General features: G+C 66.0%; 46 protein-coding genes and 4 pseudogenes. 37 read left to right on the top strand and 13 right to left on the bottom strand.

Annotation, left to right across the window (positions count from 1 at the left end):
• Nucleotides 1–162: 162 nt before the first annotated feature.
• The 7 genes from ON19_RS33585 to fadD11 all read left to right on the top strand — a co-directional run bounded on the left by ON19_RS33585 (nt 163) and on the right by fadD11 (nt 8441).
• Nucleotides 163–1200, top strand: a complete 1038-nt coding sequence (locus ON19_RS33585) for a PDR/VanB family oxidoreductase (protein WP_043702170.1) — start codon at nt 163–165, stop codon at nt 1198–1200.
• 26 nt (nt 1201–1226) lie between these two features.
• Complete coding sequence (locus ON19_RS33580; protein ID WP_043702169.1) at nt 1227–1733, top strand: SRPBCC family protein; 507 nt, start codon at nt 1227–1229, stop codon at nt 1731–1733.
• On the top strand, nt 1733–3220 hold the full coding sequence (locus tag ON19_RS33575) for an aldehyde dehydrogenase family protein (protein ID WP_043702168.1): 1488 nt from the start codon (nt 1733–1735) through the stop codon (nt 3218–3220). The genes ON19_RS33580 and ON19_RS33575 overlap by 1 nt, the downstream gene beginning before the upstream one ends.
• Nucleotides 3221–3222: 2 nt before the next feature.
• Entirely contained in the window at nt 3223–4689 is a 1467-nt protein-coding gene (locus tag ON19_RS33570; RefSeq protein ID WP_043702167.1) for a flavin-containing monooxygenase, read from the top strand.
• Nucleotides 4686–5561, top strand: coding sequence for an SDR family oxidoreductase (locus ON19_RS33565; RefSeq protein WP_043702164.1), 876 nt, complete (start codon nt 4686–4688; stop codon nt 5559–5561). Before ON19_RS33570 ends, ON19_RS33565 begins: the two co-directional genes overlap by 4 nt.
• A gap of 53 nt (nt 5562–5614) precedes the next feature.
• Complete coding sequence (locus ON19_RS33560; RefSeq protein ID WP_043702157.1) at nt 5615–6559, top strand: alpha/beta hydrolase; 945 nt, start codon at nt 5615–5617, stop codon at nt 6557–6559.
• 82 nt (nt 6560–6641) lie between these two features.
• A complete protein-coding gene (gene fadD11 / locus ON19_RS33555; RefSeq protein WP_043702155.1) occupies nt 6642–8441 on the top strand; it encodes a fatty acid--CoA ligase FadD11 in 1800 nt (599 codons plus the stop codon).
• A 262-nt stretch (nt 8442–8703) separates the two neighbouring features.
• On the opposite strand, the gene ON19_RS33550 is transcribed toward fadD11, so the two are convergent.
• Nucleotides 8704–9324 carry a TetR/AcrR family transcriptional regulator gene (locus ON19_RS33550; RefSeq protein ID WP_043702153.1) on the bottom strand — a complete coding sequence of 207 codons (621 nt, stop codon included), beginning with the start codon at nt 9322–9324 and terminating at the stop codon, nt 8704–8706.
• A 102-nt stretch (nt 9325–9426) separates the two neighbouring features.
• Between ON19_RS33550 and ON19_RS33545 the strand changes: the two genes are divergently transcribed.
• The 11 genes and pseudogenes from ON19_RS33545 (at nt 9427) to ON19_RS33495 (ending at nt 21127) form a co-directional block, all read left to right on the top strand.
• A complete protein-coding gene (locus ON19_RS33545; protein ID WP_169334249.1) occupies nt 9427–10524 on the top strand; it encodes a hypothetical protein in 1098 nt (365 codons plus the stop codon).
• Nucleotides 10525–10534: 10 nt separating this feature from the next.
• Nucleotides 10535–12061: an aldehyde dehydrogenase family protein gene (locus tag ON19_RS33540; protein ID WP_051169570.1), complete on the top strand. Its 1527-nt coding sequence runs from the start codon at nt 10535–10537 to the stop codon at nt 12059–12061.
• 26 nt (nt 12062–12087) lie between these two features.
• A complete protein-coding gene (locus tag ON19_RS33535; protein ID WP_043702145.1) occupies nt 12088–12948 on the top strand; it encodes an SDR family oxidoreductase in 861 nt (286 codons plus the stop codon).
• Entirely contained in the window at nt 12945–14372 is a 1428-nt protein-coding gene (locus ON19_RS33530; RefSeq protein ID WP_051169569.1) for a cytochrome P450, read from the top strand. The genes ON19_RS33535 and ON19_RS33530 overlap by 4 nt, the downstream gene beginning before the upstream one ends.
• Nucleotides 14373–14434: 62 nt before the next feature.
• Nucleotides 14435–15334 (top strand): oxygenase MpaB family protein, encoded by a 900-nt coding sequence (locus ON19_RS33525; protein ID WP_083899831.1) that lies wholly within the window; start codon nt 14435–14437, stop codon nt 15332–15334.
• 388 nt (nt 15335–15722) lie between these two features.
• Nucleotides 15723–16492 (top strand): annotated as a pseudogene (locus tag ON19_RS33520) (SDR family NAD(P)-dependent oxidoreductase).
• A 52-nt stretch (nt 16493–16544) separates the two neighbouring features.
• Nucleotides 16545–17845: pseudogene (locus ON19_RS33515) on the top strand (acyl-CoA dehydrogenase family protein).
• Nucleotides 17842–18885, top strand: coding sequence for a phosphotransferase family protein (locus tag ON19_RS33510; protein ID WP_043702135.1), 1044 nt, complete (start codon nt 17842–17844; stop codon nt 18883–18885). Before ON19_RS33515 ends, ON19_RS33510 begins: the two are co-directional and overlap by 4 nt.
• Before the next feature lie 201 nt (nt 18886–19086).
• The gene (locus tag ON19_RS33505; RefSeq protein WP_051169568.1) at nt 19087–19500 is read left to right on the top strand and encodes a hypothetical protein; all 414 of its coding nucleotides are present in this window, start codon (nt 19087–19089) and stop codon (nt 19498–19500) included.
• A 206-nt stretch (nt 19501–19706) separates the two neighbouring features.
• Nucleotides 19707–20312, top strand: a complete 606-nt coding sequence (locus ON19_RS33500; protein ID WP_043702133.1) for an ABC transporter ATP-binding protein — start codon at nt 19707–19709, stop codon at nt 20310–20312.
• Nucleotides 20309–21127: an ABC transporter permease gene (locus ON19_RS33495; RefSeq protein ID WP_043702129.1), complete on the top strand. Its 819-nt coding sequence runs from the start codon at nt 20309–20311 to the stop codon at nt 21125–21127. Before ON19_RS33500 ends, ON19_RS33495 begins: the two co-directional genes overlap by 4 nt.
• Nucleotides 21128–21194: 67 nt before the next feature.
• Here the strand turns inward: ON19_RS33495 and ON19_RS33490 are convergent, their stop codons facing one another.
• The gene (locus tag ON19_RS33490) at nt 21195–23216 is read right to left on the bottom strand and encodes a polyprenyl synthetase family protein (RefSeq protein ID WP_043702127.1); all 2022 of its coding nucleotides are present in this window, start codon (nt 23214–23216) and stop codon (nt 21195–21197) included.
• A 399-nt stretch (nt 23217–23615) separates the two neighbouring features.
• Here ON19_RS33490 and ON19_RS33485 point away from each other — a divergent pair, with 399 nt between their 5' ends.
• The 5 genes from ON19_RS33485 (at nt 23616) to ON19_RS33465 (ending at nt 27281) form a co-directional block, all read left to right on the top strand.
• Nucleotides 23616–24005 carry a hypothetical protein gene (locus tag ON19_RS33485; RefSeq protein WP_043702125.1) on the top strand — a complete coding sequence of 130 codons (390 nt, stop codon included), beginning with the start codon at nt 23616–23618 and terminating at the stop codon, nt 24003–24005.
• A 421-nt stretch (nt 24006–24426) separates the two neighbouring features.
• The gene (locus ON19_RS33480) at nt 24427–24999 is read left to right on the top strand and encodes a TetR/AcrR family transcriptional regulator (protein WP_043702121.1); all 573 of its coding nucleotides are present in this window, start codon (nt 24427–24429) and stop codon (nt 24997–24999) included.
• A 227-nt stretch (nt 25000–25226) separates the two neighbouring features.
• Complete coding sequence (locus ON19_RS33475; protein ID WP_043702116.1) at nt 25227–25703, top strand: hypothetical protein; 477 nt, start codon at nt 25227–25229, stop codon at nt 25701–25703.
• A 114-nt stretch (nt 25704–25817) separates the two neighbouring features.
• A complete protein-coding gene (locus ON19_RS33470; protein WP_043702113.1) occupies nt 25818–26216 on the top strand; it encodes a PPOX class F420-dependent oxidoreductase in 399 nt (132 codons plus the stop codon).
• A 177-nt stretch (nt 26217–26393) separates the two neighbouring features.
• Entirely contained in the window at nt 26394–27281 is an 888-nt protein-coding gene (locus tag ON19_RS33465; RefSeq protein WP_043702106.1) for an NAD(P)-dependent oxidoreductase, read from the top strand.
• A gap of 49 nt (nt 27282–27330) precedes the next feature.
• Here the strand turns inward: ON19_RS33465 and ON19_RS33460 are convergent, their stop codons facing one another.
• Nucleotides 27331–28029: a bleomycin resistance protein gene (locus tag ON19_RS33460; protein WP_043702103.1), complete on the bottom strand. Its 699-nt coding sequence runs from the start codon at nt 28027–28029 to the stop codon at nt 27331–27333.
• Nucleotides 28030–28362: 333 nt separating this feature from the next.
• Here ON19_RS33460 and ON19_RS33455 point away from each other — a divergent pair, with 333 nt between their 5' ends.
• Nucleotides 28363–29157: a phosphotransferase family protein gene (locus ON19_RS33455; protein ID WP_218006525.1), complete on the top strand. Its 795-nt coding sequence runs from the start codon at nt 28363–28365 to the stop codon at nt 29155–29157.
• A 132-nt stretch (nt 29158–29289) separates the two neighbouring features.
• On the opposite strand, the gene ON19_RS33450 is transcribed toward ON19_RS33455, so the two are convergent.
• The 3 genes from ON19_RS33450 to ON19_RS33440 are packed head-to-tail and all read right to left on the bottom strand — an operon-like array spanning nt 29290 to nt 30378.
• Complete coding sequence (locus tag ON19_RS33450; RefSeq protein WP_043702100.1) at nt 29290–29592, bottom strand: hypothetical protein; 303 nt, start codon at nt 29590–29592, stop codon at nt 29290–29292.
• The gene (locus tag ON19_RS33445; RefSeq protein ID WP_043702098.1) at nt 29582–30031 is read right to left on the bottom strand and encodes a MerR family transcriptional regulator; all 450 of its coding nucleotides are present in this window, start codon (nt 30029–30031) and stop codon (nt 29582–29584) included. Before ON19_RS33445 ends, ON19_RS33450 begins: the two co-directional genes overlap by 11 nt.
• On the bottom strand, nt 30028–30378 hold the full coding sequence (locus tag ON19_RS33440; RefSeq protein WP_227954786.1) for a hypothetical protein: 351 nt from the start codon (nt 30376–30378) through the stop codon (nt 30028–30030). Before ON19_RS33440 ends, ON19_RS33445 begins: the two co-directional genes overlap by 4 nt.
• A 122-nt stretch (nt 30379–30500) precedes the next feature.
• On the opposite strand from ON19_RS33440, the gene ON19_RS42490 reads away from it, so the two are divergent.
• A complete protein-coding gene (locus ON19_RS42490) occupies nt 30501–30653 on the top strand; it encodes a hypothetical protein (protein ID WP_157229964.1) in 153 nt (50 codons plus the stop codon).
• A gap of 140 nt (nt 30654–30793) precedes the next feature.
• On the top strand, nt 30794–31084 hold the full coding sequence (locus ON19_RS33435) for a low molecular weight phosphatase family protein (protein ID WP_043702209.1): 291 nt from the start codon (nt 30794–30796) through the stop codon (nt 31082–31084).
• 49 nt (nt 31085–31133) lie between these two features.
• Here the strand turns inward: ON19_RS33435 and ON19_RS33430 are convergent, their stop codons facing one another.
• A complete protein-coding gene (locus ON19_RS33430; RefSeq protein WP_051169567.1) occupies nt 31134–32201 on the bottom strand; it encodes an NAD(P)H-dependent amine dehydrogenase family protein in 1068 nt (355 codons plus the stop codon).
• Between the two features lie 890 nt (nt 32202–33091).
• Between ON19_RS33430 and ON19_RS33425 the strand changes: the two genes are divergently transcribed.
• From ON19_RS33425 to ON19_RS33405, 5 genes are all read left to right on the top strand, one after another.
• On the top strand, nt 33092–33598 hold the full coding sequence (locus tag ON19_RS33425; RefSeq protein WP_043702096.1) for a hypothetical protein: 507 nt from the start codon (nt 33092–33094) through the stop codon (nt 33596–33598).
• Nucleotides 33599–34028: 430 nt separating this feature from the next.
• Nucleotides 34029–34787: an SDR family NAD(P)-dependent oxidoreductase gene (locus tag ON19_RS33420; RefSeq protein ID WP_043702205.1), complete on the top strand. Its 759-nt coding sequence runs from the start codon at nt 34029–34031 to the stop codon at nt 34785–34787.
• A gap of 37 nt (nt 34788–34824) precedes the next feature.
• The gene (locus ON19_RS33415) at nt 34825–35268 is read left to right on the top strand and encodes a nuclear transport factor 2 family protein (protein WP_227954787.1); all 444 of its coding nucleotides are present in this window, start codon (nt 34825–34827) and stop codon (nt 35266–35268) included.
• Nucleotides 35268–36296 carry an NAD-dependent epimerase/dehydratase family protein gene (locus tag ON19_RS33410; RefSeq protein WP_051169565.1) on the top strand — a complete coding sequence of 343 codons (1029 nt, stop codon included), beginning with the start codon at nt 35268–35270 and terminating at the stop codon, nt 36294–36296. The genes ON19_RS33415 and ON19_RS33410 overlap by 1 nt, the downstream gene beginning before the upstream one ends.
• Nucleotides 36297–36515: 219 nt before the next feature.
• The gene (locus ON19_RS33405) at nt 36516–37259 is read left to right on the top strand and encodes a nuclear transport factor 2 family protein (RefSeq protein ID WP_157229963.1); all 744 of its coding nucleotides are present in this window, start codon (nt 36516–36518) and stop codon (nt 37257–37259) included.
• 258 nt (nt 37260–37517) lie between these two features.
• On the opposite strand, the pseudogene ON19_RS39430 reads toward ON19_RS33405, so the two are convergent.
• A pseudogene (locus ON19_RS39430) lies at nt 37518–37934 on the bottom strand (SRPBCC family protein); the annotation flags it as partial.
• On the opposite strand from ON19_RS39430, the pseudogene ON19_RS43045 reads away from it, so the two are divergent.
• A pseudogene (locus ON19_RS43045) lies at nt 37905–38267 on the top strand (TetR family transcriptional regulator); the annotation flags it as partial. The pseudogenes ON19_RS39430 and ON19_RS43045 sit on opposite strands and share 30 nt — an antisense overlap.
• 493 nt (nt 38268–38760) lie before the next feature.
• Nucleotides 38761–39354 (top strand): hypothetical protein, encoded by a 594-nt coding sequence (locus ON19_RS33390; RefSeq protein WP_043702189.1) that lies wholly within the window; start codon nt 38761–38763, stop codon nt 39352–39354.
• 49 nt (nt 39355–39403) lie between these two features.
• Here the strand turns inward: ON19_RS33390 and ON19_RS33385 are convergent, their stop codons facing one another.
• The gene (locus ON19_RS33385; protein ID WP_043702090.1) at nt 39404–40090 is read right to left on the bottom strand and encodes a TetR/AcrR family transcriptional regulator; all 687 of its coding nucleotides are present in this window, start codon (nt 40088–40090) and stop codon (nt 39404–39406) included.
• A 93-nt stretch (nt 40091–40183) separates the two neighbouring features.
• Between ON19_RS33385 and ON19_RS33380 the strand changes: the two genes are divergently transcribed.
• The 3 genes from ON19_RS33380 to ON19_RS33370 all read left to right on the top strand — a co-directional run bounded on the left by ON19_RS33380 (nt 40184) and on the right by ON19_RS33370 (nt 45873).
• Nucleotides 40184–41695 (top strand): MFS transporter, encoded by a 1512-nt coding sequence (locus ON19_RS33380; RefSeq protein ID WP_051169563.1) that lies wholly within the window; start codon nt 40184–40186, stop codon nt 41693–41695.
• A gap of 651 nt (nt 41696–42346) precedes the next feature.
• Nucleotides 42347–44131 (top strand): ABC transporter ATP-binding protein, encoded by a 1785-nt coding sequence (locus ON19_RS33375; RefSeq protein ID WP_063709524.1) that lies wholly within the window; start codon nt 42347–42349, stop codon nt 44129–44131.
• Complete coding sequence (locus tag ON19_RS33370; protein WP_043702086.1) at nt 44128–45873, top strand: ABC transporter ATP-binding protein; 1746 nt, start codon at nt 44128–44130, stop codon at nt 45871–45873. The genes ON19_RS33375 and ON19_RS33370 overlap by 4 nt, the downstream gene beginning before the upstream one ends.
• A gap of 118 nt (nt 45874–45991) precedes the next feature.
• Here ON19_RS33370 and ON19_RS33365 read toward each other — a convergent pair whose 3' ends face one another.
• From ON19_RS33365 to ON19_RS33350, 4 genes are all read right to left on the bottom strand, one after another.
• Nucleotides 45992–47299, bottom strand: a complete 1308-nt coding sequence (locus tag ON19_RS33365) for a salicylate synthase (protein ID WP_051169562.1) — start codon at nt 47297–47299, stop codon at nt 45992–45994.
• Nucleotides 47300–47392: 93 nt separating this feature from the next.
• Nucleotides 47393–48982, bottom strand: coding sequence for an NAD(P)/FAD-dependent oxidoreductase (locus ON19_RS33360; RefSeq protein WP_051169561.1), 1590 nt, complete (start codon nt 48980–48982; stop codon nt 47393–47395).
• A gap of 415 nt (nt 48983–49397) precedes the next feature.
• Entirely contained in the window at nt 49398–50630 is a 1233-nt protein-coding gene (locus ON19_RS33355; protein WP_043702083.1) for a cytochrome P450 family protein, read from the bottom strand.
• A 14-nt stretch (nt 50631–50644) separates the two neighbouring features.
• On the bottom strand, nt 50645–51658 hold the full coding sequence (locus ON19_RS33350; RefSeq protein ID WP_043702080.1) for a methyltransferase: 1014 nt from the start codon (nt 51656–51658) through the stop codon (nt 50645–50647).
• Between the two features lie 155 nt (nt 51659–51813).
• On the opposite strand from ON19_RS33350, the gene ON19_RS33345 reads away from it, so the two are divergent.
• Nucleotides 51814–57128: non-ribosomal peptide synthetase (locus ON19_RS33345; RefSeq protein WP_255218439.1), on the top strand; the 5315-nt coding region annotated here is incomplete at its 3' end.

The raw sequence follows: 57128 nt of genomic DNA, 5'->3' as shown, positions 1-57128 counted from the left end.
ACGACGCGGTGTGATTCCCAACTGGACAGTGTTTTTCACTGAGATGCCGCGGTATCTGCGGCGCAGCTTCCATCCGTCGCAACTGGGGCCTATGGACACAGCGCTGCGGTATCTCGCGCACTCACCCGCGGCTAGGGCTGCCGGTCACTGATGGGAAAAAGCATGGTTGCAGACGAAGCCGCTCCGGCGAGCTTGCGGATGCTCGGCACGGTGATGGACGCCTACAAGCGAGTCTTCGTCTCCGGCCCCGCCGCTGCGCTGCTGTCGAGGTCGACTCCGGTGCGGCGTACCGGATTCGACCTGAACCTGGTCGTCGACCGGGTCGAGGACGAGGCAACGGACGTGCTCAGCTTCACGCTGCGCGCAGCCGACGGCGAAGCGCTGCCGGAGTGGCGCCCCGGCGCGCACCTGGATGTGTTCCTCCCTTCCGGAAAGCAGCGGCAGTACTCGTTGTGCGGTGACCCGAGTGATCGGTTCAGCTACCGGATCGCGGTGCGGCGTATTCCCGACGGCGGTGGCGGGTCGATCGAGATGCACCGCCACGTGCGGCCAGGGGATGCCTTGCAGGTGCGCGGGCCGCGCAACGCGTTCACTTTCGTGGAGGCTCCGTCATATCTGTTCATCGCGGGTGGCATCGGCATCACCCCGATATTGCCCATGGCCAAGGCCGCGGGTGCCCGCGGCAAGCTGGTCTACCTCGGTCGGTCGCGGGCTTCGATGCCCTTCCTGGATGAACTGCCCGAGGGGGAGATCCGGCCCGACGACGAATACGGCATGCCCGATGTTGCGGGGCTGCTCGAGCAAGCCGAACCCGGTGCTGCGGTCTATGTGTGTGGCCCCGCGCCGGTGCTGGCCGCGGCCCAGCGCACGATGTTCGCTGTCAATCCGACCGGGTCACTGCACACCGAGCGCTTCTCCGCTCTGCCGGTCACCGACGGCCGCCAGTTCGACCTCACCCTGGCGCGCACCGGGTGCACGATCCGGGTCGGTGCCGAGGAAACCGCGCTCGCCGCCATCCGGCGCACCGTGCCCGATGTCGTCTACTCCTGCCAACAGGGCTTCTGCGGCACCTGCAAGACCGGCGTGCTCGCCGGGGAGATCGAGCACCGGGACCGGATTCTGCCCGCGGCCGAACGCGCCGATCACATGCTCGTCTGTGTCTCCCGCGCGGCCGGCGACGCACTGGTCATCAATCTGTGAAACCACCGGAAGGGACGACGAGGTCCATGGCACGACGCTTCACCCTCGAGGAATCCGACGACGCGTTCCTCTCGACCGCGCCTCGGCGCTACGAACACACCATCGACATCGAGGCCGGTCCCGACGCCGTGTGGGCGGCGCTGACGGCCGACGACGCCCTGGTTTCCTGGTCTTGCGTGATCACCGGGATGGAGTGGACCTCCCCGCGCCCATTCGGGGTCGGCGCGACCCGCACCGTCACACTCGGCCGGCTCGTCCAGTTGGATGAGCGGTTCTACCGCTGGGACGAAGGCGAACGTATGACCTTCACGGTGGACGCCGCGTCCATCCCGGGATTGCGGCGTTTCGCCGAGGACATCGTGCTCGCGCCGCATGCCGGTGGCACCCGACTGGCCTGGACTTTCGCGCTCGAAGGCGAGCTTGCGCTGCGACCGCTGCTGGCCGTGGCCGGGCCGGTCAACCGACTCGTCACCGGCACGATCGCCAGCGGCACCGCGCATCGGGTCCGCCACGGGTCGGAAGCGGGGAACTGATGTCCACCAGCGTGACAATCACAGATACCACCTTCGAGGTGCGCAATCCGGCGACCGGGAAGAGGGTCGGTGTCCACCCTGTGCACACTGCCGCCGAGGTGAACTCAGCAGTGGCAACAGCGCGTGATGCCGCGGGCTGGTGGGCGAGTCTGGGGTTCGCCGGGCGGGCACGGCGGCTGGACGCCTGGCGTACCGAAATCACCCGCGGCCGTCACGAACTCGCCCGCATCATGCACGACGAGATGGGCAAGCCGATCTCGGACGCCAACCTCGAGATCGTCATGGCGCTCGAGCACCTGAAATGGGCGGCCCGCAACGCGGAGAGAGTGCTCGGACGCCGCCGCGTGATGCCGAGCTTGCTCACGATCAACCACGCCGCCGAGGTGGAGTACCGTCCATTCGGGGTGGTGGGGGTCATCGGTCCGTGGAACTATCCCGTGTTCACTCCGCTGAGTTCGGTGTCCTTCGCGCTGGCAGCGGGAAATGCCGTCGTTTTCAAGCCGAGCGAGTACACCCCGGGCGTCGGCGTGTGGCTGGCCGAAGCCTTCGGACGCATCGTGCCGGAAAAGCCAGTGCTGCAAGTGATCACCGGCTACGGCGAGACCGGTGCGGCACTGTGCCGCAGCAATGTCGGAAAGATCGGTTTCACCGGTTCGACCGCCACCGGCAAGCGGGTGATGGCGACCTGCGCGGAAAACCTCACTCCGGTGCTGATGGAATGCGGCGGCAAGGACGCGCTGATTGTCGATGCCGACGCCGACCTGGACGCAGCTGCCGACGTCGCCGTGTGGGGCGGCATGTCGAATGCGGGTCAAACCTGCCTCGGGGTGGAGCGCGTCTACGTACACACCGCCGTCTACGACGAATTCCTCGCGAAGGTGGTGGCGCTGGCGGCCACGGTGCGCGCGGGCGCGGGCAGCGCGCAGGTCGGCCCGATCACCATGCCCAAGCAGATCTCCGTCATCCTGGGGCAGATCGAGGACGCGCTGGCGCGCGGCGCGCGGGCGCTACTCGGCGGGCCGGACACCATCGACGGCCAGTTCGTCCAGCCGACCATCCTGGTCGACGTCCCCGAGGACGCTACGGCAGTGACCGAGGAGACCTTCGGTCCGACGCTCACGATCGCCGAGGTCACCGATATGGACGAGGCCGTCGCCCGGGTCAACGCGACCGAGTACGGACTCGGCGGCACTGTGTTCTCCCGCCGCGACGGCCGCGACATCGCCGACCGCATCCGGGCGGGCGGCATCTCCATCAATGCCTTCGTCGCGCATGCGCTGAATCCGTCGCTTCCTCTCGGCGGTGTCGGCGGCTCCGGCTTCGGCCGGGTACACGGTCCTGACGGCCTCAAGGAATTCGCTTACGCCAAGGCGACCACACGCCAACGCTTTCCATCACCGCTGGCCCTCACCACATTCAGCCGCAGCGAGATGGCCGACGCGATCGTCGACCGTGTGGTCGCGGTGCTACACGGAAGGATCCGATAACGATGAACGATTCGATCGAGCATCGGCAGATCGTCATCGTCGGTTCGGGTTTCAGCGGTATCGGTCTGGCGATAAAACTGCGTGAGGCCGGCTTCGACGATCTGATGATCCTGGAGCGCGCAGATGACCTGGGCGGCACATGGCAGGCCAACACCTATCCGGGGTGTGCCTGCGATGTGCCCTCCCACCTGTACAGCTACTCCTTCGCGCCGAACCCGAACTGGTCACGCAAGTACGGCACGCAGACCGAGATCCTGGAATACATCCGCGCTGCTGCGGAGCAGCATGACGTGGTGCGCCACATCAGCTTCGGCACGGAGTTGCTGCACGCACGTTGGGACGAGACACAAACGCGCTGGCACATCGAGACCTCCCGTGGCTCGCTCACCGCCGACTTCCTCATCTCGGCGACCGGCCTGTTCGCCGAAGCCAAATACCCGGCGCTGCCCGGTCTGGACACGTTCGCGGGCACTACCTTCCACTCGCTGGACTGGAATCACGACTACGAGCTCACCGGCAAGCGGGTTGCGGTCATCGGCACCGGTGCCTCGGCGGTCCAGTTCGTGCCGGAAATTCAGCCCAAGGTCGCGAAACTGTTGCTGTTCCAGCGCTCAGCTCCCTGGATTATGCCGCGCATGGACCGTCGAACGCTCGGCCTCGAGCGTAAACTGCTGCAGCGAGTACCTCTTGTGGGCAAGGCGATTCGCGGCGGCTGGTTCGGCGCTATCGAGGGCTTCGGGCTGGTCGGGTTCGTGGACAAACGATTCCGCCACCCGTACGAGCTGCTCGGCAGACTGCAGTTGCTTCGCCAGGTCCGCGATCCGGAACTGCGTCGCAAGCTGACGCCGGACTACATGATCGGTTGCAAGCGAGCGATCTTCTCCGACGCTTACCTCCCCGCGCTCGACCAGCCCAATGTCGAGGTCGTCACCAACGGCATCGCGGAGGTGCGGCCTCACTCGATCGTGCTGCGCGACGGCACCGAACACACGGTGGATGTGATCATCTACGGGACGGGATTCACCTCCGTTCCCAGCGCGTTCGAGAGGTTCATCGGTCGTGACGGTCGGTCGATGGCCGATCTGTACCGCAAGCAGCCGCAGAGCTACCTCGGTGCGACCCTCGCGGGCTTCCCGAACTTCTTCTGCACCCTGGGACCGTTCGGTGCGGCGGGCAACCAGTCGGCCATCTTCATGATCGAGTCGCAGATCGCCTACATCGTGGCTGCGCTGACCACGATGCGCGCCCGGCGGGCACACCGCGTCGAGGTGAAACCCGAAGTGCAGGAGGCATTCCTGGACGAGATGGCCCGGCGCAGTGCATCCACCGTGTGGGTTACCGGCGGTTGCACCGGCTACTACCAGACACCCGACGGTCGCAATGCCGGCCTGTATCCCAACTGGAGCTTCGAATATCGCAGTCGCACACGTCGATTCGACATCGAATCCTACGAGGTGAGTGCCCGATGAACAGCGGACCGCTCGAACCGTTGCGCCGAATCACCGGACCACGCTACGACGTGCGCGGGAAGACCGTGCTCATCACCGGCGCGGGCCAAGGCATCGGCCGTGAACTCGCGACCCTTCTGCACCGGCGAGGCGCGTCGATCGCGCTGGTCGACATCGATCAGGCCGCCGCGCAGGCAGCCGCTTCGGCTCTCGGTGAACGATCACTCGCGCTCAGCGCCGACGTGGCCGACCGCGAAGCCATGGAGAAGGCGACATCCCGCACTGTCGAGCGTTTCGGCCGCCTCGACGTGGTGGTGGCGAACGCGGGCGTCGTACCGAAACCAGCGACCTTGCGCACCATGGACACGGACAGTTTCGACCGCGTGCTCGATGTCAACCTCACCGGCGCGTTCAACACCGTCCGCCCGGCGCTCGATCATGTCATCGCGGTGCGCGGACATATCGTCGTCGTCTCCTCGTGCGCCGCGTTCGCCCCGGGGATGGGCGGCTCGCCGTACATGATCAGTAAGGCGGGTGTGGAACAGCTCGGCCGCGCCCTGCGCGTGGAACTGGCCCCGCACGGCGTCACTGCCGGTGTCTCCTACTTCGGCATCGTGGACACGGCGATGACCCACGCAACCCTCGACCGAGACGATATCGGGCGCGCCATCGACAACCTGCTGCCCTGGCCACTGGACATCCGCATCACCGCGGCTGAGGCGGCACGCGTCATCGCCGACGGCATCCGCCGCCGCGCCCCGCGAACCATCGCGCCGACCGGATGGGTGCCCTACGCGCTACTACGCGGAATCGTCAACGTCGCACTCGATCACCAGCTCGCCCGCGACCCCAAGCTCGCCACACTGATCCACCGAATCGAGAACGCACTGTGACCCGCGATGCGTCGAGCTGCCCGACACCCAGCGACGGCGGATCAGGTCCCGTTATGCGCGCCTCCGTGCGCGCCCGGGCACTACGCCGGATCTCGGCGCTGACCTTCCGCCCGGTGATCGACCTGATCCCGGTCACTCCGTCCACCATTCCCGCCGCTCGGATTCTCATCGACAACGTTCTGCGCACCGTCGCACCGATGCTGCGCGACACGGTCGTCGCAGCCGTCCGCGGCGACGAGGTACGCGGCGAATGGATCCGGGGCCCGAGAGTCGTGCGCGACGACGCGGTGATCCTGTACGTGCACGGCGGTGGCTTCGTCGCCGGATCCGCGCGGGCCTATCGCGGCATCACCTCCCGGCTGTCCGCCGCGACCCGGCTGCCCGTCTTCGCTGTCGACTACCGTCTGGCGCCCGAGCACCCGTTTCCCGCCGCGTCGGAGGACGTGTCCGCTGCCTACCAGTGGCTGCTCGCACAAGGCTTCCCGCCTCAGCGGATCATCGTCGCCGGTGACTCCGCGGGCGGGTACCTGGCCGCCGATTTCGTCATCACCAATGCCCGCGAAGGCGGGCCCCGCCCGGCCGCGCTGGTGCTGCTCTGTCCCATGACAGATCTCAGCTTGACCGCCGCGAACGCCCACGAGACCGCACAGCGGGACGGACTGCTGACCATCTCGGCCGTGACCGCGGCGATCGCTCACTTCACCACCGAGCCGCGCGAACTGCGGCCGCGCCGGGGAATGTCGTTGCCGCCGACGCTGATCCACGCCGGAGACGAGGAATTCTTCACGGGTGACGCCACCGCGCTGGCTGCCGGTCTGCACGCCGCGGGCGCGACCTGTGAACTCGTACTCTGGCCCAACCAGATGCACGTCTTCCATGTTTTCGCCGCCATGGTGCCCGAAGCCCGCATCGCCTACCGCGGCGCCGCTCGCTTCATCGACCGACATCTCGACCCCGCTACCGACGTGAGCGGCTCACCTCGAAGTACCGCACAGTGAGCTCTGGCCGACCACCGCACACTTCATCGCCGCACATCTCGACTTCGCTGCCTCTGAGGCAGTCCCGACCGAAGGACACCCTGTGACAACCAGCCGCTTCGACACCCTCTGCGCGGCCTTCCAGCACAACGCCACGATCGACCCGGATGCTGTCGCGCTGCGGATACCCGGCGCCGAGCGAACCCTCACTTGGCGGCGATACGCCGAGCAGGTCCGCGAGGCGGCCGCCGGACTGGCCGGCCTCGGTGTCGGACGCGGCGACACAGTGGCGCTCATGATGGCCAACCGGATCGATTTCTACCCCCTCGAAGTCGGCGCACAGCACCTCGGCGCCACTGCGTTCTCGGTGTACAACACACTGTCCGCAGAGCAGCTCGCTCATGTGCTCGGCAACGCCGACGCCCGCGTAGTCATCTGCGAACCGCAGTATGTTCCACGGTTGCGGGACAGCGGAGTCGAGCTCGACCACATCATCTGCGTGGACAACGCACCGGAAGGCACCCTCTCGATCGCTGACCTGATCGCGGGCGCGCCAGTGGATTTCGACTTCGACGCCATCTGGCGTGCGGTCCGTCCTGGGGATGTGGCCACACTGATCTACACCTCCGGCACGACCGGCAATCCCAAAGGCGTCGAGACGACCCACGCGAACCTGATGTTCGAGTGCTACGCGGTCGCCGAGGTGCTCGACATCCACTTCGGCGACACCATCACCTCCTATATGCCCACCGCGCACATCGCCGACCGGCTCACCGCGCTGTACTTCCAAGAGGTATTCGGCACCCAGATCACCTGTGTGGCCGACGCCAAACAGATCGCACCGGCGTTGGCGGAACTGCACCCGACCATCTGGGGTGCTGTGCCGCGCGTCTGGGAAAAGCTGAAAGCAGCAATCGAATTCGCCGCGGCCGACGAGCCGGACCAGGCGCGACGCCAAGCTGTGCAATGGGCCCTGAAGGTGGCCGCCCAGCGCAGCGAATACCAGCTCGCCCGAGCACCGATTCCGGACGACGTCGCCGACGAATGGGCTCGCGCCGATGCCTTGGTGCTCTCAGCGCTGCGCACCACAATCGGCCTCGACCGCGTGCGGTGGGCGATGTCGGGCGCCGCACCCATCCCGCCCCAGACCCTCGGATTCTTCGCGGGCCTGGGCATCCCGATCGCCGAAATCTGGGGTATGTCCGAATTGACCTGCATCTGTAGCGTCAGCCACCCGCGTGATGCTCGACTGGGCACTGTCGGCAAACTGCTGCCCGGCATGGAAGCCCGGCTCGGCGACGACGGGGAACTGCTCGTCCGCGGCCCCCTGGTCATGAAAGGCTACCGTGGCGAACCGGAGAAGACGGCCGAAGCGGTCGACCCCGAGGGCTGGCTGCGCACCGGTGACGTGGTCGACATCGATGACGACGGGTACCTCACGGTCGTCGATCGCAAGAAAGAATTGATCATCAACGCCTCCGGCAAGAACATGTCGCCGACCAACATCGAGAACACCATCAAAGCCGCGACACCCCTGATCGGCGCTATGGCAACCATCGGCGACGGCCGCCCGTACAACACCGCCCTCGTCGTCCTCGACGCGGAAAGCGTTGGCCCTTACGCAAACCAGCACAACCTTCCTGAAGCCACCGCAGCCGCCCTGGCGGATGATGCCACCGTCGTCGCCCACATCGCCGCCGGAATCGCGGCGGGCAACGCCGAGCTCTCCCGTGTCGAACAGATCCGCCGATTCCGCATCCTGCCCACATTCTGGGAAGCGGGCGGCGACGAAGTCACCCTGACCTTGAAACTCAAGCGCCGGATCATCGCCGAGAAATACGCCGCCGAGATCGCCGAGCTCTACCACGACGTGCCAGGGCCTGGTGTTCACCAACCGGGATGACCTCCGAATCCCCGGGGGGAGCGGGCGCCGTCGACCCGACAAGAGGTACTGCGGCGCGGGCGCTGGTAGCGGCGTCCGGCTGGTCGTCCGGGCCCTGATAGGGCGGGTTTCGCACAGTGTCCGGGCAGGGCGCGTGCGCGAGTATGGCAAAGGCGGCCGACGAGAGTCTGCGTTTGCGACCTCGACGGTGGCACCCATACGCCCAGTCCGGCTCGCCTGCTGCCGATGCCGTCGGTGGCCATGCATCCGCATTGGACAGGGACTATGCGATCGTTGTCTCGGTCGTGCGCAGCCATACGACGGTCAGGCCGTCGATGAATTGCCGCTTGGTCATGGTGATCGTTCCGTCGAGCCAGTCGAGGAGTGTGGCGACACTTCCGTTGACCAACAGTGCGGCGGTGAGGTCGATCAGCGGGTCGTCGGCATGGTGGATGACGCGACCGTCGGCGGCGAGGATCTGCACGATGCGTCCGATCGCGGCCCGTCGTCGCTGGGCGGCGGCATCGGTGGTCGACATTTCGCCGAACAGGACTCGGACCTTGTTCGGGTGTTCGACGCCGTAGTCGACGACTTGACCCACCATGGTCCGGATCAGATCGGCGCGCGGCGCGGTGAGGTCGTTCCGGACCACGAGCGTCAGCAGCTCGTCGGCCAAAGCGTCGATCATCGCGACGGTCAGGGCGTCGAGATCGGCGAAACTCTCGTAGAAATAGCGGCGGATCAGCCCCGCCGATTCACAGATGCGCTCGACGCTGAGGTGGCGCCACCCTTGCTCGGCGACGACGGCGATCGCGGCGTCGATGATCGCGGCACGACGCTGCTCCACTCGCTGCTGCATCGTTTTGCCCGCGTAGACGCGGCGCACCGGCTGTGGATCGGCCACTGACTCTCCGCCTTTCTCGCCGAACGGTTGACTTGATACCCATCATTCTGACACAGTTCTGTATCAGATAACTGACACAGTGCTGTATCAGATGGAGGCATGGTGGTGATCTCGGTAGCGAAACCGCTCGATGCGAGCACGGTCGGAGAAGCGGCCGGCACGCGGGCGCATCCGGTGGAGTGGTGGTATGCGAACGCGTTACTGGAAGCGCCGGGCGCACCGCTCGACGGTCTGGCTCTGGTGGGAGTGTTCTCCCTGTTCAAGGGTGTGATCGAGGAGGGCAGGCATCTGCTGATCTCCCCTCACGCCGGCACCTTCGCCGATTTCGGCACCGGTCCGTTGAAGTCGGGCACGATTCGCAGCAGTTCCACAGCTCTCGACGTCCGCAACGGCGCGAACTATCTGCGAGGCGCATATCCCGAGTACGAGCTGCACCTCGAGGGGCAGGCAACCAACGGCGCCCACATCGAGGTCACGCTGTCCTACACCGCCGATATCGCCCCGGAGCGGGAAGGCTATATCGATTCCCAGCTCAATCACTATGTGGTGTATCGGTCGAAGATCTCAGGCACGGTCGCGGTCGGCGCGGACCGCTACCCGGTAGGCGGATTCGGTTACTTCGAGCACCTGTACGGCACTCTGGGATGGCTCGAACCGTATCTGGGAGAACCCGATCCGCCGATCTTCGTCAACGGGTGGAACTGGTACTGGTCACCCTCCGCGGGACCGGACGGTGTGGCTGTGCAGGCCGGAGGCATCATCACCGAGGGTGAGCCGCTGCCGTTCGTGTCGGTGTCGGCGGACAGCAGGACCTTCACCCACTTCACGACCGGCCGCTTCGAGGTGCTCGAGGAGCGCATGGTCGAGGGTGTCGCGTACGCGCACAGCTTCCGATTGACCGACCGCAACGACGCCGGCTCGGTCGATCTGGTCTTCACCCGCCGTGATGCCGCCCAACGCGCGGTCAAACAGGCCCCCGGCGGTAACAAGGTCGTTTTCGTCACCGGTTTCGCAGGCCTCACTGGTTCGGTGCGGCTGGGGGAGCAGGAGTACGACGTGACCAGCCGGGCACTGGGCAGCGTGTTCACCGTGTCGCTGACGCCGACCATGGTCGCCGTACGCGAACTGCCGCCGATGATCCGGGTGCCGCTCGGCCGGGTGCTGCGAGCGGCGCAACTTCTCGCTTCGAAGGTGCGGTGACCCGATCACCGTGACAACGAAGCAGCCGGCCCGCCTCGACACCGAGGCCGGTCTCATCTATGTTCATCGTCCGGCCGACGGAACCCACATCACCGATCTGCCGCTACAGCAAGCGGTGCACGTCGCCGAATGCGCGGCCCGACTGCGTGCGGCGCAGCCGGAGTGGGAGCGCATCGGCGTCAGAGGCCGCATCAAGTGGCTCGCGCGTTATCGGCAGTGGATCGTCGACAATACCGACCGGCTGATTTCGATCGGCGCCGAAGAAGGCGGGCGTGTCCGAAACGAGCCGATGCTGGAGACCACGCTGATGGTCGAGTTGATCGACTACTACTCGCGGTCTGCGCCGAAACTGTTGGAGCCTAAACGGATTCGGCCGCGATCCCCGCTCGTCCTGGGGAAGAAACTGACCGAGTATCGGCATCCGCATCGGCTGGTGGGTGTTATCGGTGCGTGGAACTTCCCGATGCTGTTGACCATCGGCGACGCGCTGCCCGCCCTGTTCGCCGGGGCCGCGGTGGTACTGAAACCCTCGGAAGTGACCCCACTGGCGGTGCGCGAGTTGATCCGTGGCTGGCAGCACATCGGCGCGCCTCCGGTACTCGAGGCGGTCTACGGCGGCGGTGACATCGGTGTAGCGGTGGTCGATGAAGCCGACTTCGTCCAATTCACCGGTTCGGTCGCGACCGGTGTACGCGTCCTCGAACGCGCCGCGGCCACGATCACACCGGTCAGCCTCGAACTGGGCGGCAAGGACCCCTGCCTCGTTCTCGCCGGCGCAAACCTCGAGCGGGCCGCCAACTGCGCGGTCTACGGAGGGTTCTCCAACAACGGGCAAGTGTGCATGGGGTTCGAACGCGTCTACGTCGAAGACAGTGTGTACGACCGATTCATCGACCTGGTCGTGGCCAAAGTTCGCGCACTGCGCTCAGGCACCGACGACAACAGCGACGTCGGGGCGTTGACCTTCGCTCCGCAGCTCGACACGGTCGATACGCAGGTCCGCGACGCGGTGGCCAAAGGGGCTCGATTGCTGACCGGCGGGCACCGTATCGATCGCGATGGCACCTGGTACGCACCGACAGTGCTGGTCGAGGTCGACCACTCGATGGAGATCATGCGGGAGGAAACCTTCGGGCCGGTCCTGCCCATTATGCGTGTCGCAGACGCGCAGGAGGCGATCCGTCTGGCCAACGACTCCGGGTTCGGTCTCAGTGCCAGCGTGTTCGCCGGCGATGTGCAACGGGCCGAGCAGGTCGCGGCACAGTTGGAGGTCGGTGCGGTGAACATCAACGATTTCCTGATCAATATGACCTGTGTCGAGGCGCCGCAAGGTGGCTGGAAGCGATCGGGCATCGGATCGCGCGGATCCGACTACGGGTTGCTGAAGTTCACTCGCACCAAAGTAGTTGCCCACAGCAGGATTCCGATCGGCGACAGCGAAATCAACTGGTTTCCCTACACACCGGGACGCCGCAAGGCGTTCCGCGGTGCGATTCGCCTGTTCCATGGCCGCGGACTCGGCCGTTTCGGGTTCTGAACCAACTCTCTGATCGAGGATCAACGATGTCCTTTCTCAACCGATATCCCGCGCTCGATCTGGCCGGGGCGAGTGTCGCGATCACCGGCGGTGCCCGAGGCATCGGTCTCGCGACCGCGAAAGCCTTCGCCGGGCGGGGCGCGCATGTCGCCATCGGCGATCTGGACGAGCAAACCGCCGAGATCGCCGCTGAGCATGTCGGCTCCCGATGCACAGCGTTCGGCTTGGACGTCGGTTCGGGCGACTCGTTCGCGGAATTCATCGCCGGAGCCGAGAACAGCGCGGGCCCGATCGATATCCTGGTCAACAACGCCGGGATCATGCCCCTGTCCGGTTTCCTCGAGGAATCCGATCAGGTCAGCACCACACAGATCAACGTCAACCTGTGGGGGCCGATCCACGGTATGCGAATCGTGCTGCCGGGCATGATCGAGCGCGGCCGCGGCCACATCGTGAATCTGGCGTCGCTGGCCGGAAAGACCGCGACACCGGGAGCGGCGGTGTACAGCGCCACCAAACACGCGGTCGTCGGATTGAGCGCCGCGGTCCGTGACGAAATGGCCGAGCACGGAATCAGCATCAGCGTGATCCTGCCGAGTCTGGTGCGCACCGAACTCGGGGCCGGGCTGGCCATGCCCTCGGTGGTCACCGTCTCACCCGAGACCGTAGCCGAAGCCATCCTCGACACTGTGCGCACGCGACGCGCGTCGACGGTCGTCCCGCGCTGGATCGGCTCGGCCGTCGATGTCGCCAATCTGCTGCCCTCGAGTGTGCAAGAGGCGGCGCGGCGACGAGTCGGCGCCAACGGTATTGCCGCGGCGGCGAATACCGACCCGAAACGCTCGGAATACCGGCGCCGGATTGAGGGCCAGGTGGGTGGCGAATGAAGACCGCATTGACTCAACACGCGACCGGTGTGCTCGCCAACGCGACGATGCGTGTACCAGTGCGCGAACAGGTACTCGCGGCACCACCGCCCCAGAGCAAGCTGCGGGCTGTCCGCGGCGACGGCGGCCTGCCCGTGCTCGGCTATTCGTTCAATGTCTTCGACGACCTGCTCGCACTGCAACGCCGCCTGTTCGCCCGATACGGGCCGGTACATTGGACCAGCGCCTTCGGCACGAAACTGGTGATCGCCCTCGGCCCGGACGCGATCGAGGAAGTCCTGGCCAACCGCAACAAGGCGTTCGCCAATTCGGGGTGGGAACCATTCCTGGGCCCGTTCTTCCGCCGCGGCATCATCCTGCTCGACTTCGACGAGCACAAGCACCACCGCCGAATCATGCAGCAGGCGTTCACCCGCGCCAGGCTGCTCGGCTACCTCGACCTGATCAACGAGGCCGCGGATCGAGCACTCGACCAGTGGAGCACCGGCCGGGGCTTTCCCATGTATCCGAGCACCAAGCAACTCACCTTGGACATCGCCACCAGTTCCTTCGTCGGTGCCGCACTCGGACGGGAGGCCGGCCGGCTGCATCGAGCCTTCACCGACACCGTGCAGGGTGGGCTGTCGGTTGTGCGCGCCAACGTCCCCGGCGGACGATGGCACGCCGGGTTGCGGGGACGGCAGGTGCTCGAAGAGTACTTCCGGTCTCACCTCCCCGCCCGGCGCGCCGACCCGGGAGCGTCACTGTTCGGAGTCCTGTGCCAGGCCAGGGACGAAACCGGTGCGGGGTTCTCCGACGACGACATCGTCAACCACATGATCTTCCTGCTGATGGCCGCCCACGACACGACCACGACCACGGTCGCGATGATGGCCTACCACCTCGCCGCCAACCCGCAATGGCAACGACGTGCCCGTGCGGAGAGCCTCGCGCTGGGCAAACCCGCGCTCGACTACGACGACCAGGAGCGACTGCCGACTCTCGACCTCGTGATGAAGGAAACCCTACGACTGTCCTCGCCGGTAGGCACCCTCGCCCGCGAAACCGTCTGCGACACCGAGATTCTCGGCCACTTCATCCCCGCCGGAACCAGGATCGCCGTCACCCTGTCCTCCTCGCACCGGATGGAGCCCTGGTGGACCGATCCCGACACCTTCGACCCCGACCGGTTCTCCGAACAGCGACGCGAGGACAAGGAACACCGCACGAAGTTCGCCCCGTTCGGCGCGGGAGTGCACAAGTGCATCGGCATGTACTTCGGAGGCATGGAGGTCAAAGCGATCATGCACCAGATGCTGCTGAGATTCTCCTGGACCGTTCCCTCCGGCTACCGACCCCGGATGGGCTACCTCACCGGACCATATCCCGCCGACGGGCTGCCGATCGATCTGATCCGCACCGCGCCCCGAGGGCGACGACCGTGACCGCGCGACACGACCACACGGACCCGTTCGGATTCGACCGGCACGTTCGAGAAGCCGTGCCGATGCCGATCGATGAACCCGTCACCCCCGACGCGCCACGACTGGGTCCGGGCTCGCTGATCTGGAAGTTCTACGGCGACGTCCGCGTGCAACTGTTCGGATTCCAACGCCTGGCCTCCACCGAGAACGCGATCGCCGAACTGGCACAGGCCGTTTCGGAGCACTCCGTCATCTTCGGTGACTTCATCGGGCGCGCCTTGCGTACCGCGCGACCGGTACTGAAGACCATCTACAGCGACGACCCCCACGGCTGGGGCCGCACGGTGCGCGACTTCCACACCGGCATCAAGGGCACCATGCCCGACGGTGAGCGCTACCACGCCTTGAACCCGGAACTCTTCTACTGGGCGCACGCCACCTTCGTCGATCAGATCATCTACTGCACAGACACCTTCGTCCGGCGCCTGACGCGCGCGGAGAAGGAACAGATCTTCGAGGAAGGCAAGATCTGGTATGCGCTCTACGGCATCAGCGCCCGCAACCAACCCGACACCTATGACGAATTCGTGCGGTACTGGGACAGCATGCTCGAACGCTTCACCTCCACCGAGGTGGTCCGCTACGGCACCGGCTACATCCGAAAGGGCCTACCACCGCTCGGGCCGATTCCCCGACCGCTGTGGCGGGTGTTGTCGGCGCCGATGAACGCCTACACCCGCACCATGATCACCGGCACCCTCCCGCCGCAGCTGCGTCGGGTGTGCGGCCTGGACTGGTCTCAGCGGCAGGAGAACACCTTCCAACGCAACACCGCAGCCATCCGGGCCCTCGACCCGGCTTTCAACCGGCTTCCGGTGCGCGTGCTCTACACCCCCTGGGCGGCGGAAGGATGGGAACGCGTCGGCATCGACCCGCGCGGACTCCACCGCCACCAGCACCGCGATTGCCGGGGATCGCGATGATCAGCACCAACTGATCGCGGCCCGGTCGGCGTTCGCCTTCGTGGTCGATTCGCCTGCGTCCGCATGGCGCGGCTGCGTAGCGGCATGAAGGGTCCGACCGGTCCCGGCGCGCGGCTGCGCCATCCAGCTCCGGATACAACCGGTGTCCGCCCAGCGAGCGGTCTGGGTCGGCCCTGCCGGGTCGTGGAGAACCTCTCTCCCTTGTGAACCACCTCCGAGTATGGCAATCGCGAATTGAAGAATGCCATTCTGATTTCTAAGAGTGTCAGTCTGGCGGAGTCTCCGCCGGGGCGCGGTGGTAAGGCGCGTCTCGGCGAGTTGCGTCGCTGAACCACCGCCCGGGGCGGGCGCGACCGGGCACCGTGATCGAGTTCGAGGTGAACGTGTTATGGCTTATGCCGACGAGCTTTTCGATCTGCGCGGACGAGTCGTGTTGATCACCGGCGGCAGCCGGGGGCTCGGGCGGGAGATGGCTTCGCCGCCGCTCGGTGCGGCGCCGACCTCGTCATCGCGAGCCGGAATTACGACAGCTGTGCGGCCACCGCTACGGAGATCGAGCAGGCCACGGGACGAACGGTGCTGCCCTACGCCGTGCACGTCGGCCGGTGGTATCAGCTCGACGGCTTGGTCGAGGCCGCCTACGCCCGCTTCGGGGCGGTGGACGTGTTGATCAACAACGCCGGGATGCAACCGGTCTACGACTCGCTGAACTCGGTGAGCGAGAAACTGTTCGACGCAGTGCTGAACCTCAACCTCAAGGGGCCGTTCCGGCTGTCGGTGCTGGTGGGGGAGCGCATGGTCGCGACAGGGCGGGGGTCGATCATCAACGTCAGTTCCTCCGGTTCGATCCGGCCGCGGCCGTCGATCGTCCCGTACGCCGCGGCCAAGGCCGGGCTCAACGCCATGACCGAGGGGCTGGCGCTGGCGTTCGGGCCGACAGTGCGGGTGAACACCTTGATGGCGGGGCCACATCTGACGCAGGCCACCGCCGGATGGAAGCTGGACGAGATGGACCCGGCACACAACCCGTTCGCCGCGCATGCCCTCCAACGCCCGGGGCGGCCTGAGGAAATTGTCGGTGCCGCACTGTTTCTCGCCTCCGACGCGTCCAGCTTCACCGCCGGGGCCACGCTCCGGTCGGACGGCGGCATGCCCTGACCTCACACCCCATCGGTGGACCTCATTCTTCCTCGATCGAACAGGAGACGACATGGCGTGGGATTTCGAAACCGATCCCGACTACCAGGCGAAACTGGACTGGGCGGACGATTTCGTCCGCACCGAGGTGGAGCCGCTCGACCTGGTTTGGCCGCACGAGCAGTTCGTGCCGCTGACCGGGAAGCGCCGGGATGCGATCGCCCCGCTGAAGAAGCGGGTTCGTGAGCAGGGGCTGTGGGCGACCCACCTCAGCCCCGACCTTGGTGGGCAGGGCCACGGGCAGGTGAAACTGGCGCTGCTCAACGAGATCCTGGGCCGCTCGTCGTGGGCGCCGGTCGTCTTCGGGTGCCAGGCGCCAGACACCGGCAACGCCGAAATCCTCGCCCACTTCGGCACTCCCGAGCAGAAGGAGCGTTACCTGCGCCCGCTGCTGGACGGGGAACTGTTCTCCTGCTACTCGATGACCGAACCACAGGCCGGAGCCGATCCGCGGCAATTCATGTCCGCGGCGGTCCGCGACGGCGACGACTGGGTCATCAACGGCTGGAAGTACTTCTCCTCCAACGCCCGGACCGCCGCCTTCCTCATCGTCATGGCGATCACCGACCCGGAGGCGGGCGCCTACCAGGGAATGTCGATGTTCCTGGTGCCTGCCGACACTCCCGGCATCGAGATCGTGCGCGATGTGCGGCTCTACGGTGAACCGGAAGCCGCGGGCCAGCATGCGCTGATCCACTACGACGGTGTGCGCGTGCCGGATTCGGCACTGCTCGGCGGCGAGGACCAGGCCTTCGCCATCGCCCAGACCCGCCTCGGTGGCGGGCGCATCCACCACGCCATGCGCACCATCGGATCGGCACAGAAGGCCTGGACATGATGTGCGAGCGCGCGCTGAGTCGGGAGACGGCGGGAAGCCGACTGGCCGACAAGCAGTTCGTCCAGGGCTATATCGCCGACTCCTACGCCCAGCTCCAGCAATTCCGGCTGTTCGTGCTGTACACCGCCTGGAAGATCGACAAGTACAACGATTACAAGAAGGTCCGCAAAGACATCGCCGCGGTGAAGACCGTGATGCCGACGGTGCTGCACGACATCGCCTGGCGGTCGATGCAGGTACACGGCGCGCTCGGCGTCACCGACGAGGTCCCGCTGATGAAGATGATCTCCGGCGCGGCGGTCATGGGCTTGGCCGACGGCCCCACCGAGGTCCACAAGACCACTGTCGCGACGCAGGTACTCCGGGATCACCGGCCCGCCGAAGACATCTGGCCCAGTGAATGGCTCCCTCGCAAGCGCGAGGCCGCCGTCGCCCGATACGCCGACTTCCTCGACGCCGAGGTGGAAACACGATGACCGACCTGCCCGCCGGCACGATCGACCTCGCCCGGCTCACCGCCTGGATGGACGACGCCGGACTCCCTGGCACCGGCGCACCCGTCCGGATCGAAAAGCTCTCCGGTGGCGCGCAGAACGAGATCTATGCCATCCACCGCGGCGACCACCGCAGCGTGCTCCGCATTCCGCCCGCCGCCGCGCCACCTGACCGCGACAAGGGCATCGTGCGCGAATGGCGCATCATCGAGGCGCTTCGGGACACCGATGTCCCGCATGCGCCCGGCGTCGCGGTCTGCGGTGACACCGGAGTTCTCGGTCGCGCCTTCTACCTGATGGGTTACGTGGACGGCTGGTCGCCCATGCAGTACCAGAAGGCGTGGCCGGAACCGTTCGGCAGCGACCCGCAGGCCAAGGCTGAACTCGCCTATCAACTCGTCGAAGGAGTCGCCCTCTTGTCGAAGGTCGACTGGCGGGCGCGCGGCCTGCACGACCTCGGCAAGCCGGACGGCTTCCACGACCGGCAGGTGCAGCGCTGGACCGCCGTGTTCGAGCGCATCAAGGGCCGGGAGATCGAGGGCATGGACACCGCCACCGGATGGCTGCGCGCGCATCGGCCCCTGGATTTCGTACCTGGCCTGATGCACGGGGACTACCAGTGGGCGAACGTCATGTACCGCAACGGCACTCCGGCGCGGCTCGCGGCCATCGTGGACTGGGAGATGGGCACGATCGGCGATCCCAAGCTCGACCTCGCGTGGGCGCTCGAGGACTGGCCCGAGGACACCCACGCCCCCGAAGCGGCCGCCGCGAGCTATGTCGACCTGCGCGACATGCCTTCTCGCGACCAGGTTGTCGCCCGCTTCAGCGAGGTGTCCGGCCGCCAGGTGGACGACCTCGACTACTACCTGATCCTGGCCCGATGGAAGCTGGCCATCGTGCTGGAACAGGGATTCCAACGCGCCGGCGACAACCCCAAATTGCAGGCGTTCGGTCCCATCGTTCCTCGACTGATGCGGGCCGCCGCCGAACTGGCCGAGACGAGCGACTATCGGGGATGAATGAACGGGGACCACGCAGCGCACCGCCGGGCTCACGGTGGCTTTAGTACTGTTCCTCGATCCGCCACCGGGCCCCAGCGTTCCAGGCTAGGTCGGCGATCGTGGACCGGCGGTCCGTAGCAGACGTAGGGTGCGCGGCCGAACAGGTCCAGGGTGGGCCGGCTGGTACGTTGCGGCGGTCGCGTGTGGTCCGCTGTCCGAATGGACTTTGCGCAGCCAGCGGCGACTGAACGTCCACAGTTCATCCGATTCCAGTCATCGGCCCCGAATCGTCGTGGTCGCTTTCCAGGGGTATTCGCTCTCGTCAACGGATTGTCTCGGGACGGGTGTCTGACACAGGCGCAGGAAGAGTACCGCCGTCGTATGAATGCCTGGTACAACGCCAACCTCGTCGACCCGTGCCGCGTAGACCCCTCCGTTTACGATCGGACACGCCATCCAGGTGCCATAGCCTGGTTCAAATCCTCGGCGACTAATCTGATTGCACCGGTCGCCGACTACCTGACCATTCTCGATGCGCACCACGTCGGTTGGGTACGTCTGGGAACTGATGCCCCAGGCGAAATCATCTACGACGATCCGCATCAGATCGTCGCCATGCCATCCAGTGTCTGATAGGCCGCTGCGATGCGGTTCTCGAACACCGGCCCAAAGCCGCCGGTATCGTCAGGCCGGCTCTGCTGGAGCGGTGACACCCGGGTCCTGGTTCTACAGGAGGCGCGCGTGCCGCGAATTTGCGTTCCTGGCATGGCTTTTCGTCGTTGATTGGTAGCATGCGAGCGGCGGCCGGGCCATGATGTCGGCGGCAGGCAGGGGCGATCATGGAAGTGCGGGACGTCCACCATTCATATGGCAGGCGGTCGGTGCTGCGTGGCGTCGACTTCGTGTTGCCCGCGGGAGCGCTGGTGGGAATCGTCGGTGAGAACGGGGTGGGCAAGTCCACGCTGTTGAAGGTCCTGTCTGGAGGGCTGCGACCGGACCGGGGGGTGATCCGGCACCGTGGGAGCTTTGGTTACTGCCCGCAGCAGGTGGTCCTGAACGACGCGTTCACGGTTCGTCAGCACCTGGACTTCTTCGCCGCGGCCTACGCGATCCCGGACCTGCGGCGGGCCGAGGAGACCATGGAGATCTTGCGTTTCTCCGAGTATGCCGGTGAGCGGGTCGCGACGCTGAGCGGCGGCACGCGGCAGAAGCTCAACCTGACGCTGGCGGTGATGCACGATCCGCAGGTTCTGCTGCTCGATGAGCCGTACCAGGGCTTCGACTGGGAGACGTATCTGCGTTTCTGGGATCTGGTCGCGGAGTTCCGTGACACCGGTCGGTCGGTTCTGGTCGTCTCGCATCTGGCCCACGACACCGACAAGCTGGTTCAGGTGTGGCGGTTGCACAACGGCGTCCTGCAAGGCGGACGGGAGACGGCGGAATGAGCGACGGTCTGCGGCTGTTCGTGATCGCCACGCGTTACGGTCTCGTCGAGCATGCTCGTAATCGGTTCGCCATGGTTTTGGTGGCTGTCTTCGTCCCCATATTGATCACTCTGGTGCGTGTGGCCGTCACGGACGTCGAGGTACCGTTCCGGCTTCGGCACACCGGTCTTGTCCTGCGCGCCAACGGCAATGAGCTCGCCCAGATCAGCGGCGCCCTCACCGCGGTCTCACTGATCATCGGGTTCATGATGTTCGCGGCGACTTTCAGCAGCGGAGCATTCGACCGGCGACTGTCGATGGCCGGATATCCTCGGGTTGCGCTGGCTCTGGCGAAGATCGCCTGCCTTGTGGTGGCCTCGATGGTGGTCTGCACGTACGCCACCGCTGTCATCTGCTGCTACTGGTCGCCTCGGCAGCCAGTTCTGCTCGCTGCGGCGCTTTTCTGCGCGGCGATGACCTACGGGGCGCTGGGTGTCGCCCTCGGCGCGCTGCTGCGCCGCGAGGTGGAGGGGATGTTCGCGATCGCGATGATCAGCTGCTTCGACATGGCCGTGCAGAACCCCATCGCCAGCGTTGGGGCGGACAGTGAATTCGTGCGCTGGCTGCCCTCGTACGGGGCGATGCAGGCTTCGACCGCGGCCGGCTTCTCCGATACCACGTCGTTCGGAGGCTTTGCGGTACAACTGGTCTGGTTCACCGCGAGCACCCTCGTCGGACTGGTTGCTTTCCATCTGCGCACCCGCTCGTCTCTTCGACCTACGATGTGGATCCGCTTCCCTGGACCGACGAGGTCCCGACAGCCGGCGAAGCACTGAGGGGGTGTCCCGCGCGTCCACCACGGTGAATCGCGCGGGCCACGTCCTGCTTGCCGGCTACGGGAACTTACGGCGCGGCAGGAGCCGGTTCGGCCGCCGGGTAGTAGTAGACCTCACGGCGCAAGCGTTCCAAGTCCGGTGCCGCGGAAACCGCGGGGCCGGAGGCTTGCTCGTACCGATCGCTCTCACGCGCCCAGAGCCCCACGCTGGTCATGTTCACGTATATCTCCGCGTAGTCCTGCCCCCGGTCCGAGTGGCCGGGAAGCACGCGCAGCAGCGCGGGGATGTAGTGGATCATCGCCTCGAGCTGGGCGCGTTGCTCGGCCACCTGGCGCTGCACCTGCTCGACGGCTTCGCGACGGGTGCAGCCGGTCTCGTGACGGATCACTCTCACCAGGTTGTAAGGGACTCGGTCTGCCTCGTCCTGATCCAACCCCACCAGGTCGTTCTCCACGAAGGTCACCCAGAAGGCGAGTTCCTCGAGACGTCGGATCACCGGGTGGTCGCGCAGCTCCGACGGTAATTCCCGGTCCTGGCGCATCTCCATGCAGGCCAGGGCGGTATCGATCCCGCTGGTCGACATCCGCAGCGGGAGGTAGTCGTCCGTGGAGGGGATATAGCCATTGATGCGATGGTGCGCTTCACGTTCGCAAGCCTCGAACCACTCCTCGAGGCCGTCGAGGAACCGCTCCTGCCAGCGGGTGGTCCGGCCCGCACGCAGGCGCGGCCACAAACTCGCCCACGCCGTCGGGATCGCGCCGGGCCTCCACGGTGCCTCCGGGTCCTGGCGCAGCGTTGCCACCATGCCACGCCTCAGCGCGGTGACGGCTTCGGGGTCCGTCAGCTGCGGATCTTCGAACAGGTCGTCCCAAGCAAGGACAAGCACGGCCATGCCGTAGGCGGTCTGTTCACGGGCCACGTCCGCTGCTGGAGCCATGGTTTGTGCCGGGGTCCGGATCGCTCCTGTCCAGCGGTGGTAGTCGAACTCGTCAGGGGAGACGGCAAGGCCGGTGTCTACGAGCCAACTCCTCAACCATGGCTCGACGTGGAGTGGGATCCCAGCACCGTGGGCTCGGGATGGCCGCGTCGGCTGCCGAGGGACCGCGGGATCAGCAGTTCGCCGGTCGAGTATGGATCGGGCGTAGGCGGTCATCGCGTGGCGGGCGGGGGGGTCGACAGACACAGCGATGAGCTGGCCGGCAGCTTGGTCCATGAATCCATCGGCCATCGCCTGTGCTTCGTCCACGGCGCCGGAGGCGATGACGAGCTCGCGGGCACGTGCGGCTTGCTCACGCGTCATTGCTCTGCGCAGCAGGCCGGCAAACTCCCGGTCCCGGGCGGCCGCGCGGATGACGGGAAGTGTGTAGATGCCTTCGGGTAGATCCGCGTTGACGGGCTTGCCCATCTCTTCGGCGGTCGAGGTCAGATCGAGGATGTCGTCATACAGCTGGTAGGCGAGCCCGAACTGTCGGCCGAACAAGGCCAACGCCTCTTCATCGTCCCCGGAGCGGCCGGCCTGCATCGCACCCACACGGCAGGCAAGCGAAAGCACTGCCGCTGTTTTGCCGTCGATCGCGTCCAAGTAGGACTGCTCACTGCGGGAGGCCACGTAGAGGTCGGCAGCCTCGATCACCATGCCCGCGCACATCTGCTCACCCGCGATCGACCCCGCGAGAACTTCGCGCCGACCGAGCTCGGCGAGCATGCGCACGCTCGCGAGCATCACGGAGTCCCCACCCACTACGGCCATATGCGAACCCCACACCACGTTGGCACTAGGACGGCCTCGACGCTCGTACGCGTGATCGACGACGTCGTCGTGGTAAAGCGAGCCCAGATGCAGCAACTCGACGGCAGCGGCGGCGCGCACCACCCGCTCGTCAGCCGGGGTCGCGGGATCGGTGAGCAGGTAGTAAGACAGTAGTGTCAAGGTGGGACGGACCAGGCGGCGAGAGGTATCCGGCCCTTCGTCGGTGAGTGCGCTCAGCTCAGGCCTGCCCCGCAGATGCACGGGGCCGAGAACGTCACGGACGCGGTCCAGGTCCGCATCCAGATGTGGGAAGACAGCCGAATCGATTTCATGTGGCACGCGCGCACTCCTGACTGTTACACCGGTCGTCTGCAATACCAACGATCATCGGCAATTTGACACCACAATCACGCGGAAGATGTTGGTATCGGCCATTTTTGATGCGAGCACGTCGAGCTCCGGCTCTCCACGGATGAGCCAGGCGCGACTCGATGTCGCACAGTCGGTGGCCGCCGGGATGCGCCCCGCGCGAGGTTCCCGATGACAAGACACTGTCGAGTGTGCCGGCGTTGAAGGACCAGCGGAAACCCGCGCACGGCGTCGAACTTCTGCGCGACCGGACCGGCCTCGGCCTATCAGGAGCCAAGCGCCTCTTCCACCGACTTCGACCCGCCTGGGGGCAATCCCTGCGCAGAAAACCGGGTCGGCGAGCACGCGCTCGGACCTTACGATCTCGCCGTGAAGATCTGGACGGAGCGCCCTGCCGAGACCGACGTCGAAGCGGTCGTTGGCCGCTACTTCAGCCTGCTCCGAGTTGGGAAGATCCCTGAGGCCGAACAGCTCGTCGACCATACACCGGTCCGGCATGTGCTCAAGAGTCTGTGGTCGGGCTCGGTCGGTGCGAGCGCCGATGACGAGGCGAGTTGCCGCCTCGCTGCCGACGAGTGGGAACAGAATTTGTCTTGGCTCCGCGAACTCGATCTCGGGGACTTCAACTGGGGCCCCACCGGCACCCATTTCTACGTCGAGGTCATCTACCGCGCGCGGATAATCGAGGTGTCATTGGGCTTTTGGGTCAAGCCCACCGACGCCGGCTGGGTCGTCACGGGACCGTCTACCCTCTGGTAGGGGAGCAGCGCCGCACCCGGCACCGAACCACCCAGAATCGCCGAACCGGCCGCCTTCCACTTGTCGCATCAGATGCGAGAAAGTCGCATCGTATGCGAGTCGTGGTCAAACCCGCAGACAGTCCGGGAGCAGAGTCACGCTAAGCGGACAGGTTGACTCTTGTTGTTCTGCTGGTGATTTCATGTCGGCGTGATTGACGATGGTGTGCCTGGTTACCGGCGTTTCGGAGTGTTGTCCCGGGTGGACGGCGCAAGCAGGTATCCGATGCCGATGTAGAGGATGAATGCGGCTCCCGACAGCGACAAGCCGGTGGCGAGGCGGGTGCGGATCCCATGAGGACGCTCCGATTTTCTAGCAGTCCCATTGGACATGACGCCGAATCTAGTAACACTAGATTGTCGAGCGATGCTATAGTCGACAGATGACGACCCAGACGCGCCGAGAACGGGAACGCGCCGAACGGCACCGGCTGATCATCGACACCGCTCGGGAGCTGGCCGAGTCGCAGGGCTGGGACGCGGTGACTGTGCGCAGGCTGGCGGAACGGATCGAATACAGCCAGCCTGTGCTGTATTCGCACTTCGCGGGCAAGGACGAGATCGTCACGGCGGTCGCCGAGGAAGGCATCGCGGAGATGGCCGCGTGGAGCCGCGCGGCGTTGGAGTCCGCGGGTGGCGAGCCGCGCGCAGCGTTGGCGGCGGTGGCGCGGTCCTACCTCGACTTCGCGACCGCGCGGCCCGCGCTCTACGACGCGATGTTCCTGATGAAGGTGAACCTCGCGTTCGGCGAGAATGCCTCGCAGCCGCTGCGGGACGCGTTCGCCGTCATGTTCGCCGCCTTCTCACCGTTCGCGGGCGAGCACGATCCGGAGAGCTTCACCGAGGTCGGCTGGAGCGCCCTGCACGGCCTGGCGACCCTGGACCGCGGTGGACGTCTGCGGCCGGCTCAGCGGGACGCCCGCCTGGCGGTGTTGATCGACCAGTGGACCCGGTAGACCTCTGCCGGGTCCTTGGTTCCCGAGCGATGGGGCCGCCGATCTCCCGCATGGGCGCGGACGCTGTCGTGATCGCCACCAGCGCCGCCGCCGCGCGGCAGGGTCGCTGTCGAGCGCGATCCCGCAGTTGGCGATCTGAAATCTAGCAAGGCTAGACAAGATAGCGGAGGAATGTTACCGTTGCTCCAGTTTCTAACATTGCTAGAATTTGGGAAGGGAAGCCGAAGATGCTCATTGTCACCGGCCAGATCATTGCCGCCGTCGCCGTTCTCTCCAATGCCATCGTCTATGGCACCGATGTCTGCGGGGCCGTGATCACCCGGTCGGTGTACCGCAAGCTCGATGATGCGGCAGTGACCATGAGTGCGGGATGGGGTCACTATTACGGCGATAAGCGCATGCCGTTTGCCGGTGTGGGTGGTGTCGTCACGGCGGTGCTCACGCTGCTGATCGCGCTGTTGGCCGGGCAGATCGGTGCCGCGGTCGCGGCGGGGATCACGGTGGCGGCACTGCTCACCTGGCTCGCCTTCTACGTCCGCATCGCCAAGCCGATCAATGCCCAGCAGACCGCCGCTGCGCAGAGCGGCATCATTCCGGCCAATGCCCGTGCGCTACAGGACAAGTGGGACAGCATTCTGAAGTACCGGGTCATCCTGCAGTTCATTGCCATTGCCGGACTGTGTGCCGCGCTGATTCTGTTCTGATCTCAGAGCGCGAGTAGGCGGTGTCGCGCGCGAGTAGGTGGTCGGTGCACCAGTAGAAACATAGGCTGATCGCCGGGATACACCTGATATCGAATTCACTGAGGAGTAACTGACATGACCTTCACCATCAATGAACAGCGGTTTCTCGCGGAGGCCGGGATCGGCCGGCTGGCAACGGTGTCGCCCGACGGCGTTGTGCAGAACAACCCGACCAGCTATCGGGTGAACGCCGACGGCACGATCGACATCGGGGGCATGCGGATGCGTGCCAGTCGAAAGTACCGCAATGTCGAGGCGGGCAGCCGGGTGTCGTTCGTCATCGACCAACAGGTTTCATTGGAGCCATACGTGATTCGCGGCATCGAGGTACGCGGCACGGCCGAGGCGCTCGATGACGAGGAGCCGCCGTTCCCACCCCAGGAGCGCGCGGTCATCCGAATTCACCCCGAACGGGTCATCTCCTGGGGCATCGACGGCGGATCCTTCGACTTCACCAGCCGCGGCGCCGAGTAGTCAGGCATCGTGGGCGCTACCGTAGCGAAACGCGCAACCGGTTTCGTGATGCGCGACAACCTGAAAACCTCGCCCTGCCAGCCGACTACGGCATATCCGCCCCGAAATTCGGCCGATGCTACGGCTAGCCCGTCTGGGCTTGACCTGAAGATGGGTTGAGCTTTTAGCGTCTGTTCCGTGAGTGTGCATGAGAACGCAGAAGCAGTGACAGTCGCGGTTCTAGGGTTGGGCGAGATGGGGTCGGTGCTGGCTGCGGCCCTCCTGGATGCCGGTCATCCGGTCACGGTGTGGAACCGGTCGCAAGACAAAGCCGATCCGCTGGCGGCCAAGGGGGCGCGTCGAGCCGCGACGCCCGAGGCGGCTGTAGGCGCAGCCGAGGTGGTGATCGTCAATGTCAAGGGCGGTGCAGTGGCGACGGAGCTGTTGCGTGCGGCGGGGTCGGTGTTACCGGGACGAGCCGTAGTCGATCTGACCGATGGCTCATCTGAACAGTCCAGGGCCACCGGTCAATTGGTGACCGACCACGGTGCGGACTACCTGCACGGCCAGATCATGACCATCGCTCCGGCCATCGGCTCACCGGACGCGGTGGTGTTCTACGGCGGCCTCCGTCACGTATTCGATCGGCACGAAGTCCTGCTCCGGGTCCTCGGCGGCCGCGCCACCTTTGTCTCATCCGACCCGGGCGTGCCCGTGCTGTATGGGATGGCCGTTCACGACATCATGTGGGGTCTGCTGAACGGCTTCCTCCATGCCGCAGCGCTTCTCGGCAACGCCGGTATTCGGATCGGCGATTTCCAGCAGCAGGCAGAGCCGTCCTTGGCTGCGTTGCCTTCGCTGTTCCCGATGCTTGCGAACGAGATCGATCGCGCGGAGTTCGCCGCTCCCTATGGTGCGCTCCAACATCATTTGCCCTCCATCGATGACCTGATCACCGAAAGCCGAGCCCGGGGCATCGACATCGATCTGCCCACCTACACCAGAAACCTCGTCGCCGAAGCGCTCGATGCAGGTCACGGCCATGACAGCTATGCCAGGCTGGTGGAACGCTTCAGCCGCGGATAGCTGCGCTCACGGCCTCACCACCTGTGCAGTAGACGTGCCCGGATTCTGCTCACAGCCCGGCTTCGAGCTCCGCGACGCGCCGGAGGTCGTCAGAGAGTTCCGGTCCGCTGACCCCGGCGGCCTTGGCGCCGGCCAGTAGTTCCCGGGCCAGGGCCGGCTCACCTCGGCGGACGGCCACGTCGGCCCGAAGCACCAGCAGCTTCACGAGCTGGACCGCAGTCGGCTCCTCGTCGGTCCGATGCAAAGCCCGGTCCAGGACTTTCACCGCCAGGTCCAGGTCCTGCTTGGAATCCGCGAACAGCGAGCCCATGTGGACAGCCCGGTCGAACGTCCCCTTCGGCAACGGGCGATGCCGCTGGTCCTCGCTGATCGGCTGCGCGATCTGGATGGTGTTCCCACCGGGATCGGTCACCAGGAACTCTCGCACTCCGTAGCTTCTGTCCTTCAACGCGCCCACCCGCGGAAGTCCCTGAGTGGGCACTGACCCGAAGGCTTCCCGCAGCCCTTCAGTGAAGACCGCGTACAGGTAGTCGACGTCATCGGTGTCGACCAGGCAGCCATGCGTGGAGGACGTCGGATCGAACTCTTTGTCTCCGTAGAAGTTCAGCTCGATACCCCCACGCTTCACGCTCAGAAACTGGTACGGCACCGTCTGCCGGAATGTGATCTCAAACCCCAATGCGGTGTAGAAGTCGGCCGCCGACTCAATCGACTGGACCATCAGCCTGGGGATCGTCTTCTCCGTCATGTTCCCGAAGGTAGAGATCGGCCTCTTCGCACGCACATGAAAGTGAGAACCCCGACTTTCCCTGGTCATCGACGGTTCAGTCCTATCTGCGAGCGTTCAACACGGCCAACCACGACGTCAGCGGTCTGTCGATCGGCTGTTGTGGCACTTCCGCATACGCCACGGATGAGTACCGAGCATCCGGCGGAACATTCCCTCATGCCGCCGGGTGCGCGGCCAGGCGAACGTCCGCTTCTACCGGTTACAGACCGTCTTTCGAACCTCTCTCGGCGAAGCCCGCGCGGTCACTCGCACGCGATAAATCGGGCGACGTCGGTGGTGATCCTCGCGATAATGGCCGACGTGGAAGAGGTCGAAGTCGTCGTCGCCCATCACGAGCGCGCGACCTTGCGCGTCGGGGACGTGTTCCTGAAGATCGACGCTGATCAGACGCACACCGACGTCGAGGTCGAGGCGATGGCTATGGCGCCGATCCCGACTCCGGACATCCTGTGGCACAAGCCGCCTGTGCTCGCGCTCGCCGCCCTCCCAGGGACCGCACTCGGCCGCCTCGGCGAGCCGTCGACCGCATCGTCGGCGGCGTGGGCCGCAGCGGGTGCCGCCGCACGGATGCTGCACGACGCGCCGCTGCCGCCATGGCCCGGTCGCAGCCTCGAGGAGTTCACATCGCAGCTCGACGACGAGTGCGCATGGCTCGTCACGAACGGCGTTCTTCCCACCGACGTGGTCATGCGCAACCGCCGGATTGCCGAGGCTGCGCTCCGCCCGTGGACACCGGTCTTCACGCACGGCGACCTGCAGGTCACCCACGTGTTCGTCGCGGATGACGAGATCACCGGCGTGATCGACTGGTCCGAGGCGGCCCAGGGCGATGCCCTGTTCGACCTCGCCACCCTGACGCTCGGACACCAGGAGCACCTCGACGACGTCGTCGCCGGCTACGGTACCGATGTCGACCTCGACGTGATCCGCGCGTGGTGGTCGTTGCGAAGCCTGCTGGGGGTCCGCTGGCTGCTCGAGCACGGCTTCGACCCGACCTCCCCAGGCTGCGAGGTCGACGTGCTGAGCACCGGGGCGATGCCAGACCAACGAGATCGAGATATCCGGTCATGCCGCATCACCCGCTGACCGGAAGCGGTGGGAACTGCTGATCCGAGGACGGGCGCTGTGCCGGCAGGTCAGGGAATTCGGTTTGCAGCACGCAGAACTCGTTGCCCCAGGGATCTCGCAGAACGTGCCGTCGAGCCTACGAACCCGGGCTCATGACATGGTGGCGGCGGTGGTGCAGCCACAACCCGAACCTGTGCAGGCGGTGGTCGAGCCGGTATGGCCGGCGCATCGGGTGCGGCGGGTGCGTGCACGAGACCAGATCAGTCCGGCCACTCCGGTGGCGAGCAGGATGAAGCCGAGCGGTTCCAGCCACGACAGGCTCAGCAGGGTGATCCCGCCGCCGAGGACTCCGGCCGCGGTCAGGAGCGGGGCCAGGCAGCAGCCGAGGCAAATGGCCGCACCGAGCCCGATCGGCGCCCACCAGCGCGGCGATGTGGTGGGTTCAGCAGCCACAGTCGCTTCCCACACTGGTGGTGCTGCTGTGTTCGTCGGTGAAGGGAACTGGGCAGCACGGACTTTCGCTGCAGGCGATCAGGTCGTCGCAGCCGGCTTCCAAGGCGGCGCGCAGGGTGTCGCGCACCGCGGTCAGCTCGGCGAGCTTCGCGTCGACCTCCACCAACTTCGCCTCCGCCCGGGCCCGCAACCCGGTATCAGCGCGGCGATGCCCGAAGTGGGTGACATCCAGTAGGCCGGTGACTTCGTCGAGGGTGAACCCGAGTCGCTGGGCAGCTTTGATCACCCGCAGTACCGTCAGCGCCTGCTCGGGATACAGCCGATGCCCGCCCAACGAGCGCTGCGGTTCGGCGAGCAGCCCGCGGCGCTCGTAGTACCGCAGCGTTTGGGTGTTCACCCCGGCGGCCGCGGCCAGCTGGCTGGTGCGCAACCCGGTCAACGCCGGTCCCCTCCGATCGCGGCGTCCACCCGTGTCGCCAGCGCGTCGAGGACCTCGACCTGGCTGTCGGGGACCTCGATGCGCATCACCAGCCCGGCGCCGGTGGCCTCGAAGGTGAAAGCGAAGAACGAGCAGCAGCCGGACTCACGAGCGGCCAGATCGCGGCCGCTCGGTTCGGAGTCAGCGGCCAGCAGCAGATCCAGCCGCGTGTGCGACGGCCGATCCATGCGCTGCACGGATTCGGCGAAGAACCGGTCGAACTCCGCGACCCGAACCGGTTGCTCGGCGGTGGGCAGGGTGCACGAGGCCGGTACCCAGTCCCCGGAAGAAGGCGTGATCATCGTCATGACCTCACGGTAAGCCTGTACCTAGGTACAGGATGCAACCCCCGAACAGGAACATTACCCCCGCGGGTCTGTTCACCCGATGTTTGCTTGCTTACAGTATTGATGTCAATCAATATAGGTCCATGTCGAAGTCGCAGCTTCCGATCGTTCCCGTGCAGTCGTGCACGGCCGCGCCGATCGTGCGTGAACCGTTGACCGCGCAGACCGCCGCCGAGCTGGCGGGGGTGTTCAAGGCGAAGCGCAGGTCGATCCCGTCGACGGGGTGCGGATCGTGAGCTGGGACACCGACGAACCCTCCGAACGCGGCATCGACGGCATCGAACGCATGCGACTGGTCCGCGACGACATCAATACCCGCGTGCAGCACCTGCTCGCCGAACTCGACATTCTCACTCGCCGAAAGGCCGACTCGCTCATGGCATCCAAGCCCAGCGTCCTGTTCGTCTGCGTCCACAACGCCGGACGCTCCCAGATGGCCGCCGGATTCCTCACCCACCTCGCCGGAGACGCGATCGAAGCCTCCGACGTGGTCATCACCATGGGTTGCGGCGATACCTGCCCGGTCTTTCCCGGGGTCAGCTACCGGGACTGGGTGCTCGAGGATCCGGCTGGCAAGGGTGTGGAGTCGGTGCACCCGATCCGCGATGAGATCAAGGCCCGTATCGAGGAACTCATCGCCGAACTGCTGCCCGCGCGCTTGAGCTGAGGACATCGACACCATCGTTCATCGCTTCCGGCTCGAGGAGAGGGGCCTGTCAACGAAATCTGATCGGCGGCATATCGAGGGCGGTGTGAATGCCCGGCGGTGCGGCGCAAAGATAGGGGATGGCGTTGACGGCGCGGTTGGCCGCGTATGTCGGTGCGGCCGTGTTCGCTTGGGCCGACGTTTCCATGGGCCGCAGATCGAGTTCCAGGGGCGCGTCGCCCTCGACCGAGATGCGCCATCCGGTCGGTCGCAGCGACCAGTCCGAGACGATGTCGGTGCTGCAGTACCGGGTCGAGCGGAACTGCAACAGCGTGCGGCCTCCACGGATACCGGAGACCGTGATCCGCTGTGCGACAACGGTTCCCTTGCGAAAGACCCCGGTTCCGACCTGGACGTCACGACTCGCGGTCGCTAGTTCGCCACGCACGTCGACCGCATCCAGTGGCAGGCCGAGAACCTCGGCGGCCAGTCGCAGCGACGGGCCGATCGCGCGGTGCGCGTGGTTCAGGCGGTGGGGCTCGAATGTCCTTCGGCTCGTGCCGAAGCCCATGCCGAGCAGCGTCCACGGTGTTTCGGAGGGGGTGAGATCGACGAATTCGTTTATCGCCATGCGGTCCAGGCGCCGTTGCGTCGAGCTGAGGACGATCGGCATTGTTTCGGTGAGGAAGCCGGGACTGCTGCCGGTGCTGTGGATCGAGGCTCCGCCGGACGAGCACGCCGCCTCGACGCGTGCGCACAGTGCGCGGTCCATGCCGGCCGGATGATGGAACATGTCGTGCGTGGTCACGACATTCGTGCCGGTGGCCAGTAGTCGGCAGACGGTGTCCAGGTCGAAGACGCGCGGCGTGTACACCACGCAGTCGGCGCCCAGTTCGAGGATCTCGTCGATATCGCCGGTCGCGGTGATCCCGGTGCGCGCGGGCAGTCGGCACAGGAGGCCCGCATCGGTCCCGACCTTGTCCGGAGTGTGGGTATGGACTCCGACCAGTGTGAGGTTCGGATGTTCGATGAGGGCGCGCAGGGCGGGTCGGCCGACGTTGCCGGTGGCCCATTGAACCACCCGGTATTGCCGCGCCATCGGCTCGATTGTCTCGTGCAGCAGTGGATTTGTGTCCATCTACATCCCGTCTCGATAGCTGGGCAAGGACCGCGACGGCGCATTCGTCGGTGCGGTCGGGGCAAAGGCCGCATAGCCGACCGCCGCACCGAGGGGCCCCGTCGGCCCGGCCCACACATATCGAAGAGTCCCTGTTGCCGGGTGGAGTCGAGCTATACCTGCACTCTTTCGTTGCGGTTCGAGCTGATGAGTTTGGCATTCCGGGTCACCAGCGGGGGTTCGGTTCGTGCACGAGAAGGGCTCAAACCAGGTAAGGCTATCGATTATTAGATAGCTGGATATCTAATAATCGATGATGGCCCGAACCATAGTTCGATGTCGGGATGTGCGTCAAGGGACGCAAGTCGGCCGGCGCGCGATAGCCGTATGCGGCTGCAGGCTCGCTCGGAGCGACCCGTCCGTCCACCTCCCGTGCGAGGCGGCGCGGTGGAGCAGGTCATCGCTCGGGGTGGCAGTTCGATGACGTCGTCCATGCGCGAAGCCGGTGCGGGATGGCCTCTGCCTCTTGACTCCCTTCTGCGGACTGTCTACGGTCTCATCAGTTAGTAGATACCAAGTATCGAATAGTCGATAGACATCAGCCTAGCCGGTCCGTTCAAGAGCGACCGGAAGTCGGCCCGTTTGTCGGCGACGCCGCGGCCATGGAGCGTTCGGCCGGTTGAAGGATTGTTCCGGTGGCAGCAATGGTCGTAACCCGGAGGTCATCGAGCGCACCGGAGATCGGACGGCACCGGCCCCATTTCGCCCTGGCATTCGGGCTGTGGAAATCGTCGCTCGCACATCAATGGAATGGACAGCTCATGGATGCTCGACCACTCGATCCCGCTGGCCGGGGCGTTCCGCGAGTACACTCGGCCGCCGGCCCGCGACTTCGCTCCGGGTGGGGGACGATGAGATACCGCCTCGACGTCGTCGCTTCCAGCGTCGTCGATGTCGTCGAGCACGCGGGCGGATGGCTGTTCGACCGCTCCGTCGCCGGATGGGACGTCACGGTGCTCGTCGCGGAGCTGTCGGACACCCGGCCGCTGCGCATCCTCGGCGCGGAAGTGCTGGAACTCGAGCAGGTGCTCGCCTCGCGCGGGCAGGGTCGTCAGCCGCACGCGCTCGCGGTCGCCGCCGAGGTTTGCGAGCGTGACTCCCGGGCGCGCCGAGGTCTGTCGAAGGCATTGAACGACGGCGGCGTCGAGGTGGTGGTCTGGGGTGAGGGCTGGCGGTCGCCGCCGGAGCATCAGGTCGATGCGGTAGTGCATCGGTTGAGTGTCGCGGCTCAGGCATTCAAGGCCCACGCATTGGCCGCCGCAGCGGTCCCGGTCGTCTCCGTCGGGATGACCGAAGCCTTCCGCAGTGGAATGTCGTCCTTCCCCTCGGTCGGTGCCGACCTCAGTCCAGTCGGCTGACTCCGCAGTACTCGGCCCGCTGTTCGGACTGTAAGACCCCGCGCGCAGGCGACGGGCGGAACCCGCGCGGGGGTCCGCCCGTCGCCTGCGCGCGGGTCCGTCGGCCCGGGTTCAGGAAAGGCCGGGCCGGGCCGCGGTCGTGGCCGCCTTCCTGGTCGGATGGCGTCCGATCGCGTCGACGCGTTCGGAGGCGAGTTCCAACGAGCAGGTGCACCGAGATCAGTAGTGCCACATGGCCTCATGGATCCAGGACCGGCGCGGTGATCACCGCGAACGGGGGGAGGTCCAGGCGCCCTCCTCCACGGCACTCAGCATCTTGACTCCATTCGCCCGCTGCTCTACGTTCAGGAAACTAAATATTCGATAGTCTCTATCGAATATTCGATACAGGTGGGCCGAGGGTTCGGGCTCTGGCGAGGAAGCGATGCCGATGACAACGACGCTGGACGGCCGCGTAGCGGTGGTGACGGGCGCGGCGAGCGGAATCGGCGCGGGGATCGCGACAGTGCTGGCCCGCGCCGGCGCACGGGTTGTCGTCGCGGATCGCGACGCCGCGGGTGCCGAGAGCCGAGCCGAACAGCTGCGGGATGCGGGCCACGAGGCCGAGTCGGTGTACGTCGAACTGAGTGAGGAGTCCTCGGTGGTCGCGGCGTGCGCGAGCATCATCAGTCGAAACGGCGCTCCGTGGCTGCTGGTCAACAACGCGGGAATCCAGGACCGGGAACCGCTGATCGAGGCCACCGTCGCCGAGTGGGACCGCGTGATCGCCGTCAACGCGCGCGGCCCCCTTCTGATGATGCGGGAAATCGCGCGCGCGATGATCGCTGCCGGGCAGGGCGGGCGGATCGTCAATATCGCCTCGGCCGCCCTGCAAGGTATGGCGGTCGAGGGACTGGGCTCCTATGCCGGGTCGAAAGGAGCCCTTCTCGCGCTGAGCCGTGCGGCGGCAATGGAACTGGCCCGCCACGCCATCACGGTCAACACCGTGATGCCCGGCGGAGTGATCACTCCCGGGGCGATGGCCGCCAGAGGTCCCACACCGCAAGGCCCGGCCGCGCAGCGCATGCCGCCGCTGGGCATGGTCGAGCCCGAGGAAATCGGTTCTGCGGTGGGCTTCTTCGCCGCCCCGGCCGCCGCCCGGATCACCAATCAGACGATCACCGTCGACGGTGGATTCAGCATCACCTGATCCGCTCGTTCGCCACCTCCAATCCTCAGGAACAGCGATGACCACACCACAGATCCTCGACGCCGTCCATGAACTGTCCCAGGCCAAAGCGCGATACTGCCTGGCCGTCGATGCCAAGGACTGGGACGCCTTCAGCGAACTGATGACCGCAGACATCCGGCTCGACGTCAGCGACGGCAACGCCGGCGTCCCGGTGATCGTCGGGCGAGACTCTGCTGTCGCGATGATCCGCGCCTCTTTGACCGGGGCCAAGACCTGTCATCAGGTTCACACACCGCTGATCGACGTCGACGGCGATGTCGCTCGCGTCGTCTGGGCCATGCAGGACCGCATTCTGTGGGACAACGGGGCGACGCTGACCGGATACGGCCACTACCACGAGCGCTGGATACGGGAGCACGGCGCCTGGAAACTCGCCTCGCTCACCCTGACCCGATTGATCACCGAGCTGTCCCGCCCGACCGACCGTCCGGAGACGTGATGGCACGGCCGAAGAAGCTCGTCATCGGCGCCAGCGGATTCCTCGGAAGCCACGTCACTCGCCGACTGGTCGCCGACGGGGAAGACGTGCGAGTGATGATGCGCGCCACCAGCTCGACCCGCGCCATCGACGACCTCGACGTGGAACGCCGCTACGGCGATATTTTCGACGACGCCGCACTGGGCTCCGCGATGAAAGGGTGCGACGTCGTCTATTACTGCGTGGTCGACGCGCGGATGTGGCTGCGTGACCCCGCTCCGCTGTTCCGCACCAACGTCGAAGGGCTGCGCCACGTCCTGGACGCGGCAACCGCGGCGAAACCGGATAAGTTCGTCTTCACCAGCACCACCGGGACGATGGCGATCGGCAACGAGCGCCCCGTCACCGAAGACGACCCGCACAACTGGAGCGACGGCGGCCCCTATATCGCCGCCCGCGTCGCAGCCGAAGACCTGGTGCTGCGCTACGCCCGGGAGCACCGACTCCCCGCGGTCGCGATGTGCGTCTCCACCACCTACGGACCCGGCGACTGGGCGCCCACACCACACGGCTCGCTGATCGCACGAGTCGCCGCCGGACGATTCCCCTGCTACTTCGACTTCTCAGCCGAAGTCGTCGGTATCGAAGACGCCGCCCGCGCCATGATCCTCGCGGCTCACCGCGGCCGCCCCGGCCAGCGCTACATCATCTCCGACCGCTACCTCAGCAACCGCCACATCTACCAGATCACCGCCGCCGCTGCCGGTGTCGCGCCCCCGCGCCTGCGCCTACCGCCGACGCTGCTGCATGCCGGAGCACGCGGCAACGACCTCGCCGCCCGTCTCCTACGCCGCGATCTGCCTTTCGCCGCCGTCGGACTACGCATGGCCGAACTGATGTCACCACTCGACCACAGCAAAGCTGTCAACGAACTCGGCTGGACCCCCGAACCCGTCGAACACTCTCTCCGCCGCGCCGCCCACTTCTTCACCCAGGCCCGGAATAATCCCGGCTACCGAACGGGCGCGCAGCCCCGTCGAAAGAATTAACGGAGCGCGAAATCGCCGGCCGCTCTGTCGTCACCCATCTGCCTGCCAAGTGCATCACGGCGACAGGACCTATCAAGTGAGAACGCGCGCAAATTCGAATGCTGCCGTGAATGGCGAAAGATTGCCTTTCATTGCTTCCGTCGGCAGAAAACTTCCAGCTCGAAAACGCATCACACGATATGAATCTCACGTGCGGTGCACCGAGCGAGGAAATGCCCTGTGAGCTTCCAGGGCCGAAAGGGACAGTCGTCAATCCGCGATGGGGTGTCCCTCGCAACCGACACGTCCCACTCAAAGAGGAGAAGAGATATGTCTGTACAAAACCATCGTAGGTTCCCGGCCGGACCGGGCGAGCGACGCTTACTGCGCGCCGCAATGGCGTTGAGCACGGTGACAATGCTCGGTGCCGTCGGCGTCTCGATCGCCAACGCCGAGCCGCCGGCACCCTCGGCGCCATCGGGCGCTTTCTCGGCGGTCGACTCGGTCGCTGAGATCGAAGCGATCAAGCAGCTCAAGGCAAACTACTTCCAGAGCATCGATACGAAGAACTGGGCGGCCCTGCGCGAACTCCTCGATCCCGCCGTCGTGGTGGACACCACGGGCAGCGGCGGCCCCATCCTCGTCGGCAGGGACCCGTTCATCGCCTTCCTGAGGCTCACGATCGGTGGCGCCGACACCCACCATCAAGGCTTCGACCCGGCGATCCAGCTGAAGTCCGCGACGACTGCCGAGGCCGACTGGAGAATGGAGGATGTACTCATATTCGGCGGGACGCTCGGGGTGCACGGCTACGGCAACTACCACGATCGCTATGAAAAGGTGAACGGGAAGTGGATAGTCACGTACTCCAAGCTCACCCGCACCCGCCTGGATCTGATCAACCCCGCTGACGGCACAGTGATCGAGGCGAACGTTCCGCTCGATCAGATCGTCGCGAAAGTCAACGAGATCCTCGGGTTGTAGCAATTACGGCAGAGGCGGGAGAACCACGACGTGTTTCTTCCGCCTTCGCCGCGCTCGGCCTGCTCGTAGTTGGATGCGCGAGCTTGTGGAGGAGGAGAAGCCGACATGCCGTGGCATGGCTCGCGTGTTTCGCCCGCTGTCGTGCCGGACGATCAGTCGGCGGTGGTGCTGGGCCGCAGGATGACGACCGGAATTTCGCGTTCGGTCCATGCTTGGTAGGTGTCGAAGTCGGCGGCTATTCGCGGCTCTGGGGGCCGTTCAGTCCAGGGCGACGCCGAGTTCGGCGGCGAAGGTCTTGATCATGTGCTGGACGCCGATCTCGTTGCGGCCGATGAGCATGTGGTCGTGTTGGCCGTGGCGTACGCCTTCACCGCACTGGGGCAGCATGGCGAAATCCTCGTCGCGTACCGCCGCGTGGACCTGGGAGTAGATCTCGTCGTAGACCGCGCGTTGCTCGTCGCTGGTGGCAGTGATCTTGGCCATCCAACTATGGCGCACAGTGCATCTGGTCGGGGCACCGGCGGGCAGCATGTCGAGAATCTCCACACCGACCGGGCTGTTGGCCAGGATCAAGTTGGGATAGATCCAGTAGATGACGCCCATGTTCATCAGAGGATCCCAGGTGCCGCCCGGGTCGTTGTCGAGGTTGCTGATCCAGTTGAACGGAAAGCCCATGGCATCGCCTACACCCTCGAATGCCTCCCCGGCGACCGATACCTCAGCCTGTTGCTCACCCCCGCCCGCTCCGGCACCTTCTCGGCAGGCGTCACCTCCGACACCGCGCTCGCCTTCGGTCGTTCCATCCTCGAACGCTTCGCCGTCGACTGGGACCAGGCGGGCATCGACAGCGCCCGTCTCGATGAGCTCGTGGAACACATGCTTCGCATCGTCCAGTCCTTCGTCCTCGACCCGGGACGACCTCCCCGCCGCGGTGCCGAACTCCGCGCGTACCTCACCACTTGGGTCGCGCCGGCAGTGCGCAACCTCCAACCGGAGCACCACCAATAAGGCGCTGACCACGACTCCTACCGTCTCACTCACGCGCGAGCGGCCCAAAACTGAACCCCACCGCCGATCGACGCGCTCCGGCTACCGCTGGGGATGGACCGAATCCGAAAACGGCTTGCCTGGCGTGTGACTTGATTCGAGGATGCGGTCACGGCGGAGCGGAGGGGCGTCATGGTCGTACGACGGGATTTCGAAGGGGTGCAGGATCTTGTTCGCCTGCAATCGCTGGCGTGGCGTGTCTGGTCGCCCGAGCGTCGGTTCCACATCGGCGACACTGCTTGGGGCTGGCACTCGGAGCGACCCACTCGGTCATCCTGCCCCGCGGCGACGATGCGTACCCGACATCCGCGCGCCTATATCGGGCCATCGGTTATCGGCCCGGCCCACGCACATTGCTCTACACCCGGAATGTTTGGTTTCGAATCAGATGAAGGCCGTTCAGCGCCCCGCCGGCTCGGGTACGGGCGTCGGTTCTCGGTGGCAGGATGCAGGTGTGGGTGACTATTTCGAACGAATCGTCGACCTCGATGTAGCCTCGGCCGACGCGAGCACGCTGGCCACGCGCATGGTGGACTGGATGGTGTCGCGGCGATGGCTGCTCCGGGAGACTTCGCGCGACGCGATGTACAGCCTCCAGGTCGAGGAAGGCTATGTGCCAGGCCCCGACTGGCCGCAGATCACCCAGGAATGGGGCGCCGACTGGATCCCCGGCCCCGTCGCCGTCATCGTCGGCCGCCACGACCACTATCCCGGACAGGGCGGCATCGAACCCGCCTCCGCGGTATGCCCACGCTGCCAGGCCGCCACCGTGATCATCGACTACCCGCAACGATGGGAAGCCGATCCCGCCGTGTGGCAGCCGTTCTCGGACGCGATCGACGCCTGGAAACGAACAGGCACCGGCGCAGCAATCTGCCCCTCCTGCACCACACCGAGCTCCATCATCACCTGGCAATGGGCAGACCACTTCGCCCTGGGCACCCTCGCCTTCGACTTCTGGGGTTGGCCTCCCCTCACCGAGGACTTCATCACCGAATTCGCCGCCCGACTCGGGCACCGAATCGAACACCACACCGGCAAGTTCTGAACTCGGCGGTCTGTCCAGGCCGAGAGGGGTGGCGGCGGGCAGGTGGGTGCTAGCTGCTGCCTGTCGATCCGAGGTTCGCGACCAGTCCGTCGATGATGTCGCGGGCGGCTTTCGCCGAGTTGTAGCTGTCCATCACGGTCGTCCACTGCGGCAGCAAGCGGACGACGGATGGGTAGTCGCCGAGCAGCTCCGGGCTGGCGAACTCGGTCCAGTGCGCCGGCGATCGGCCGCGGCGGGCGGCGGCGGAGCGTTCGTCGGCCGTCCTGCGGCTGGTGAGTTCACCGAGGGTGAAACGCCACATCACCGAGTACATGTACACCGCCTGCGCATCGGTGGCGCCCAGGGCCGTTGCGGAGGTGACGAATTCGTCGAGGATCCACATCGCCGCGCGGCCATAGGTCTCGCCGGTGACGAGGATGTCGACCACCCAGGGCAGTTCATACAGGGTGTCGATGAGATAGGTGACGATCGCGGCCAGTCGGTCTCGCGGGTCGGCGGGGAGTTCCGGCCGACGGAGTTCGTCGGCGCGGGCATTGAGAACGGCGAAGAACAGCGCGCCTTTGGTGGGGAAGTGGTGGTAGATCGCAGCCGTGCTGACTCCGAGGCGGTCGGCGAGTCGCCGCATGCTGAACGTCTTGGCCCCGTCGGCGGTGAGCATCTGGCCGGTCGCGGCGAGGATCGTTTCGCGGTCGAGGCGAACCGGTCGGCCGCGTTTGCGGGGTGCGGGGTTCGGCACGATCGTCCATTCTGCGTCCCGCGCTCTCGACAGCGCGGGTTAGGGTGTGCTAACCATAATAAAAACACGCGTTAGAAAATTATGGAGGTTGCAGTGACCACGCGCGAACCCGGCCATTCGGGCGCGACACTCGTAGTCGTCTTCCTGGTGATGTTCACGGTTTCCCTGGATCTGTCGATCGTGAATGTCGCGTTGCCCGAGATCGATTCCGCCTTCGGCTACGGCCCATCGCAGTTGAGCTGGGTGATCAATGCTTTCCTGCTGCCCTACGCAGGCCTGATGCTGCTGGGCGGCCGACTGGCCGATCTCATCGGGCGTCGGCGATTGCTGTTCGGCTGCCTGGTGGTGTTCGGGATCGCGAGCGCCTGGGGTGGGGCGGCGCAGTTCGGATGGGATCTGATCGCCGCCCGGGCGCTGCAAGGGGCCGCCGCGGCCACCCTCGCCCCCATGGCGCTGTCCCTGGTGACCTCGGAGTTTCCGGAAGGTCCCGCACGCGCCCGGGCGATGGCGGTATGGGGTGGCGCGGGCGCGGCCGGCGGGGCGTTCGGGGTCGTGATGAGCGGTCTGCTGACCGACTACCTCGGCTGGCGGTGGGTGATGTGGGTCAACCTGGTGTTCGTGGTCGCGGCGGTGGTCGCCGTGCGGCGGGGCGTGCGTGACCATATCGTCGCGCGCCGGGGGCCGGTGGACGTCGCAGGGGCCGCATCGGTCACGGTGGGAATGACTTCACTTGTCGCGGCGGTGATCTCGACCGAGCAGTATGCCTGGTCGTCGGTGCGGGTACTCGGCTTGTTCGGGCTCGGGGTAGTCGCCCTGGCGGTCTTCGTCATAGTGGAGTCGCGGGCGGGTGAACCGCTGGTGCCGCTGGGTTTCCTGCGTCGCCGGGGGTTGATCGGTGCGACCGTCTTCGGGTTCATGTTGGTGTCGGGTCAGATCGCCAGCTTCTACTTCGTCTCCCAGTTGCTGCAACGGGTGCTCGATTACAGCCCGACCCTCACCGGCCTGGCCTTCCTCCCGTTCTGTGTGGGTGTGGTCGTCGGCCTGCGGATCGCCCAGGTCGTAGTCGGCCGCATCGGCGCCCGCTCGGTGATGGGTGCGGGCGGCATGGTGGGTGCGCTGGGACTGGTCTGGTTCGCGCAGGCCACCGAGTCGACCGGATTCGTGACAGGAATCTTGGGCCCGTCGCTGGTGTGCAGTGTCGGGATCGGTGCCGCTATGGTCGCGATGGGTATGGCAGGAGTCTCCGGGGTGCCCGCCGAAAAGGCCGGCCTGGCGTCGGGAATTCTCAGCAGCTCGCGGCAACTCGGCGGGTCCCTGGGTCTGGCCGTGCTGGTGACGATCGCGGGGAATGTCATCGGCGCTGACACGAACCGGACCGTCCTCGTCGACGGGTACACCACCGCCCTGCTGATCGCGGCCCTGTTCGTCGGTCTCGGCTCGGTGGCGGCCGTGGCGATCCTGCCCGCCGACCGGCCTCTGCCGATACCCGGTGAGCAGAGCGAGGCGCAGCCCGCCGTCGGGAAGTGTCCGCCTGCAGGCTCCGAAGTCCGCGCCCACGAAGGGCCGCAGCCTGTCGGCGAACATACAGGCTCCTCGGCCGAGTAGCAGTAGCTCGTGGAGGCGGCAATGCGGCATACCGAGTCTCGCGCGGTGGGGGAGCGGGTGACCTTCTGGAAACTGGCCGCGCCGGTGGCGGGCCGGGTGCGGTTGGCGGGTGTGTTGACCGGTTCGGGCGCGATCGCGGGTCTGTTGCAGCCGAACTCCACGAGGCGGGCACGGGCGCGGTCCGCGTGGACGGGGACCTGGTCATCGCGCCCTCTCCACATGCCGAGCCACGCTGATGGCCGGTGATCCACGAGGTGAGGCGGTGCGCATGACCGCGGCGCAGAACCCGATCTCGTTGTCGCCCGCTAGTTCGGGGCGCCGCGTCGGTCATCCGGTCCTGCGCCGAGATGGCCTGTGTCGCGGGCATGTTCGACGCGTGCGTGTACGTGTGGGCCGTGGAGAGCGGTGGCTCGAGCGGGCCGCTTCGGCTGGGGCGGTGTGTTACTGTGCGCATAGCCGACAATGACAATCGTTTTCCAAGAACCATGACTGTCGGGATGATGAAGTGGGACCTCGATTGCGATGGCCGGGGGTGCCGTGCTGCCGAAGGGGTCGGCGGGAGCTTCTCGTAGGTAACGGACAGGAGCCGTGATAATGGGTGGTACCGGGGCATCGCTCCAGGTAGATGAGGTGGGGCAAGAATCCGCGGAAGTGGTTGAGACAAAGCCCGGCAGCGCCCTGTTTCGAGTGACCGAGCCGGTCCGTGGACGGCTCGGCGTCGCACTGGCGGCGGCCGCGCTGGGGGCAGTGGCCGGGGTGGCCGGGTTCGTGGGAGTAGCTCTGGCGCTGTGGGAGCTGTTCGACGCCGACACTGATACCGGAGCGGTAGTAGCCCTTCTGGTGCTGGCCGCGGTGGGGTTCCTCATCCGATTCGCCTTGCGGGCATGGTCTTTCCTCCTCTCGCACCTGGCCTCCTTCGATCTCGAGGAGCGCTTGCGGACCGATCTCGCCGCGCATCTCGGCCGCGTTCCCCTGGGTGAGGCGCAGCGCCTGGGTTCCGGGGCGGTGAAGAAGATCGTCCAGGACGATGTTCGCGGCTTGCATATGGCGGTGGCCGATGCCGTACCGCTGGCCGGTTTCACAGTGGCCCAGCCCATCGCGGCGCTACTGGCACTGGGTTTCGTGGATTGGCGGCTGCTGCTGGCGGTCGTGTTGTTCCTGCCGGTGGTGTTCATCGGTATGCAGCTGACGCTGCGGGATTACGCCGAGACCCGGCGGCGCTACGACGAGGCCAACGAGGCCATCAACACCGCGGTGGTGGAGTTCGTTCAGGGCATGCCGGTGGTGCGGACCTTCGACGACGGCACGGTATCGTTCCGGCGCTTCGTAGACCGGGTCCGGCAGTTCAACGTGGCGACCACCGCCTGGCAGAACAACAACCGCAGTGCGATGATCTTCGCCAACCTGACGGTGGCACCGTTGCCCACCATCCTGATCGTGCTCATGGTGGGTATCTGGCTGACCTCGACCGGGTCGATGTCACCGGCGCAACTGCTCGCGGCGATCCTCATCGGGACACTTCCGGTGGAATCGGTGGTGCCGCTGATGAACCTGTCCAACCTGATCAATCAATCCAAAGCCGGTGCCGTGCGCATCGTCGAGCTGCTCGATATCGCACCCTTGCCGGAGCCCGACCAGCCCCAGTCCCCGGCCGACGGGTCGATCGTCTTCCGGTCTGTCCGGTTCGGTTACGCGGGCGCGGACCGGGCCGCGCTGGACGGAGTGGACCTGACGGTCCCGAGTGGCACCGTCTGTGCACTGGTCGGACCGTCGGGCTCGGGCAAATCGACGATCGCGCGGCTGATTCCACGGTTCTGGGATGTAGATTCCGGGCAAGTGCTCGTCGGCGGGGTGGATGTCCGCCGAATCGCGTCTCCGGACCTGCTCAGTCATGTAGCACTCGTCTTCCAGGATCCGTTCCTGCTCTCCGACACCGTGGCGGAGAACATCCGGCTCGCGCGTCCCTCGGCCACCGATGCCGAGGTACAGGCCGCGGCGCGGGCAGCCCAGGCACACGATTTCATCGTCTCGGAACTACCCCAGGGCTACGACACGCCAGTAGGTGAGCGGGGGGCGCGGCTGTCCGGCGGACAACGGCAGCGGATCACTATCGCCCGGGCGCTGCTCGCCGATGCTCCGATCGTGATCCTCGATGAGGCGACCTCGTTCGCCGACCCGGAGAACGAGGCGGCCATCCAGGACGCGATCGCCGCGCTCACGCGCGGTCGCACCGTGCTCGTGGTCGCGCACCGCCTGTCCACGATCGTCGACGCCGATCAGATCGTGGTACTCGAATCCGGCCGGGTGTCCGAATCCGGCACACATACCGAACTGCTCGCGTCCGGTGGGCGCTACGCCCGGCTCTGGGAGCATCACCAGCGCGCCCGGGGATGGGGTCTCGGCAGCGGCAAGAACGAGGAGGCCACGAAGCGATGAGAAGAATCCTGCGGCTGATGCTGCTTGCCGCCGGGGACTATCGGGACGAGTTCCGCCGCACCCTGTGGTACACATTCATCAGTTCGATCGCTCAGGCGGGTGCCTATGCCGCGCTGATTCCGTTGCTGTACGAGCTGAGTCAGCCGGAGGTGAACTTCACCACCGTATGGATCTGGTTCGGTGTTCTGGTCGCGTGCTACGTGGTTCAGGCCGTATTCCACTATGGGCAACTCCGGTTCGAGTTCGGCCGGTGGGCCGATGTGCTCGAGGCTGCCCGTTTGCGACTGGGCGAAAAACTGCGAACGATGCCCCAGGACGAACTCGAGCGCCGGTCCGCGGGCGACCTCACCACGGTGATCGGCGGTAACGTCGCCAACGCCACGATGGGTTCGTCCTCGATGGCGCTGCTGTTCATCCAGATGGTGACGGTCCCGGCGGTCATCGGGGTGATCATCGTCGGTATCGATTGGCGCCTGGGTGTGGTGCTCGCGGTATCGGTACCGTTCGCGGTGCTTTTCGTCCGTCGTATCCAGCAGATCTCCGGAGCGGGCTCGCGTCGGCTCGACGCGGCCGATGCCGCGGCAGCGAGCCGGGTGGTCGAATATGTCCAGGGATTGCCGGTGCTGCGCGCTACCGGGCAGGTCGGCAGCGCGTCTCAGCGATTGGTCGAGACCCTCGAAGAGCAGAACGAGGCCATGGCATCCATGCAGAAGCGGCTGACCTGGCCGGGCCTGCTGGCTTCCAGCGTCGTCCAGTTGTGTCTGGTGGGGATGGTGGCACTCGGCGCTGCCCTGGTGCTCGATCTGCAGATGTCCACGGCGTTGCTGATCGCCGTGGTGGCCGCGGCGGTACGATTCGCCGAGCCGATGTCGACAATGTCCAATCTGTCGGCGATATTCGAGATCACCGACTCGGCGCTGGAACGTGTCGGTGAGGTGCTGGATACCCCGCAACTTCCGGTGGGCGACCCGTCGGCGCGAATCACCGGCTACGACATCGCATTCGACGACGTGCACTTCGGTTATTCCGAGGGGGCACCGGTACTGCGCGGAGTGTCCTTCACCGCTCCCGCGCGCTCGCTCACGGCATTAGTGGGTCCTTCGGGATCGGGCAAGACGACGGTGACCAGGATGCTCACCCGCTACGCGGACCCGGATAGCGGCGCTATCCGGATCGGCGGCCTCGATCTCCGGGAGCTCGATCCGGTGGAGATCTACCGGCATATCGCGGTTGTTTTCCAGGATGTGTACCTGTTCGACGACACGATCCGCGCGAACATCGCGATCGGCGCGCCCGAGGCGAGTCAAGCCGAGATCGAGGCTGCGGCGCGGGCGGCCAATGTCCACACCTTCGTCGAACGGCTACCGCACGGATACGACACCCGGGTCGGCGAGATCGGTGGCGCGCTTTCCGGCGGGGAGCGCCAGCGCATCTCGATCGCCCGGGCGATTCTGAAGAACGCGCCGATAGTTCTGTTGGACGAACCGACCGCCGCGTTGGATACCGAGAGCGAAGTCTATGTCCAGGACGCCATCGACGCGCTGGTCGCGGAGAAGACGGTCGTCGTGATCGCGCACCGGCTTTCCACCGTGGTGGCAGCGGATCAGATCCTTGTTCTGGAGGGCGGCCGGGTGACCGAACGGGGCACCCACGCCGAGCTGCTGGCGAATGAGGGGCGCTACAGCGCGATGTGGGCCGCCCAGACACGGGCGCGGCACTGGCGGGTCGCCGCGTCCGCGTAGCGCGGAACTACCACGGCATACTGTCCTCGGCGTGGGTTCCTGCGGCGAGGACAGTAGCCGGTGACATCCTGCCGGACAACGCGAGACCGTGTTCGCGGGGCGCCGCTCGGCGGGTGTGTCAGTATCCGGAGTGCGCTGGTACGAGGTAGGGCGCGATACAAGCGAGTTTTTCGCAGGTCTCCTCGTGTTCGCGCTCGGGCGTGGAGCCGGTGACGACGCCCGCTCCGGCACGTAGCCAGCTCCGCCCGTCGCGTTGGTAGACGGCGCGCAAAATCAATGCGGCATCGAGGGTTCCGGTGCTGTCGGCCCGCACCACAGCACCACTGTAGAGGCCGCGGGTACCGGGTTCGAGGTCACCGATCGCTGCGCAGGCGGCTGCTTTGGGGATGCCGGAGGCGGTGATGGCGGGAAAGACGGCGGCGAGGGCGTCCCAACAGGTCTGATCGGCGGGCAGGAGAGTTTCGACCCGCGACGCGAGGTGTTGCACGCTACCGCGCTCCTTGACGGTGAGGAATTCACTGACCCGTGTGGCGCTGCCGATGCTGTCGAGTTCGCTGTAGGCGAGCCGTACGGAGGTCGCGTGCTCGTAGATCTCTTTCGGATCGGTGAGCAGATCATCCCGTAGGGCACAGTCGAGTTCGGCGTTGCCGGTTCGGGCGCGAGTACCCGCCAGCGGCTGGGTGGCGGCCCGTCCGGTGCCGTCGGCTTCGAGGACGGTTTCCGGGCTGACCCCAGCGGCCTGCCAGCCGCCGAGATCCAGCAGGAACGAGCGGGCCGGAGTGTTCATCCGGCGGACTGCCGCATAGGTGGCCGGCATGTCCACCGCGAACGGCAGGTCCACCCGCCGGGACATGATCACTTTGTGGAACTCGCCGTCGTGAATCCGGTCCAGGGCGTGCCGCACGCGCAGTAGGTAGGCGGTGTCGAGCGCGTCCACCGGCACCGGTGTGGGTGTCGGCGCGGTGGCGACGACATCGGGTAGGTCGAGGTCGAACGGGGCGCCGTAGCTGCGGGTGCGCACAGTGGTTTCGGTGATCTCGAGTTCCACACCGGGCACCATGAAATGGGCGAGGATGTCGTCGGGAGCCGCGGTGTCCGGGCGGTAGAGTTCGAAGCACGCCCAGCCGTAGGCCCGCCACCGCGGCACCGGTGCCCGGTCGAGTGCGGCATGGATCTGCGCCCACGGTGTGCCACTCCAGGATTCGGTGCGGTCACCGCCGAGGGTGGAGTGCAACCGGTCGGGGCCGAGGGTTACCGCGCCGATCGGATTTCCGGCCACATACCAGCGTCCGGGCTGTTCATAGACGACGTAGTCGGTGAGCTGTCCGGAGGCTGCGATCGTGGCCGCCAGTGCCAGTGGGTCGCTGTTGTGCCGACGCACGGTATACGCGTAATCGTCGGCGCCGAGTATGGTAGACCGGTTCATCGTGCTCCCTATCCGGTTCGGGGAGGTGCCAGCCGAGGAACGCCCGGATCGCGCGTGCCAGGATCCGGGCGCCCGTCCAACACCGGCGAAACGTCAGGCAAAGGACTCTTTGATCCACCGTGGCGCCGCGGTGCGGGACCACTGCATGAACTCCATCGCCTTCTCCTGGCCGATATCGACGTACTTGAGCTCAGGTTTCCCGTGGGGCAGGTAGTCGGGAAAGAATCGTTCCCGGTTGATCCGGTCGATGATCGCCGTCGCGGCGGCCGTGGGTGTCATCTCTGCGCGCTCGACCGATCGGCAGGTCTCGCGCGCTGTCGTCAAGAGCCCCCGAACAGCCTGGGCCAGCGGCGAGTCACCGCGCTCCAGAGCCCGGAATACCTGATCGTCCTGGCTGGCGAGATACCTGGACAGAGCGTGTTCCAGGGCGGCGTCGGAGTAGAAGCTGTACGTGTGCCACACCCGGAAGATCGCGTCCCACAACGCGTAGTCGCGAAAACCCACGTACGACGAGTAGGCGAAATCGTCGTGCACGTCGAACATTCGCTGCTGTATCGCATCGACATCGGCAAACCGCTTGGTCGACCAGTCATCGTCGCGCGCCGCCTCGATGATCCGCCATGCCAGGGCGTTCACGGTCTGGAAGGAGTTCGCGAGCCCGCGGGAGAACAGTGCGTCGATCGCTCCGGCGGACTGTGCGGTCAGGCAGAAGCGGTCACCTACCGTATTGGACGCCGAGTACTGCAACCGCCCGGTACTCACCCACGGCCGGACGGCCGTAGCGGATCGGAACTGTTTTGCGACGGCCGGGAACCGCTCGAGAAAGTCGCTGAACTCTTTCTCCGGCGCGGCACGGTCAGCGAAGACCGCGTCCCCGGTCAGGGTGAGTCCCACACTGCACAACGGGTTCATCGAGCGGTCGTTGTTGTCGAACGGAATCACCCAGAGCCAGCCCCCGTCGAAGACATGGTGCAGCGTGCCGTTGTGCCACCGACTCGGCTGGTTGTATCGAACCGGCGCCACGTCGTCGAAGGGCTCGACACCGATCATGTGGGTGAACAGTGAACGGGAGTGTGTCCGCGCCCGAGTGGGTTGTTCACGGAGCCCGAACCGCTCGGCCAGCACGGAGCGGAACCCGGTCGCGTCGACCAGATATTCGGCGTTGAACGCCTCACCGGATGCCGTGCGTAACTCGGCACCACGGTCCGGGTCGATATCGATGTCGTTGATTCGAGTGTTCAATCGGGGCACCGCACCGTAGCGAACGGCGAGGTGGAACAGGTACGAATCGATGTCCTGGCGAAACCAGTGCGATTCGGCGCGGCGGTACCCGGATGTCAGGACGATCTGGTTGGCCTTGTCCGGGTCGGAGGGCCGGCCCTGCTCGTGGTATACGAATCCGAAGTTCTGCTTCTGCCCGCACGTCTTGGTCACATGCTCAGCGGTTTCCTCGAAGTTGGCCAGCGCTTTGAATTCGGGGATGTCGTAACGCTCGGCGAGGATGTGCATCGTGGTGGTGGCGTGCGGAATGGTGGATTCGCCGACCGCGAAGCGCGGATGCACTCCCGCATCGATGAGCAGGACCTTCAGGTTGTGGCGAGCCAGGATCGTGGCCAGTGTGCTACCCGCGATCCCGGCTCCGAGGATGGCGACGTCGTACTGGGTGTCGGTCGGGGGTGTCATGGCTCGAACTCCTTGTGCTGTTGTGGCGATGGGTTTCCCGGCCCCGGAACGGTGGGTTGCGCACCGGAAGTGTCCGGCGAGCGTGGGATCTCGTGAGGGGCCGGGAATCGGCATCGCGCCGCTGCCGTGGGCCGGCTATGTGCCGGCCGAATCGGTTCGCGTCTGAGCGATTCCCGTGTTCAGGCCGTACGCCTGCCGCGATGAAGCCGGAGAGCTGGCCTATCGGACGAACCGGGATCGGTCACATTCACGGTCCTCACGGTAATGACAATCATTGTCGAATACGTTAGTGCACGTTCGCTTGCCGCGCCAGTGCGAGCGTCATCGATCCGATGGAGCATTCGGGGTGACAACTGAACTGGCACCCGACTTCGATGCGACCACAACGGCGTACGGCGGCACGCAGGGGTTCGGATTACGGGCGTATCGGCAGGCGGCGCAGGCCGCGCAGTCCCATGCCGGGGCGCCAGCGCAAATCGGCGGGATCTGCGGCCAAACGCAGCTCCGGCCAGCGCGCGACAAGTGTGGTGAGTGCGATTCCGACCTCCGTGCGCGCGAGGGCCGCGCCCATGCAATTGTGGATACCGCCGCTGAACCCGAGATGGGGCCGAACTTCGCGGTGGATGTCGAAGCGGTGGGGATCGGTGACGTGGGCCGGGTCGCGGTTGGCGGCGGCGGGAAACACCAGCACCCGGTCGCCGGTCTCGATGCGCCGCCCGGCGAGTTCGAACGGTTCCACCGCGTGGCGCGCTGTCGCCGATTCCACCGGCCCCCAGTAACGCATGGTCTCTTCCACTGCCGCTGCCGCCAGTTCGGGATCGTCGCGTAGCGCGGCCCACTGCGCGGGGTGGGTGATCAGGGTCAGTGTGGCGCTGGCGATCAGGCTGGCCGATGTCTCGAAACCGGCGGCCATGAGCAGGCCGATCATGGCCATCAGTTCGCCGTTCGACAGCTTGTCCTTGCCGGACTCGGGGTGCACCAGCCTGCTGATCAGATCGTCGCCGGGGTCGTCTCGTTTGAGGAGGACGAGATCACGTGCGTAGCCCTCGAGTTGTGCACGCAGCTCGGGGTCAGGGGCGGACAACGGGGTGGAGGCGGTCGCCGCCCGCACGGCGAGTGTGTGCAGGCCGGGATGCCAAGCCTCGGGAAAGCCGAGAATCTCGCCGAGCACGGTCAGCGACAGCGGGTAGGCGTAGGCGTGCAGCAGATCCACAGTGCCGTCACCGCTTTCGGTCATCTTCTCCGCCTCGTCCAGCAATCGTTCGGCGTGCCGGACCACCGCGGGGCGCAACGCGGTGACCGACCTGGAAGTGAACGCCTGCTGCGCGGCGCGTCGCAGCCGGGTGTGCTCCGGCGGGTCGGACAACAGCATGGTGTGCGGGGCGCTCGGGATCTGGGCCCGCGCCCTGGCCGCGAGTTGCTCGGGGGACAGGAGTGTGCGCGGATCATTGGCCAGCCGGGGGTCGCGCAACGCAGCCTCGGCCGCCGCGTATCCGGTGATCATCCAGAATCCCCGGCCCGGTTGCTCCGGCAGTTCGACGAGGGTGACTGGTGACTGCGCGCGCAGCTCGTCGTAGATGGTGTGGGCTCGTTCGTGGAAGTCTTCGGCCAGGAGGTCGACCACGATCGGACGGGGTTTGTCGAGCATGGGTGGCGTTCCGTTCATACCGGCATTGCCTCGATGAGCGAGTACGACGTGGGCAGGATGGTGGGATGCATCGCCTTGACCTCGAAACCGGCTCGGCGGCAGAGTAGTTCGTACTCCGAGCGCGTGCGTTCCTGCCCGCCCATATTGACGAGCATGCTGATATCGGTGAGGTAAGGAGCCGGATTCGAGGTGTCGACCATCTCGGGCAGTACGGATTCCACGATCAGCAGCCGCCCGTGATCCGGTATCGCCTTGCGGCACCGCCCGAGGATGGTCACGCAGCGTTCGTCGTCCCAATCGTGGAGGATGTTCTTGAGTACGTAGGCATCTCCGCCATCGGGGACGGCGGCGAAGAAGTCGCCGGCCTCGACGCGGCAGCGGTCTGCGACACCTGCGGCGGTGAGAGTCGAGGAGGCCTCGGCGACCCCGGTCACCGAGTCGAAGAGCACACCGCGCAGCGTGGTGGTCCCGCGAAGGATTTCCGCCAGCAGGGTGCCGCCGCCGCCGCCGACGTCGACGATGGTGTGGTGCCGGGTGAAGTCGTAGCTCACCGGTATCAGTTGCGCGATGGGCAGGCTGACCTGTCGCATTGTCGCGTTGAACCGTTCGGATAGTTCCGGCTGCGTGGCGAGGAAGCCGAAGAAGTCGGTGCCGTATTGCCTTTCGAAGGTCGGCTGCCCGGTGCGAATCGCCTCTTCGGTCAGCTTCCAGGAGTCCAGCAGTGCCGGCTCTGTGAAAAGCAGCACCGCGGCCGCCTGGGAATCCGGCCGGTCCGTGCGCAGCGGCATGCCCGCCTCGGCCAATCGATATGTGCCCGGCTGGGTTTCGACGACCAGCTCCAACGCGGCCAACGCGCGGAGCAGCCGGAGGAGCGAGCTGGGATGGGCCTGGGTGGCCTCGGCCAGTTCGGTGTAGCCGCGTTCGTTATCGCCCAGATGATCTGCGAGCCCGAGTCGAGCGGCGGTGCCGACAACCTGGGAGCAGATCGTACCGAACATCATGTTCATGAGTCGCAGATGAGCTGCCATGTCTACTTCCTGTGCAACACCGAAGCTATTCGCCGCGTGTGTGTTTCGTGTCTCTGAATCGGTCTTGACCGGCCTGGTGAGACACCGTAGATTGTAGCACTACTGAAAATGGTTATCGTTTGCCAGTTGGGAATGTGATGCAGGAGCAGCTCCGTTTGCCACTCGTACGCACAACGAAAAAGGTGGACTGGGGCCACGGTGTAGATGGATTGCGGCAGGAAGTCAGCGCGCTGACCGGCGTGCCGGTGGAAGAGTTGACCGACGACGCCAACCTGCTCGAGCTCGGGCTCGATTCGGTGACCGTCATGCGCATCTCGGGGTTGATGCGACGCGCGGGCAAGCAAGTGGAGTATCGGGATCTCGTGCAGAACCCGACGCTCGGCTCATGGTGGAAGCTGCTGCACCGCAGTGACTCCGGCACTGCGGAGGAAGCCGGCGTCGTGGACCGATCGGCTCCGTTTCCGCTGGCGGTGATGCAACACGCGTTCTGGATCGGGCGGACACAGGCGCAACAACTCGGTGATGTCGCTGCGCACTTCTACAGCGAGTTCGACCATGGGGGCGGTGTCGCGCCGGATCGGCTGGAGCGTGCGGTACGTGACCTGATGGCGCGGCACCCGATGTTGCGGGTGGCGATCGACACCGCGGGCATGCAGCGAGTGACCGACAGCGGGGCCTGGTCCGGGCTGACTGTCCACGATCTGCGGGAGCTGCCCGAGCCCGAGCGCCTGCGGCGACTGGCTCAGACCAGGGACACCCTGTCGCACAGGAGCATGGATGTCGGGGCAGGTGAAGTATTCGATATCCAAGTCTCGTTGTTGCCCGATGGCCGCACCAGGGTGCACCTGGATCTGGACATGATCGCCGGGGACGCGCTGAGTTTGCGTAATCTCCTTGCCGATCTGACCACGCTGTATGAGCGCGGCCCCGGGGCGCTGCCCGCCCTGGAGTACAGCTACGCGCAATACCTTGTCGACCGTGGCAGTGCTCGCGCGAAAGCTCGTGAGCAGGCTCGCGATTGGTGGCAGTCGCAGCTGCCGGGCCTGCCCGAGGCGCCTGAGCTTCCGCTGCTGGCCTCTGAAGAGGCCACCGGTGGCCCACGGGTCGACCGCCGCCGTTACTGGTTGTCGCCGGAGCGCGCGGCGCTGTTGCGCGAGCGGGCGCACCGCGCGGGCCTGACCACCGCGAGCGTGCTGGCCACTGTCTTCGCGGAAACGATCGGTGCCTGGAGCAGTACCGATCGGTTCCTGCTGAACTTGCCGGTTTTCGACCGGGAACCCCTGCACGACGACGTGGACCGCATTGTCGGAGACTTCTCCAGCTCCGTACTGCTCGACGTGGACCTGTCCGCCTCGATGTCGGTAACTCGACGGGGGCAGGCGATCACCGATCGGCTGCGCGAAGTTCTGGGGTATGCCGCATACTCCGGTGTCGAGGTGCTGCGGGATCTGAGCCGGGCCAACGGCGGGGAGCGGGTACTGGCGCCGGTGGTGTACACCAGCGCGCTGAGCCTGGGTGAGCTGTACGCACCCGAGGTCCGGCAGTGCCTGGGAGAACCGTGCTGGACGATATCGCAGGGGCCACAGGTCTGGCTGGACGCTCAGGTGACCGAGTTCGACGGCGGCATCCTGCTCAATTGGGATGCCCGGGTCTCACTGTTCCCGCCTGGAATGCTGGACACGATGTTCGACGCGTACGTGTGTTTCGTCGAACTATTGCTGGACGACGACGGCGCCTGGGACCGCGACGCACCGTGGCCGGTCACCGGTCGCCAGGATGTCGAGGTCGCCGCCGCGCCGGTCACACCATTGCACCAGCGGTTCTTCACCCGGGCCGCCGCGGATCCACGCCGGACGGCGTTGCTCGCCGACGGAGCGACGATTTCCTACGGCGAACTCGCGGTACAAGCCCGCCGCATGGCGCGGTTACTGGTGGACAAGGGGATCGGCCGCGGGGACAGCGTAGCCATCACGTTGCCCAAAGGGGTCGAGCAGATCGTGGCGACACTGGGCGTGCTCGCGGCGGGTGCGACGTACGTGCCCTCAGGTATCGATCTGCCAGCCGCGCGGCGCGAGCGGGTCTACCGCACGGCGGGCGCCCGGCTGGTCATCACCGACCCGGAAACCGCGGCCGCGGGGTCATGGCCCGACGACATCGAACCGGTCTTCCCGGAGCAGTCCCGCACCGTGGATCCGTTGGCCGAGATCATCGTGGCGGACCCCGAGGACGTGATGTATGTGATCTTCACCTCGGGCTCCACCGGCGCTCCCAAAGGCGTAGAGGTGCCACACCGCGCCGTTGCCAACACCATCGATGCGGTCAACGGCCGGTTCGACATAGGTGCGGACGACCGCACGATCGCATTGTCCGCTCTGGACTTCGACCTCTCGGCTTATGACCTGTTCGCGTTCTTGGCATTCGGTGGCTCGCTGGTCGTCGTAGAGGAGGCGCGGCGTCGTGATGCCGCCGCCTGGGCGGAGCTGATCCGCCGGTGGGACGTGACCGTCGTCAGCGCCGTACCCGCGCTGCTGGACATGCTCTTGATCGCGGCAGCTGACTCCGGGCTGGGTACAGCGCTGCGGGTGGTCATGCTCGGCGGTGACCGGGTCACCGTCGACCTGCCCGATCGGCTGCGCCGACTCGTTCCCGGCTGCCGGTTCGCCGGCCTCGGCGGCATGACCGAGGCCGCCATCCACGCCACCGTTTGCGAGGTCGACACGGTCGACCCCGACTGGTCGAGCGTGCCCTACGGAGTTCCCCTGCCCCATGCTCACTGCCGGGTAGTCGACGGCCACGAGCGGGATCGCCCGGAATGGGCGCCCGGCGAGCTGTGGGTCACCGGCGGCGGACTGGCGCACGGCTACCGCGGCGACCCGGTGCGCACCGCGGAGAAGTTCGTCGAACGGGACGGGGTCCGCTGGTACCGCACCGGCGACCTGGTGCGATGCCGGCCCGACAAGACACTGGACTTCCTCGGCCGCACCGATCACCAGGTCAAGATCCGCGGGCATCGGATCGAACTGGGCGAGATCGAGTCGGTTCTGGCGGAACATCCGCGGATCATCGCGGCGGCGGCCGCGGTGGTCGAGCAGGCCACCCGGGCACTCGGTGCGGTCGTCGTCGGCGAGGACGACGACCTCGATGACGCGGCCCTCCGTGGCTGGCTGGGTGAGCGGTTGCCCGGCTATATGATTCCCCGCCTTTTCGTCCGCAGACCAGAACTCCCGATCACCCGCAACGGCAAGATCGACCGCGCCGCGGTACAGACCGCGCTCACCGCGGCAGGCGGAAGAGCCACTGCCGGTGGCGATTCCGCGGCGCCGACGGGCCGGGTGGAGCGAATCACGGCGCAGGCGTGGGCTGTGTTGCTCGGTGTCGAGGAGATCCGCCGTGACGACGACTTCTTCGCCCTCGGCGGCGACAGCCTGCTGGCCACCCGGTTGGTCCGGCGCCTCGCCGCCAGCGGTGTGGTGGGCGCCGATCTGGCGCAGCTGTTCACCAACCCCACGCTGGCCGCATTCGCCGCGACCCTGACGTTCGGCACTGTCGAGGAGGTGCCGACGACAATCACCTTCGCCCCCGAGCATCTGTACGAGCCGTTTCCGTTGACCGATATCCAGGTGGCGTACTGGCTGGGCCGGTCGGAGGATTTCGATCTCGGTGGAATCGGTGCGCATCTGTATATCGAGTACGACTGGCCCGGTCTGGATTTGGCTCTGCTGGAGCGTGCCTGGAATCGGTTGATCGATCGGCATGCGATGTTGCGTGCGGTGGTCGGTGCGGATGGGACGCAGCGGGTATTGGAAGAGGTTCCCGCGTATCGGATTCCGGTGGTCGAGGGGGACGTGGTTGCCTTACGAGAAGACATCTCGAATCGCGTTCTCGACACTGGTAACTGGCCGTTGTTCGAGGTCCGGGTCGTACGCGATGGCGAGATTACGCGGGTCTGTGCGGTTTTCGACACGCTGATCGCTGATGGTCTGAGCGCATTGGTGCTCCTTTCCGAGTGGACGCGGCTCTACGCGGACCCGGATATCGAGTTACCCGCATTGGGACTGGAGTTCCGCGATTATGTGATGAGTTGCTCTCCGTCGGAGGAACAGATACAGGCGGGCTTGTCGTATTGGCGTTCGCGGTTGGCGGAGTTGCCGCCTGGTCCGCAGTTGCCGTTGCGGGTTTCTCCCGCGGTGATCGAGCGTCCTCGGTTCACTCGTCGGGAGGTGCGACTGGATCGGGAGACTTGGCACCAGATCGTCGTGCGTGCTCGTCGTTTCGGTGTGACACCGAGTGTGGTGTTGCTGGCGTGTTATACGTGGGTACTGGGTGGGTGGAGTGCGCAGCGTGATCTGACTGTCACGTTGACTCGTTTCGACCGTCGTGAGGTACACCCGGACATCATGCGGGTGGTGGGGGATTTCAGTTCGTTGCTGTTGGTGGCGGATCGCCCGGTCGAGAAGGAGAGCTGGCTGGGGCGTGCTCGGCGGTTGCAGGAGCAGTTGTGGAGTGATCTGGATCATCAGCAGGTTTCCGCGGTGCGGGTGTTACGGGAGCTCGCTCGTGACAGCGAAGTGGTCGCCGAGCCGGTGCCGGTGGTTTTCACGTCGATGTTGGGTGTGGATGACGAGCTGGCTCGGTCGGTGCGCTGGCCGGATTACACGCGGACGCAGACTCCGCAGGTGTGGCTGGATCATCAGGTCATCGAGTTGCCGGATGGGCTTGTGCTGAGCTGGGATTCGGTGGACGAGTTGTTTCCGGACGGCCTGGTCGACGATATGTTGGCTAGTTACCACCAGCTTTTGTGCCGGCTGGTTGAGGCGGATTGGGAACAGCCGCTGTGCGAGGCGTTGCCGGTGCTGCCGCCCCGCCAGCAGATCGTCCGCGACCAGGTCAATGACACCGCAGGGCCGGGACCACGCGATGTTCCCGGTGGTGGGTTGTTGCATACACCGATGTTCGATATCGCGGCTGCTGATCCCGGCCGCACGGCGATCATCGATGGCGACACCGTTGTCGGTTTCGGTGAATTGGCCGAGCACAGTAGGCGGATCGCGGGGCTGCTGATCGAACACGGGGTGCGGCCAGGTGACGCGGTCGCGGTGTCTGCGGCTCGGGGTGTGGCGCAGGTGGCGGCGTTGTATGGGGTCCTAGCTGCCGGAGCGGTGTATGTGCCGGTCGCCAAAGACCAGCCAAGGCAGCGTCGTGACGCGATACTCCGACAAGCCGAGGTGTCGGTGGTGCTCACTGACGACACCGACCAACATACCGACACTGCTCGACTCGACGACATAGGCGGACGTGCCGACGTCGTCGGGTGCGCTGACATGAATGGCCCCGATGGCCCCGATGGCCTCGATGAGCGGGCCGGCGTCGCCGGACACGACCATTCGAGTGGATCCGGTGTCATCGCCGAAGTCGCTGGGAACGACGAGATCGCCGGACGTGACGATGTCGCTGAAGATTCTGACCAGGG

It is taken from the genome of Nocardia abscessus NBRC 100374 (assembly GCF_000308455.1).
GTDB lineage: Bacteria > Actinomycetota > Actinomycetes > Mycobacteriales > Mycobacteriaceae > Nocardia > Nocardia abscessus.
This window is presented reverse-complemented; position numbering and strand designations above follow the sequence as displayed.

Excerpts from the sequence above, each read along its gene's own strand:
- ON19_RS33585 (WP_043702170.1), top strand. The coding sequence starts at position 163 with ATGGTTGCAGACGAAGCCGCTCCGGCGAGCTTGCGGATGCTCGGCACG.
- ON19_RS33580 (WP_043702169.1), top strand. The coding sequence starts at position 1,227 with ATGGCACGACGCTTCACCCTCGAGGAATCCGACGACGCGTTCCTCTCG.
- ON19_RS33575 (WP_043702168.1), top strand. The coding sequence starts at position 1,733 with ATGTCCACCAGCGTGACAATCACAGATACCACCTTCGAGGTGCGCAAT.
- ON19_RS33570 (WP_043702167.1), top strand. The coding sequence starts at position 3,223 with ATGAACGATTCGATCGAGCATCGGCAGATCGTCATCGTCGGTTCGGGT.
- ON19_RS33565 (WP_043702164.1), top strand. The coding sequence starts at position 4,686 with ATGAACAGCGGACCGCTCGAACCGTTGCGCCGAATCACCGGACCACGC.
- ON19_RS33560 (WP_043702157.1), top strand. The coding sequence starts at position 5,615 with ATGCGCGCCTCCGTGCGCGCCCGGGCACTACGCCGGATCTCGGCGCTG.
- ON19_RS33535 (WP_043702145.1), top strand. The coding sequence starts at position 12,088 with ATGTCCTTTCTCAACCGATATCCCGCGCTCGATCTGGCCGGGGCGAGT.
- ON19_RS33530 (WP_051169569.1), top strand. The coding sequence starts at position 12,945 with ATGAAGACCGCATTGACTCAACACGCGACCGGTGTGCTCGCCAACGCG.
- ON19_RS33525 (WP_083899831.1), top strand. The coding sequence starts at position 14,435 with ATGCCGATCGATGAACCCGTCACCCCCGACGCGCCACGACTGGGTCCG.
- ON19_RS33510 (WP_043702135.1), top strand. The coding sequence starts at position 17,842 with ATGACCGACCTGCCCGCCGGCACGATCGACCTCGCCCGGCTCACCGCC.
- ON19_RS33505 (WP_051169568.1), top strand. The coding sequence starts at position 19,087 with ATGGACTTTGCGCAGCCAGCGGCGACTGAACGTCCACAGTTCATCCGA.
- ON19_RS33500 (WP_043702133.1), top strand. The coding sequence starts at position 19,707 with ATGGAAGTGCGGGACGTCCACCATTCATATGGCAGGCGGTCGGTGCTG.
- ON19_RS33495 (WP_043702129.1), top strand. The coding sequence starts at position 20,309 with ATGAGCGACGGTCTGCGGCTGTTCGTGATCGCCACGCGTTACGGTCTC.
- ON19_RS33480 (WP_043702121.1), top strand. The coding sequence starts at position 24,427 with ATGACGACCCAGACGCGCCGAGAACGGGAACGCGCCGAACGGCACCGG.
- ON19_RS33475 (WP_043702116.1), top strand. The coding sequence starts at position 25,227 with ATGCTCATTGTCACCGGCCAGATCATTGCCGCCGTCGCCGTTCTCTCC.
- ON19_RS33470 (WP_043702113.1), top strand. The coding sequence starts at position 25,818 with ATGACCTTCACCATCAATGAACAGCGGTTTCTCGCGGAGGCCGGGATC.
- ON19_RS33460 (WP_043702103.1), bottom strand. The coding sequence starts at position 28,029 with ATGACGGAGAAGACGATCCCCAGGCTGATGGTCCAGTCGATTGAGTCG.
- ON19_RS33455 (WP_218006525.1), top strand. The coding sequence starts at position 28,363 with ATGGCCGACGTGGAAGAGGTCGAAGTCGTCGTCGCCCATCACGAGCGC.
- ON19_RS33440 (WP_227954786.1), bottom strand. The coding sequence starts at position 30,378 with ATGACGATGATCACGCCTTCTTCCGGGGACTGGGTACCGGCCTCGTGC.
- ON19_RS42490 (WP_157229964.1), top strand. The coding sequence starts at position 30,501 with ATGTCGAAGTCGCAGCTTCCGATCGTTCCCGTGCAGTCGTGCACGGCC.
- ON19_RS33435 (WP_043702209.1), top strand. The coding sequence starts at position 30,794 with ATGGCATCCAAGCCCAGCGTCCTGTTCGTCTGCGTCCACAACGCCGGA.
- ON19_RS33430 (WP_051169567.1), bottom strand. The coding sequence starts at position 32,201 with ATGGACACAAATCCACTGCTGCACGAGACAATCGAGCCGATGGCGCGG.
- ON19_RS33425 (WP_043702096.1), top strand. The coding sequence starts at position 33,092 with ATGAGATACCGCCTCGACGTCGTCGCTTCCAGCGTCGTCGATGTCGTC.
- ON19_RS33420 (WP_043702205.1), top strand. The coding sequence starts at position 34,029 with ATGACAACGACGCTGGACGGCCGCGTAGCGGTGGTGACGGGCGCGGCG.
- ON19_RS33415 (WP_227954787.1), top strand. The coding sequence starts at position 34,825 with ATGACCACACCACAGATCCTCGACGCCGTCCATGAACTGTCCCAGGCC.
- ON19_RS33410 (WP_051169565.1), top strand. The coding sequence starts at position 35,268 with ATGGCACGGCCGAAGAAGCTCGTCATCGGCGCCAGCGGATTCCTCGGA.
- ON19_RS33370 (WP_043702086.1), top strand. The coding sequence starts at position 44,128 with ATGAGAAGAATCCTGCGGCTGATGCTGCTTGCCGCCGGGGACTATCGG.
- ON19_RS33365 (WP_051169562.1), bottom strand. The coding sequence starts at position 47,299 with ATGAACCGGTCTACCATACTCGGCGCCGACGATTACGCGTATACCGTG.
- ON19_RS33360 (WP_051169561.1), bottom strand. The coding sequence starts at position 48,982 with ATGACACCCCCGACCGACACCCAGTACGACGTCGCCATCCTCGGAGCC.
- ON19_RS33355 (WP_043702083.1), bottom strand. The coding sequence starts at position 50,630 with ATGCTCGACAAACCCCGTCCGATCGTGGTCGACCTCCTGGCCGAAGAC.
- ON19_RS33350 (WP_043702080.1), bottom strand. The coding sequence starts at position 51,658 with ATGGCAGCTCATCTGCGACTCATGAACATGATGTTCGGTACGATCTGC.